Here is a 45101-nt window from a genome sequence, read left to right as displayed (position 1 = left end):
TGGCGGGCTACTTGTAAAAGTAGAACCACACTACACATCACAAGACTGTTCTTCTTGTGGTGAACGTGTAAAAAAATCACTTTCCATTCGTACACATATTTGCACAAAGTGCGGGGCGGTATTGGACAGGGATCATAATGCAAGTCTGAATATCCTCCAAAAAGGATTAGAGCAACTACTTGTGACCAACTAACAGAACTGATCAAACTGTAGGGCAGGGTTGTGTCCGAACAGTATAATCTACGCCTGTGGAGATTGTGTAAGACATAGTGGGAACCCCCACTTATGCAACGGTCTAAGAATCAGGAAGCCCCTTCTTCAATCAGACCGCAAGGTTGATAAGGAGGGGTCATTCACCTTACGATCTTATAGTACTCCCTTGCTGTAAGGGAATAGACAATCGCATAGAAGATAGCAAAGACTAGAATGGTTCCTCCGGTTGTGAGGGCAAACAATGTAACATTTGTAAGATTTAATAAAGCTAGTAGTTTGGTAATTACTGTAAACGCAAAAGCAATATGGATAACCGCTGTTACTAGTGGCAAGAAAAATACCATCAACACTTGACTGCGAATCGCTTTTTTTACTTCAGCTTTACTTAAACCGACCTTTTGCATAATTTCGAAACGATGTTTATCATCAAATCCCTCGGAAATCTGTTTGTAGTAAATAATTAGAACAGTGGCCATGATGAACAATGCGCCAAGGAATATACCAAGGAAGAAAAGGCCACCATACAAGGAATAAAAGGACTCTTTGGATTCTTCCGAACCTTCTACCATTCCATCGACGGAGAGTTTCTTCAGTTCACTTTGGATGACATTCGTCAGGGCGATTTCATCTTCTGCCTTTCCTTCCGCGTCAAAAGCATAATTGTAGGATAAATCTACCATGCTATTGGGGTTTTCGTTGATCGTACTATTAATCTTTTCGATTGTTTGCAGATCAGGTACAACAATGCAGTACGTATTTGCGAGCAAGGCAGAGGCTAATCCATCAATGGTTAGGTGGTCTAATCGATCCTTTACTTTGAATGCATTTCCAGAAATATCAATGGTGTTCTGATTGATTTCACCTCTATAGGTAAATAACAGTACTTCATTTTCTGCCAAATGGACGGATTCGTTTTCCAGCTTATTATATTCACTCAATGGCATAACATTGAGTATCGCTATTTTTTCAGATGATATGGAACCAAGGCGACCGCTTGAGAAAACATGACCGTCTTGAATAGTTGTATATGCTATGTAGCGGTACTGAACTGTATCTTTTACCTTAATATTATGATTCTCTGCTTCTTCTAAAACAATCGTATCGATTTTTTTCGATACTTCCTCTGAAACATTTTGTGCTGTTATAGAAATATCTTTTGGAAAGCGCGTCCGGAGTAGATCTTCCATTCCGATATACAATGCCACGGTTGTTGATAGCATGACAAGTACGGCTGTTGATAAAATACATATACTTGCTAAACCGGCTGCGTTTTGCTTCATGCGGTAGATCATACCCGATACACTGATAAAATGTTTGGTTTTATAATAGAAATTCTTGTTCTTTCGCAGCATTTTTAATAGTGCAACTGTTCCTGCAATAAACAACGCGTAAGTTCCAATCATGACAAGAACTACCGCCAGGAAAAATAAATTCACTGCATCCAATGGTGATTCGGTTGTCAGGGCAATATAGTAGCCTCCGGCAAGAGAGAGGGTCCCGACTACGCTTAAAATCCATTTTGTTTTCGGCTCTTTTTCACCGGTCTGACCACCCTTAATTAGTTCAATTGGTTTGGCCAGGTGAATTTGCCTCAGGTTGTTAAGAAGGGTCAGCATAAAAATAATCGCAAATAGGATCACGGTAGCTATCATAGAGTCTAGGGAAATAAAATAACCAAAGGGTATGTTAAATTGTAAAAGGTTAAGGAGCAATAAAAACATTAATTTGCTTGCTAGAATACCAGTAACCAATCCGCCAGCCAAACTGACGAAGGAGACAAAGAATGTTTCCCAGACCATCATATACGCTATATGCTTTTTCTCCATACCAAGGATATTGTATAAGCCGAACTCCTTTTTACGGCGTTTGATGAGAAAGCTGTTCGTATAAAATAGAAAGATGACGGAAAAGATGGCAATGACGTAAGTCCCTAAACTTAAAAGACTTTTCAGAGAGGTTCCACCGGACATTTGATCTAAACCTTCATTTACTGAAATAAAATGCAGGATATAGTACATGACACTTGTGCCGATGCAAGTCAACATATAGGGGAAATACGTTTTTCCATTCTTTTTGATATTGATTAGTGCGAGTTTGGCATAAAAAAATTTACGCATTTCTTGCACCACCCGTTGCCATAATGTTTAACGTGTCGGAAATCAATTGATACATTTCTTCATTCGACATTGAACCTTTATAAAGCTGATGGAAAACAGCACCGTCTTTAATAAAGAGGACACGACTAGCGTGACTGGCAGCCTTTGTACTGTGGGTAACCATTAAAAGCGTTTGACCACCCTGATTAATCGTAGTAAATAAACGAAGTAACTCTTCGGTTGAATGGGAATCCAAAGCACCCGTTGGTTCGTCGGCAAGAATTAACTGCGGATTTGTAATTAAAGCCCTTGCTACGGCTGCCCGTTGTTTCTGACCACCAGACACTTCATATGGGAATTTTGGCAAAATGTCGCTGATACCCAGTTTTTTTGCAATCGGCTGTAGATGGCTGTTCATTTCCTCGTAAGACTTCCCCGATAGTACTAGTGGCAAAAAGATGTTGTCCTGTAAAGAAAATGTATCGAGCAGATTAAAATCTTGAAACACAAAACCTAGATTTTCACGTCGGAACATCGAAATTTCCTTTTCCTTAATGGAAACAATATTTTGACCATTTAATAGAACCTCACCGCTTGTTGGTTTGTCGAGTGCAGCTAAAGTATTCAGCAAAGTCGTTTTTCCAGAACCAGACTCTCCCATAATCGCAACATACTCACCCTTTTCTACTGAAAAAGTGACATCTGATAATGCTTGAACTTGATTCCCTCCAAAGCGGGAAGTATATACCTTTTTTACATTTTTCACTTCTAATATGAACATCGTCATTACCTCCGTCAAATTTGCTATGCTCAGTATAGCAAAACGAGGAAACGGGCCAACATAGCTTTGGCTTACATTTCCTCGTCTAATCTAACAATTTTGTAAGATTCGGTAGAATGAAGGTTGCAAGTGGGAGAAAGTCATTCGACATGAAGATCATTTGTTGCTAAATCAATGAATATCTTGGTTCCTTTTCCTACCTCAGATTCCATCTCGATAGTGTGAGATAACTTTGTTAAAATCTGCTTGCAAAGGTATAAACCGATCCCTGTCGATTTTTTATCTGCACGGCCATTATAGCCTGTGTATCCTTTTTCACATACACGAGGCAAGTCTTCAGGTGCAATCCCTATGCCTGTATCTTCAATGACAAGCGTCTTTTCCTTAGTTGGATTCATATAAATCGAAATTTTACCTTTATTCGTGTATTTAATGGCGTTTGATAAGATCTGTTCGATGACAAAGACAAGCCATTTTTCATCTGTTAATACTTCACAGCTTAATTCTGTAAAAGAAAGCTTTATCTTTTTTCGAATAAACATTTTTGCATATTTCCGGACAGCTTGTTTGACAATATCATCTAAGCTGTACCTTTTTAGCACAAAATCAGAGGTCATATTGTCAAGACGAAGATATTGCAGCACCATTTCTACATATTGCTCAATCTTAAATAGCTCCATCGACAATTCAGCGTTTTGTTCGTTTTCTTCGGTCTGGAGTAGAAGGTGCATCGCTGCTATTGGTGTTTTAATTTGATGGGCCCATAGGGTGAAATAGTCGACCATATCTGTACGTGTAAGATCAGCTTTTGAAGCGGTTTGCACTTTCGCGTTATGAAGCAGGGTCATCAATGTTCTATAGTCTTTCTCAAACATATCCCTGGAAGGGGGAAGTTCATCTATACTCACAGTGATTCGCTTTTGTAAATCTACTAAAAATTTATGGCGCTTGTAATATTTTATAAAATCTATGATTCCAAAAATAAGACCTATATAGACACATAAGGTAAAAGCATAGACGACTGGTTCCAGTGGTAAATGATAGAGTGAAAAAGTAATAGAGAATATCCCCGCAAACAAACAGAAGAGAATATAGTTAGATTTGTGCGACTTAAAATAGGAAATGGTTAGTTTTAAAAATTCGTTCTTATTCATTTTCACTCTACCAAATATCCAATCCCTTTTTTCGTTTTAATAAAATCGTCAAGTTCAATATCGGCTAATTTTTTTCGTAAACGATTGATATTCACCGTCAGTGTATTATCATCAATAAAGTCATCAGTTTCCCAAAGTCTTGTCATCAAAGTGTCTCTGGACACTATTTTCCCTTTGTTTTCCAGGAGGATATGTAGGATTTTATAATCGTTTTTGGATAGCTCTATTTTCTCCCCATTAAACGTCAAGGTAGAATCGCTCGTATTGAGGATGGCTCCTTTATGTTCAAATAAATGGGTTTGCCCGGTAAAATCATAGGTGCGACGTAATAAAGCCTGTACTTTGGAAGTAAGGACATTGAGGTCAAATGGCTTGGCAACAAAATCATCTCCACCCATATTAATCGCCATGACAATGTTCATATTATCGGAGACAGAAGAGATAAAGATGATAGGAACTTTGGAAAGTTTTCGAATCTCCGTACACCAATGGTAGCCATTGAAGAATGGCAAGGATATATCTAAAAGTACCAGCTGCGGATCAAAGGAAACAAACTCGCCTAAAACATTTTTAAAATCCTCCGCACATTCCACATCATATCCCCATGATGTCAGGTGTTTCATCACGGTTTTTGCAATTACAAGGTCATCTTCAACGATTAGAATTTTATACATGTAGATATCCTTTCTTAATGAGTATTTAAAGGATGTTACCTATTAGTAAGCTATATTTTTGATAATATTATAGCACTAAATTATTGAAATTTTTCCAATTTTACGGTTGTGTAGTTGAGTTTTCAGTAATGTTCAAAGTATCTATAATACTTAAACTTATTTTGTTCTACGGATAAGAATTAACAATGCTAGTCCAACCTAGCTCACCTGCGCGACTAAAGCCATAAACAATTCCGACAAATGTAATCATGATAAAAATGACACTCGTATCATCAAATTTCACCTTTTCCACTGGTTTACCTTGTTCAATAGAAAAAGAACCAGCAATGAAGGAAATCATAAGAATGGGTAAGAGAAAAATAAAAATATAGCGCCAATTTAAAGTGGAAGCAATAATCTTTCCAAAGGTTGGTCCAAGTGCAGGTGTGATGACTGTTAAAGAAGTAGTAAGTTCCATTACCATTATTAAACCCCCAAAAACTAAAAGGTAGGTTATGAATGAAAATTACGGCGCTTTCCCGAAACAAGGAACAGCGCTTATTTCTATTTTAGGATAATGGGTGAAGATTAAGTATAGGGCATAGATCAACAAAAAGTTTCAAATAGTGGAACAAAAACCTTAATGATTGAATTAAATTTTGAATGTGGTTTAAGATGGTTTCAGAGCCGAGGTGAACTTTGTGAGTAAATATGAAGCTTCTACATTAAAAAAGGGACTCCAGATCTTAGAGTTATTGAAAAAAAATCGATCTTTAACGTTGAGAGAGATTTATGAGATGCTTGGGCTAACGAAGACGACGGCTTTTCGGTTAGTAAATACGTTGGAAGATATGGACTATATTAAGAAATGTGGTAAATACTTTGAATTGAACAGTGGGATGTTTCTTTCCACTAGTGAAGGAAAATCATCTATTGACTGGACTACCTTACAAAGTCCATATCGTTTGGGGGTGAGTGTGGGAGAAAACGTGTATATTGGGACACTAAATGGAATGGAATTGGTCATGCAGCAAATGATTAAACCTCCTTTCAAAGAACCTTTTCATCAAGAGATTGGTAATCGTTCTCCTGCTCATCAAAGCGCGATAGGAAAAGTGATATTGGCCCATTTAAATCCAAACGAGCAAAAAGATCTATTTTCTCATCTTTCTTTGACGCAAGCAACGGAGCATACATTTGTAGATCCAGAGCTTTTTTTCCATCATTTAAATGTCATCAAAAAACAAGGGTTTGCGATAGATGATGAAGAGAGATTTTTAGGAGTTCGTTGTATAGCAGCTCCTGTGTTTCGTGACAAGCAAATCATAGCGGCCGTTGCAATAGCTGGCCCAAGCGAAAGTATGAAAAGGAGTATTTTGCGGAGCTTAACGCGTAAGATGATTGATGGCAGTAAAGAAATAACAAATGAAATAAGCTAAGGCTCTGACTTACAAAGTCTGTAGAAATCCATTGTTTCACTTGTCTAAAATAAAAAGCATGAAAAGGGGAATGGAAAATGACTAAGCAAACACAATTAGGAAAAACAGGTATCTACGTCAATCCGATTGGACTTGGAACGAACGCTGTTGGAGGACATAATCTTTATCCAAATTTAGATGAAGAAGCAGGAAAAGAGTTGGTGCGAACAGCTATTCATCACGGTGTCAATTTTTTAGATACTGCATTCATTTACGGACCAGGGCGTTCTGAAGAATTAGTCGGAGAGGTCATTAAAGAAACAGGTAAGCGCAGTGACATTATTCTGGCAACAAAAGGTGCGCATAAATTTGTTGGACAAGATGTTGTATTGGACAATTCTCCGGAATTTTTAAAACAGGCGGTTGAGGAAAGCTTACAACGTCTTCAAACAGACTACATTGATTTATTCTATATTCATTTTCCAGATAATGATACACCGAAGTATGAAGCGGTTGGTGCTTTAAAGCAATTAAAAGATGAAGGGAAAATTCGATCGATCGGGGTATCTAATTTCTCGATTGAGCAGTTGAAGGAAGCGAATAAAGATGGTTACGTTGATGTGTATCAAGGTGAATACAACTTATTGCAGCGCTCTGCTGAAAAAGAATTATTCCCATATACAATAGAAAAGGGAATTTCGTTTATTCCTTACTTCCCGCTTGCAGCTGGTATATTAGCTGGTAAATACTATAAAGACACGGTATTCAATGACCTTCGTTCAAATATGCCGCATTTACAAGGAGAAGTATTTGCGAAAAACTTAGAAAAAGTAGAAAAAATTCGTGAGATTGCTCATGCAAAGCAAGTAGATGTAGCTCATGTTGTCTTAGCTTGGTATTTAACACGTGAGTCCATTGATAGTGTGATTCCAGGTGCAAAGAGGGCAGAACAAGTACTAGATAATTTAAAAACATTAGATGTTGTCTTAACAGCAGAAGAAATTCAAGAGATTGACCGAACATTTCGTTAATAAATAACATAGGAGAAAGGGAACAACAACAAACAATCCCTTCTTACTATACAGAATCCATCTCATTCAACTTAAAAAAGTTGAATGAGATGGAAAATTGTTATGCAAATCAATTAGCTGTTACATCAGGCTTTATGAATAATGTTAAATTTGTTAGAAAAGGACTTTCACTTAAAAAGAGAAGGTCCTTTTTTTCTGCTTTTGTTGATATTTTTCCAAATTTTAGATAAGGTTTTAGAAGGGGAGGAATTATTGACATGCAACAATACATAGGTTGTTTCGTAATTTTGGCGTTCATTATTATAATCGTGATTTTCAATAAATACTTCTTTTGGTGGGTCAAAAGTATAATTGTCGCTTATTATTTAGTAGTTTCATATTTTTTCATTACTGTTAAGAATAGAATTGATAAGGAATTTGAGGGTGTTCTCCCTGTTCCTGATGCATATTGGGATAAGAATTCAGGATGGGTTGACACAATAACTAATTATCTTTTCTTGCCCTTAATTGGTATCATCATTTTTATATACTTTAAATGGTTTACTAAGGCTCGAACCAAGATGTCTAAGATACTTATTTTATTGAGTTTCATTCCCTCAGCTACCCTCTTTATCTTTTTTAGCTTCTTATTTTCGTTTGGCTATGGATATAGGCCTTAAAATTTACTAAAATAAAGTTCTACCATAATTTTCTATTAAACTATTATCATTGATTGAAAGAAGTGAAGAGGGAAAAGAATAAGCCAAAGCTTTGGACAAAGGACTTCATCATTATTTCTTTAACGAATTTTTTTGTGCATGTTGTTTTTTATTTATTAATGGCCACAGTTGCGATTTATGTTATGTCGGAATATCAGGCGAGTTCGGGGATGGCTGGACTGACTGTTGGGGTTTATGTTATTTCCGCTTTAGTAGCACGTGTTTTTGCCGGTAAATATTTAGATCGAATTGGGAGGAAACGTGCTTTAATCGGATCATTTGTTATCTTTACGATCTCGATGCTTCTCCATTTTGGAGAAAATAGCTTAATCGTCCTTTTTATTATTCGTTTTATTCAAGGTGCAGCACATGGATTTCTTACAACCGCAGCAGGGGCAGTCGCAGCTGATATAATTCCTAACGAACGGCGCGGCGAGGGAACGGGTTATTATGCAACAAGTATGAATTTAGCGATGGCCATTGGTCCGTTTTTGGGAATCTATCTAAGTGGATATGCTGATTTTCAGATGATTATTCTTGTTGGAAGCATCATTGCGATCATTGGCTTTGTTTCATCCTTATTTTTACAAGTACCAAAAGTAGAGGATTCCGAAGAGCAAGTACATAAAATAAGCAGATTTAATGTGAGACATTACATCGAACTGAAAGCGGTTCCTATTTCGGTTTTGCTGTTTCTTGTTACATTTGCGTATTCAAGCCTTTTAGCATTTTTATCGTTATATGCAGAAGACATTCAATTAGTAGAGGTAGCGAGTTTCTTCTTTATCGTTTACGCTGCTTCATTGATTGTATCTCGTCCGATTACAGGAAAATGGTTTGATAAATACGGAGAAAATCGAGTGACCTATCCACTATTATTGTGTATGGCAATTGGATTGTTCTTATTAAGCCAAGCTCATAATGGCTTTCTCTTTCTTTTATCTGCCGTATTTATTGGGATCGGTTATGGTACTGTGCAATCAAATTTTCTAGCCATTGCCATCAAGCAATCACCGCCCAATCGCACAGCCTTAGCAACATCTACGTTTTTCATTTTTCTTGACCTTGGAAGTGGATTGGGACCGTATTTATTAGGAATTGTGGTTGGAATGATGGGCTTTCGACATTTATATTTCACAGCAGCTATCTGGATTCTTGCGTGTATTGGAATCTACTATTTCGTTCATGGAAAAAAAGCTGCCGCTGAGCGAAAAGACATGATTCGTCATTCAGCTTAAAATACGTATTTCCAATGATTAATAGACATGTGTTGGCTACTATTTTTCATTCGTTTAGCGTACTACACTAGCTTTGTATTAAATCAATATAATATTTTGGGTTAAATACCATTTTGAAGTTAGTTGACTAAGTTCGAGAATTTTTATCCCGCATTAACGGGCAGTAATACCCCCACCTCTAAGCTTGAGTGAATCACAAAGAGGCGAAGGTGGGGGATAACTGCCCGTAAAAGCCCGATAAGTCTCTCTAACCATCAGTGGGGGATAAGGAAAACCCCCACTGATGGAAGTCTCGCTTTATGTAAAGCTAGTGAATGAAACTGAAAGGGCAAAAGGTAAATATGAGTGAAGTAAAAGTAAAAACGACCTTGTTATTCTGTTTAGAATAACAAGGTCGTTTTTTTGTTTTTTCTTGAATACTTTGCGCCTAAATAAGTTCATTCCAGGTTATTTTCTGTCATCGAAAACTTTTTTGGGTAAATCAATACTTTCGTTCAATGTGGTTACATTTTTTATAACAATCCAAAATACATACGTTTGTATCAATCTTTTCCTTGAATGAAATATATTAAGTTCTAGTTAGAGGATATTCCGTTTAAATAGGGGATATAAACGGAAAACCTCCATTTTTTAGATGGGCAATTTTGGTGTAAACTCTTAAAAAAAGTATTTTTTTAACTTGACGGATTTTTCAGAAAAGTATATGATGTTTACAAATGTAACAACAAAGAACAAAAGTTAAGAGGAGGAACTAATATGTTAAGTACTTTGAATTTACCTTCCCATATAACGGAGAAGAAGCTTCCTGAGATTTATAAACAAATGTGGCTTATCCGATATTTTGATGAAAAAGTGGACCAATTTTTTGCGAAAGGAAAGATCCATGGAACGACTCACCTTTGTGTAGGGCAGGAGGCGTCTGCTGCAGGATCTATAGCTGTTCTTCAACCGAAAGATAAAATTATCAGTACTCATCGTGGTCATGGTCATTGTATTGCTAAAGAAGGTGATGTAAACAAAATGATGGCCGAACTGTTTGGGAAAGAAACAGGGTATTGTAAAGGTAAAGGTGGATCAATGCATATTGCAGATGTTGATAAAGGCAACCTTGGAGCTAATGGTATTGTAGGGGGCGGGATTCCTCTTGCAGTAGGTGCAGCGTTAACATCAAAAATGAAAGAACAGGGCTATGTCGTATTATGCTTCTTTGGAGATGGTGCTTCTAATGAAGGAAGTTTTCACGAGGCCTTAAATCTTGCAGCGATTTGGGATTTGCCGGTAGTGTTCATTTGCGAAAACAATCAATATGGAATGTCAGGTCCAGTAAAGGACATGACAAGAGTAGAAAATATTGCAGATCGTGCAATCGCTTACGGTATGCCAGGTGAGGTAATAGACGGAAATGACATGATTGAAATAATGAATACCGTAGATAAAGCAGTTGAAAATGCTCGTCAAGGAAATGGTCCAACATTAATTGAAATGAAGACATATCGTTGGAAAGGTCATTCCAAAAGTGATGCGAAGAAATATCGTACACGCGAAGAGGAAACGGAATGGAGAAAGAAAGACGGTATTAAGAGATTTAAAGAATTGTTAATCGAATCAAATGTGTTAACGGAAGAAGAAGCGAAGAGGCTGCAAGAAGAAGCAAAGCAAGAAATTGAGGATGCTGTAGAATTTGCTGAAAATAGCCCGGAACCATCAATTGATACACTTTTAGAAGATGTGTATGCCTAACTTAGGAGGAGGATTAAAATGACTGAGATGAAAACAAGAGAGATAACGTATTTAGAAGCAGTAAGAGAAGCTATGAGTCAAGAAATGCGCCAGAATGATGATGTATTCATTTTAGGAGAAGATATCGGGGTATATGGAGGCGCATTTGGGGTTACGCGTGGAATGATTGAAGAATTTGGTCCTGAGCGCATTCGTAATACACCTATTTCTGAAGCTGCAATTGCAGGGGGAGCAGTAGGGGCTGCTCTTACTGGTATGAGACCTATTTTAGAATTACAGTTTTCCGATTTTATTACAATTGCCATGGATCAAATAGTGAACCAGGCAGCTAAAACGCGATATATGTTTGGTGGAAAAGGAAAAGTCCCAATGGTTGTAAGAACACCAGCGGGCTCCGGTACTGGTGCAGCTGCACAGCACTCCCAAAGTTTGGAAGCATGGATGGCTCATATTCCAGGTCTAAAGGTAATCCAGCCATCTACAGCCTATGATGCAAAAGGGCTACTAAAGGCAGCTATGGATGATGACAATCCAGTCATTTTTTATGAACATAAACTGTTATATCGCACACAATGCGATGTACCAGAAGAGCAATACTCCATTCCATTAGGAAAAGCAGACGTAAAGCGTAAAGGAAAAGATGTAACGATTGTTGCTACTGCGATTATGGTACATAAAGCACTAGAAGCGGCAGTAGAGCTTGAAAAGGAGGGGATTGATGTAGAAATCGTAGACCCTCGTACCCTTGTACCATTAGATGAAGAAACAATTGTAGAATCTGTGAAAAAAACAGGTCGTCTTATTGTCGTTCACGAAGCTGTTAAACGCGGAGGCTTCGGTGGGGAAATTGCTAGTATGATTGCTGAGAGTGAAGCGTTTGATTATTTGGATGCGCCAATCAAAAGACTAGGCGGGTTAGCTGTTCCAGTTCCATATAATCCAACATTAGAGAAGGCTGTTATTCCTCAAGTGCCGGATATTATTGAAGCTGTTAAGGAAACTGTTCGTTTTAAATAAGGGAGGGAGAATTATGGCAAAAGAGATTTTTATGCCGAAACTAAGTAGTACAATGGAGACCGGTACCCTCCTTCAGTGGTTTAAGGAAGAAGGAGACACAGTTGAAATCGGAGAACCATTGCTCGAAATATTGACAGATAAAATTAACATTGAAGTTGAAGCGTATGAAGAAGGAGTTTTATTGAAGAGGTATTTTGATGTAGATGATCAGGTGCCTGTTAATCATGTTATTGGTTTTATTGGAGCGGAAGGTGAGACAGTACCTGCTGATCCGCCAGGTGAATCGGGAGAATCAAGTGATTCGGTTTCGGAAGAACAAGTGGTAGAAAATAATGAAGAAAGCCTTAATGTAGCGGTACAGGTGGAGTCTGGTGAAAAACCACGTGCCACACCTGCAGCAAGAAAATCAGCAAAAGTGCATCAAGTTGAATTAGCAGTTGTAGCAGGTAGTGGACCAAATGGAAGAGTCCATCTAAAGGATGTTACGGAACACGTAAGTACAGGACAAGTAAAATCAATGGTTACACCACTTGCGAGGAAAATTGCTGAACATGAAAAAGTTGATGTGTCTGCCCTTAATGGTAGCGGTCTAAACGGCAAAATTGTTAAACAAGATGTAACGGCAGCTATTCCTGAAAAAACGAAGAAACCATCGACTCCTCCTGAAAAACGGAGAAAAATTGCAGGTATGCGGAAAGTAATTTCTGATCGTATGTCTCAGAGTGCCTTTACAGCACCGCATGTCACGTTAACCAGTGAGATTGATATGACGAAAGTAAAAGAGTTGCGTGCACAACTCTTACCAATTGTTGAAAAACAAACCGGCTTCCGCTTATCTTATACAGAAGTCATTATTAAAGCAGTTGGAGCTGTATTGTCACGTTTTCCAGCTATCAATGCATCCTTGATAAATGATGAAATTATCTATAACGATGACGTTCATATCGGTTTAGCGGTTGCGGTACCGGATGGATTAATGGTACCGGTTATTAGAGAAGTGAACCAAAAAGGATTAGCAGATTTAACAATAGATGCTAAAGACATAAGTAAACGTGCAAGGGAGCAAAAATTATTGCCTGACCAATTAAAAGGCTCCACGTTTACAATCAGCAACCTTGGCATGTATGCAATTGATGGCTTTACTCCAATTATTAATCAGCCTGAAACGGCAATATTAGGTGTAGGTAGAATGCAAGATAAGCCTGTTGTGCTCAACGCTTCTATAGAGATCCGACCGATGATGACAGTTAGTTTGTCCTTTGATCACCGTGTCATTGACGGGGCGCCGGCAGCAGAATTTTTAACTGAATTGAAACGAGTTCTTGAAAATCCATTCGAATTGCTAGTATAAGAGGTGAGAGACATGACAAAATCATATGAAATCGTTGTAATAGGCGGAGGTCCCGGTGGGTATGTAGCAGCGCTCCATGCTGCAGAGCTTGGGAAAAAGGTAGCCGTAATTGAAGCAGATCTTTTAGGTGGTACTTGTTTAAATAGAGGTTGTATTCCTTCTAAAACTCTATTAAAACATGCGGAAGTAATTGAAGCCATCGAAGAAGCAAAAGGGTGGGGAATTGAGACAGGAGACATGTCCTTTTCCCTCGAGAAAATGAAAAAACGCAAAGATGATGTCATTCAACGTTTGCGTGGTGGGATTGCCTTTTTATTAAAACAAGGGAAAATTGATGTATATGAAGGTTTAGGTATGATTGAAGAAGGACAAATCATCAAAGTACTAACGAATGACAAAGAAGAACGAATTCAAGCAGAGCGCATCATCATAGCAACAGGTTCATCTCCTGTTGTGCCACCAATTAAAGGGTTAGATTCTGTAGACTTTGAAACAAGTGACACCATTTTTGACATTGCTGATATCCCTAAATCAGTGGTCATTATTGGGGGTGGCGTCATTGGGGTAGAATTTGCCTGCATCTTTGCTAGTTTAAAGTCAGAAGTAACTGTAATTGAAGCTGCAGACCGAATCGTTCCAAGTGAAGATGCCGATGCTTCAAAAGTGCTGACAAAGGTTTTAAAGAAAAAGGGAATTCGTTTTCATACAAGTACGAAAGTAACCGAAGTTCAGCGAAACGGAACGCAAAAAGCCGTGAAATGTGCAGATGGGAAAGGGAACGAACTTACAATTGAAGCAGATACGCTAATCGTAAGTGTAGGGCGAAAACCAAATCTTTCAGGTGTTCAACAGGTGGCCATTGAAAAAGAAGGACCATTTATCAAGGTGAACGATAAAATGGAAACCAATCTTCCTAATATTTATGCTGTAGGTGATGTAGTTGGCGGTTACCAACTAGCTCACGTTGCCAGTGCTGAGGGCATTGTAGCAGCAACTAATGCAGCTGGTTTAGAAGATAAAATGGAATATCACGTAGTGCCGCGCTGTATTTACACCTTACCTGAAATTGCCAGTGTAGGGATAACAGAAGAAGAGGCAAAAAAGAAGGGTCTATCTGTACGTACAGAACGGTTTGATCATACAGGAAACGGTAAAGCGCTTGCAGTAGGAGAGACAAGCGGATTTGTGAAAGTTGTGTATGAAGAAAAGTACGGAGAAATTATAGGGGTCACAATGGTTGGTCCACATGTAACGGAAATGATTTCTGAAGCTTCTGCTTTCATGTACTTAGAAGGAACTGTAGAAGAAGTATCAAAAATGATTCATCCTCATCCGACTGTTTCTGAATCGTTTTATGAGGCTGCTTTAAATATTGTCCATAAAATGAGAAAGCAAGAGTCTCTCGTATAGCTACGTTGTTTTCTAGCATTGAAAGCTCCCATTACTCAGCTTCTGCTTGGAGTGGGAGCTTTCTTGCTGATGTGAGATCAAAATAAATGCTTTTCGTTACAATATTACATTTAAGGAGAGAGGAGAAAAAGAAATGGTCCAAGAGCAACTTATAGTTCAAAATGAAACTGGAATTCATGCAAGACCTGCATCAGAATTTGTAAAAAAAGCAAATGAGTATGAATCTGAAATTATGGTGGTAAAGGGCGAAAAGAAAGCGAATGCGAAAAGTATTTTAGGTTTATTGGGACTGGCTGCAGCAAAAGGTGATGAACTTACAATCATTGCCGATGGCGAGGATGAACAAAGTGCCCTATCTGCTATCGCTGAATTGATTAACTCAAAATTCGGTGAACATTAAATCTTTAGAATCTATCTGACATAGAAGCTTGTAATCTATGTCAGATGGTTATGTATAAACGCGACGTTATGGGTTATTGTCAGTGATTTGTACGACGAACTTTGTGAATTTATTCAAGATGTAAGAACTGAACGGTGTAAACAGGATAAGAATTTAATGTCTATGCTAAAGAAGGAAAATTGCGGTGAGGGGGGTGGAATGATGTTAAAGTGGGAAGAAAGACGACAAGTGGTTAAGGTCGCCAATTTATATTATATTGACGGCTGGACGCAAGCGCAAATTTCAAAAAAAATCGGGGCGTCGAGGCCTATCATTTCAAAACTGTTAAACATGGCAAAAGAAACCGGCATTGTCGAAGTGTTCATTAAGGATGAAAGTGTCCATACAGTCGAATTGGAACAACAACTAGAGAAGAAATATGGCCTGGAGGACGTTGTAGTAGCTCCGACTATCGGGCTTTCACCGGAAATGGTTAAGCGGAAAATCGTACAGGCTGGGGCGCATTATATCTCTAAAAATTTAAAAAATGTCAACCACCTAGGTATTTCATGGGGAACGACAGTAGCTGAATTAGTGAAAGAGTATCAATTTGAACGAAGAAAAGACATAAAGATTATCCCCCTTGAAGGAGGAATGGGAAGGCGATTTGGAGAAGTCCATGCGAACCAAATAGCGTATGAATTGGCGAAAAAAATGAATAGTAGATGTTCTTATTTGTATGCTCCTGCAATTGTAGAGACGAAAGAATTAAAAGAACGTTTAATGGAGATGCAAGACATCAAAACTGTACTTGAAGAAGGAAAGAATGTAGATATGGCAGTCATAGGAATCGGAAATCCATTTAAAGAATCGACGCTGAAGGAAATCGGATACTTACAAGATCGGGACTTGGATGACCTTTGCACAATGGGAGCTGTAGGTGATATTGGTTTCCGCTTTTTTAATGAATCAGGAAAACCGATTAGGCATCCGCTAAACGATAAGGTTATTGGCTTATCATTAGATCAACTGAAACAAATCAAAAAAGTTATTGCTGTAGCAGATGGTACCCATAAGCTTAAGAGTATAATGGGTGCATTAAGGGGCAATTACGTAAATGTGTTAATAATAGATGAGCAAACTGCCTCTATGCTTTTAAATGAAGAGATAAAGGGTTGAATCAAGGATCACTTTACGTGTTCTTTGGATTCATCCCTTTTATATTAAGAGAAAATAATTTTTCGAAGTCATAAACTTTAGATCCTCACACCGGCTCTCCATCCTTTTTAGATTACTAGTCTCAACATATCCAAATTTGATAGGTTTCTTTACCAGAATCTATTTAGCAATTATTTATCAAAACTTTCAGGGTTAATTAACTGAAAATTATGAAAATATATTATTTTAACAAATGTAAATATATAGAACAAATATTAAAATATTAACTAATTATCAATCATTTGTTTAATAGAAAAGTAAAGCTTATTTCCATGAGAGGAGAAAATGCTATGAATAGTATAACTAAGAAAATTAATAAAGTTTTAGTTGCTAATCGTGGTGAAATCGCTATTCGCGTTTTCCGAGCGTGTGACGAATTAAACATTCGGACAGTAGCTATTTACTCAAAAGAGGATACTGGTTCATACCATCGCTATAAAGCAGATGAAGCTTACTTAGTTGGGGAAGGAAAAAAACCAATCGATGCCTATTTAGACATTGAAGGCATTATCGAAATTGCGAAGGCGCACAATGTGGATGCCATTCATCCGGGCTATGGGTTTTTGTCAGAAAATATCCATTTTGCAACACGTTGTGAAGAGGAAGGCATTATTTTTATTGGGCCTAAATCAGAACACCTCGACATGTTTGGGGACAAAGTAAAAGCACGCTACCAGGCTATTCAAGCCAATATCCCGGTTATTCCCGGAAGCGATGGACCGATCGAAAGTCTTGAGGAAGCTGAAGCCTTTGGAAAGGAGCATGGTTACCCGTTAATGATTAAAGCATCTCTTGGCGGGGGTGGTCGCGGGATGCGAATCGTACGCAGCGAGGCGAGCTTAAAAGAATCATACGAGCGTGCCAAATCCGAAGCGAAAGCAGCATTTGGCAACGATGAGGTATATGTAGAAAAGTTTGTGGAAAATCCAAAGCATATCGAGGTGCAAATCTTAGGTGATCAGGATGGAAATATCATTCACTTATATGAGCGTGATTGTTCTGTGCAACGTCGTCATCAAAAAGTGGTGGAGGTAGCTCCAAGCGTCTCTATCCCGGAAAGTTTACGTCAGGCTATTTGCGAAGCGGCTGTACACCTTATGAAAAATGTTTCCTACATAAATGCGGGAACGGTGGAGTTTTTAGTTACAAATGGTAAATTTTACTTTATTGAAGTTAACCCACGTGTACAAGTTGAACATACCATTACAGAAATGATCACTGGGGTGGATATTGTTCAATCACAAATTTTAATTGCAGATGGTTCTTCTCTGCATAGCTGTGAAGTGGGAATTCCAAAGCAGGAAGATATTATGGTACATGGTTTTGCGATTCAATCCCGTGTAACAGCGGAAGATCCGTTGAATAACTTTATGCCGGATACCGGGAAAATTATGGCCTACCGTTCGGGAGGAGGATTTGGTGTCCGTTTAGATGCAGGAAACAGCTTCCAAGGTGCTGTTATTACGCCATACTATGATTCACTTCTTGTAAAAGTAACCACATGGGCGTTAACGTTTGATCAAGCTGCGGCAAAGATGGTTCGAAACTTGAGAGAATTCCGTATTCGCGGGATTAAGACCAACATTCCGTTCCTTGAAAACGTGGTGAAGCATGAGAAATTCTCAAAAGGCGAATATGATACATCGTTTATCGATTCGTCACCGGAGCTGTTTGTGTTCCCGAAACGAAAAGACCGTGGGACAAAAATGCTGATGTATATTGGAAATGTCACGGTGAATGGTTTCCCGGGCGTTGCCAAAAAGAGAAAGCCAGTATTCGGAAAAACGAGATTGCCAAAGGTAAAGTATTCTGAGCCAATTCCAAATGGAACAAAACAGATTTTGGAAGAACGGGGTGCAGAAGGAGTCGTTAATTGGATTAAAGAGCAAAAGGAAGCACTGTTGACAGATACGACATTCCGGGATGCCCATCAATCCTTGCTGGCGACTCGCGTACGCACCAATGACCTGGTGCATATTGGAGAGCCGACTGCTCGATTATTGCCGAATTTATTTTCTGCCGAAATGTGGGGCGGGGCAACATTTGATGTATCGTACCGGTTCTTAAAAGAAGATCCATGGGATCGTTTATTGAAACTTCGTCAAGAAATGCCAAACGTTTTATTCCAAATGCTTCTTCGTGCATCCAATGCCGTTGGTTATAAAAATTATCCAGATAATGTCATCAAGGAATTTGTAGAAAAGTCTGCACAGGCAGGCATTGACGTATTCCGTATATTTGATAGCCTAAACTGGGTGAAGGGGATGACGTTGGCGATTGATTCTGTGCGCGAAAATGGAAAAATCGCGGAAGCAGCGATGTGCTATACAGGAGATATTTCCGATCTGACTAGAAGAAAATATGATTTAAATTATTATAAAGAGCTGGCAAAAGAGCTGGAAGCATCGGGTGCACATATTTTAGGAATTAAGGATATGGCGGGTTTGTTAAAACCGCAAGCTGCTTATGACTTGGTTTCTACTTTAAAGGAAACCGTCGATATTCCCATTCATTTGCACAGCCATGATACAAGCGGTAACGGTGTATTTATGTATGCCAAGGCCATTGAAGCAGGGGTTGATATTGTAGATGTAGCCGTAAGTTCAATGGCCGGGTTAACCTCACAGCCAAGCGCTAACTCTTTATACTATGCGTTAGAAGGCCATGACCGCCAACCGCAAATTGATATTCAAGGGTTAGAGCAGATTTCTCATTACTGGGAAGATATCCGCAAATATTCCGTGGATTTTGAAAGTGGGATGAATGCTCCTCACACGGAAGTATACGTCCACGAAATGCCGGGCGGTCAGTACAGTAATCTTCAGCAGCAAGCAAAAGCAGTAGGGTTGGGGGACCGTTGGGAAGAAGTGAAAAAGATGTATTCACGTGTGAATCATTTATTTGGCGATATTGTAAAAGTAACGCCCTCTTCAAAAGTAGTAGGAGATATGGCACTTTATATGGTTCAAAACAATTTAACGGAAGACGATATTTATGAGCGCGGTGAGACACTTGATTTCCCGGACTCGGTTGTGGAGTTGTTTGAAGGATATTTAGGGCAACCTCATGGAGGGTTCCCTAAAGAGCTTCAACGCATTATTTTAAAAGGAAAAGAGCCGATTACGGTTCGTCCTGGAGAATTATTGGAGCCTGCGGACTTCCAAGAAATCAAAGAAATGCTCTATCATTCACTGAATCGTCCTGTGACGAGCCATGAAGTCATTGCCTATGCGTTATATCCCAAAGTGTTTATGGACTATCAAAAAACAGTGGAACAATACGGAGATATCTCTGTACTTGACACTCCTACGTTCTTATATGGAATGCGTCTTGGAGAAGAGATCGAAGTAGAAATTGAAAAAGGAAAAACGCTGATCGTGAAACTTGTGTCCATTGGTGAGCCGCAAGCAGATGGAACACGCATCCTTTATTTCGAGTTAAACGGTCAATCTCGTGAAGTGATCATCAAAGATGAAAGTGCTAAAACGAACGTTCAGGCAAGAGCAAAAGCAGATGCAGGTAACCAGAGCCATATTGGAGCCTCTATGCCAGGAACGGTTCTGAAGCTTCTTGTTGAAAAAGGAGAAAAAGTTTCAAAAGGAGATCATCTCATGATCACAGAGGCCATGAAGATGGAAACAACGGTTCAAGCTCCATTTTCTGGTGTTGTAAAAGATATTTATGTGAAAAATGGCGGTGCGATTCAAACAGGTGATCTGCTTATTGAACTTGAAAAATAGCATAAAATTGTTAGGAACATAGCTTCTTTTATGTTACGTGATGTTAGACAGAAATCGAATTTAACACCGGAAAGATGGTTTGAACTAACAATGGTTGGTAATAAATGGAACGGTGAAATACTCAAATAAATCTCATAACTAGGTGATTACTAATACTCCCTCAGGCGTGTAAAGTGGGGGAATTGGGTGAAGACAATACCTGAGTATAGTTTATATACCTAGTAGTTTTGGAACGTCAGGAGTTCCTAACGGTTTAGTAATAACTTGGGGAATAGCAATTCGAAAGCTGTGAAAGAGTCATGAAGTGTAGTATTAATGAGACTCTGATAATAAGGAGTCAAGAGAAAGTTGTACGCACGGTGTGAGGGAAAGGATAGAGATGGATTTGAAGATTTACCAATAATCCCCTATATAATTACTTAACTAATTCCAAAAGAATATATAGTAGTTTAATAAAATGGGAGGCAGAGTTCACTGTTACCTTTGAATATAAGCATGGCTTCTGAGAAATATGAATTAGAATGTAGGGTAAATCAACTGAGAAAAGAATTGGTTCAGATTGCTGAAGTAACTGGTTTAAATAGCCATGAGACGATTTGTTACAGTCAGAAATTAGACCAACACATAACGAATTATCAAAAACTTTCTTATAAAAATAGAAAATGTTGTTGAATGACAATAAAGTTGTTTGATTAGTAACATTTTAAAAAACATCATTATTTTTGAAATATATCTTCCTGTTACGATCAAAATTTAGATCGGTCTTATGCAGATTTGATACTTGAAAATTAAATGACATTATTGTTACTGCACGGAGTGATTTTTCATAAATTAGATTGTGATGGTGGATATAAACTCAACTAAACGTCAGGAGAGAAAGTAGGGTGTTCTCATTTAACAGGATATCTTGATATAATAAGGGTGATAATCTAATCAAAGAGGCGATGGTATGTTAAGTTGGGAAGAAAGGCGTCTGTTGGTGAAAGTATCCAATTTGTATTATACAGACGGTTGGACACAAGAACAAATAGCGAAAAAGGTCGGCGTGTCTAGGCCTGTCATTTCAAAAATGTTACAAAAAGCAAAGGAATTTGGAATTGTAGAGGTATATATTAAAGATGAAAGTGCCCTTACGGTCGAATTAGAACAAAAACTTGAGCAAAAATACGGATTGATTGATGCCGTTGTGGTGCCAACTGTCGGCTTTACACCAGACATGGTTAAGCGCTCGGTTGGACAAGCAGGAGCTTATTATTTATCTAAAAATTTAAAGAGAGATGTTAAACGTCTCGGTATCTCATGGGGGTCTACGCTATCTGAAGTAGTAAAAGAGTACCCCTATGAACGAAGAGAAGGGATAAATATTGTTCCTCTTGTGGGAGGTATGGGAACGCAACATGTAGAAATACATGCTAATCAGCTGGCGTATGAATTAGCTAAAAAAATGAACGGTACATGTTCATATTTGTATGCACCAGCAATTGTAGAAACAGAGGAGTTAAAGGAACGCCTTGTGGCCATGCAGGATATTGCAGCTGTTCTTGAAGAAGGAAAAAATGTAGATGTAGCCCTTGTAGGTATTGGAAATCCATATAAGGGTTCCACGATGAAAGCGATTGGTTATTTGCAAGACGATGACCTCCAGCATCTCCGAAAGATGGGGGTTGTAGGTGACATTAGTTCTCGTTTCTTTGATGAATTAGGAATGCCTGTTAAACATTCATTAAATGATAAAGTCATTGGTTTGACATTGGAATGCTTGAAAGAAGTGAAGAAAGTCATTGGAGTGGTTGAAGGAACTCATAAAATTGAAAGTGTGGCAGCTGCTTTAAAAGGTGACTATTTAGATGTGCTGATAATAGATGAACAAACAGCTCTAGCGCTTTTGCAGGAATTGTAATAGTTATTCTTTTAAAGAATAGCTATTTTTTTTGTGGAAAAGAAAACCCTAGGATAGGCCTAGGGTTCCCAAAAGCTTTCAGCGTGATATTAAAAAACTCACCCGTGGTGCTAATGCTAAAATATTTTTGGTTCGTCAACCAAAATATCAGCATAGGGAGGAGTTTTTATGTCAAAAGACATTAATTTTAGCACATACGACTTGGAATTGTAAGTAATCACATCGTATTTGCCCCAAAGTACAGAAGACAAGTAATTTATGGGAAAATTAAAAAGGATATTGGAGAAATACTCCGCACCCTATTTTAAAGAAAAGGCGTGGAGATTATCGAAGCAATAGCGTGTAAAGATCACGTCGATATTTTAGTAAGCCTTCCACCTAAGTTAAGTGTATCTGCATTTGTAGGATATTTAAAAGGGAAAAGTAGTTTGATGATATTTGATCGTCACACAAATTTGAAATACAAATATTAGAACAGAAAATTTTGGTGTACGGGATATTATGTGGATAAAGTTGGAAAAAGCAAGAAGGTAATAGAAGAATATATAAGAAACTAGATTCAAGACGATATAGTAGCAGAACAATTAAGTATGATGGAATACCTTGATCCATTCACAGGTGAAGAGGTAAAGAAAAAGAAACGATTTGAGGTCTGGTCAGTAAAAAAGCTTTCGGTCGCAGAGAAAACCACTCAATCACGGGTGGTTTTTATTCTTTTTTCATTTTTAAATCAGCTCCATGTCGACTTAATTTATACAAATTACTATCGCTGTTTTCATAAGCTAAAATTAACATTATACAGAATGGTAGAGAAATAAAGTGGTAAACAGGATTATGAGAAAGTCGAGAGGATTAGCTGTCTATATATGAAACAAGAACGTCTTTTGAAAGGCGTTCTTGTTTTTATAATTTACTATATTAGTAACTGATAATCATTTTGAAGATCCCTCCGTACCCTTTAAAAAGAAAATTCAGATAATAAAAAATAAATTGACATTAAGCGCTTACAATGGTATTTTTGAACTGTAGAGAAAATGTTCATATGTAGAACTAATGTTAAGTAGGAATGTTTCTCAGGGATTATATTGTGGATTTATATGAAGTATAGAGCCTTAGATGGTAGTTTTTTTCGGAAAAAGGAGAAAATGTTCAAAAACTGAACATATGTAAGATAAACTATTTTGGAGGAGATATATTATGACTTTATATCGGAAATTGCTAGAAAGAGAAAAACAAGGAAATCCAATTCGTGTTGGTGTCATTGGTGCAGGACAAATGGGTTTTGGAATGGTCTCGCAAATTTCGCAAATTCCGGGTATGAATGTTGCTGGAATTAGTGATATAAATTTGGATGCAGCAAAGCGAGCAGCTGCTGCCTATAATTCTAATAAACAAGTAAAGGAAAACATCGTCGTTTCTTCAGATTTTAAAGAAATCATTCATTCTGATGCAGTAGAAGTAATCGTGGATGCAACAGGAGTTCCTGAAGTTGGTGCCAAAATATCATTAGAAACGTTAATAGCTAAAAAACATTTAGTGCTGCTAAATGTTGAAGTGGATATCACAGTTGGACCGTTAATGAAAAAATTATATGATTCAGCTGGCCTCGTTTATACAGGATCAGATGGGGATGAACCAGCAGCTACAGCAGAATTATATGAATTTGCCAAATCAATGGGTATGGAAGTATTAGTTGCAGGTAAGGGAAAGAATAATAAATTACGAGTTACAGCAAATCCTGATACAGCAAAAGAAGAAGCGGCACAGAAAAAAATGTCTGCGCACATGCTGGCTGCATTCCAAGACGGCACAAAAACAATGGCTGAAATGAACTTGTTGTCAAATGCAATTGGATTTATTCCGGATGTTGTGGGAATGCACGGAATCTCAGGCAATCTAGATTCAGTTGTGAAAGATTTAGACATAAAAGAAAATGGCGGAATATTAAATAACTATGGCGTTGTTGAATATGTGGATGGTCTTGCACCTGGAGTATTTGTCATTGTAAAGGGACAAAATGAAGGTGTAATACATGAGATGAATTATTTAATGAAAAAGGGCGACCAAGATCATCACATCCTATATCGACCATATCATTTAGCGAGTCTTGAAACACCGATTACTATTGCGAAAGCCGTTTTATTCCATGATCATGCTATTGCTCCATTAGGTGCTCCTATTTCCGAAACAGTAGCTGTCAGCAAAAAAGATATTAAAGAAGGTGAAAGATTAGACGGTATCGGTGGTTTTTGTGTAAGAGGAGTATTGGAAACTCATGTTGATATGAGCAAAGAAAATCATATTCCAATTGGATTAATTTCTGGAAATGTTGTGGCAAAACGTGATATTAAAGCGGGGACATTTTTATCAACTGATGATGTTGAACTTGATGAAAGTACAACCGTTTGGAAACTTCGTAAGTTGCAGGATGAAACTTTTGCTTCATCAACAAATAGGGAAAAAACACCATTATTGATTAATATTTAGATGAAGTTATGAATTAGATAGATAACGATCACGTCATTTTCTGTTCGGCCTAAATACTAAAGATAGTAAAATAGTTGTTTTTGTTACTAGGGCTGTTTAAAATACGAATGCTCCTTAAGATTATCTATCTTTAGTTTTTTTATAAGAAAAGAGATTCAAAATGTTTAAGAGAAATAATAGAAAATACTTAAAATAACATTCAAATGAAATGTAAACGCTTTAATAATAATGATACCTTGCTTATTAAATGGTTGATGATGATTGCTATATGTATAGAGTTTTTTTGAATGAAGGGAGAAACTTTCTATGTTAAAAACAAAAATTATCGAAATTGGTCCAGTTGTTCCAGAGTTTAAAGAAGAAAATTTATTAATCCTTTTCGGTTCGGCAGCTCCACCTGAATTAAAGGAAATTTCAGTTGTTCATGAAGTGAAACAACAACCGGAAAATGTGCTTGTTGAAGGTGGAACATTAGAAATTGGAAATAAAGTTTATGAGATTCAAAAAGTAGGGTCACTTGCTAATAAAAATTTTGAAGATTTAGGTCACCTTTCTATTTATTTTAAAGATGACACGTCAGAGGAACTTCTTCCAGGGGCCATTTTAGTAACTCCTGGGGAATATCCAGAACTTGAGATTAATGATTATATAGTGTTTAAATAATGATTTTGAAAAAGCTTAAATATTCGATAAGTTCTTTAATTTGGGGGGATAAATAATGGATCTTTTTGTTAAATTAGCAGAGGGATTTATGGAAATGATCAAAGCGGGTGCTGATGTATTTATGGGTTTTGTTACAGGGATTATTCCTCTTCTTATAGTTTTAATCACAATTGTAACTGCTTTTATTAAGCTGGTCGGCGAAGAGAGAATCTTTGGTTTCATGAAAAAGCTTTCGCGTTTTACCATATTTAGATATACACTCATACCGTTCTTTAGCCTTTTTTTCTTAACAAACCCTATGGCCTACACTTTTGGGAGATTTATTGATGAGAAGAAGAAACCTGCATTCTATGATGCCTCTGTGTCTTTTTGTCATCCAATTACTGGACTTTTCCCGCATGCGAATTCAGCGGAGCTGTTTATTTTTCTTGGAATTGCCCAAGGCTTTGCACAAGTTGGAAGCCAATCTAAATTGGCTCTAATGTACCTTTTAGTTGGCCTTGTCGTGAGTCTAATGCGAGGAGTTGTAACAGAGAGAATTACAGAATTCCTTATGAAACGCAATAATGTTACTAAACAAAATGCTGCATAATGTGAGGGGATAAATATGTCTGAATATATGACGGTAAAAATTACAAAAGGGAAAGGTGGATGGGGAGGACCATTCATTTTAACACCAAGTTCTCAACAAAAATATGTTATAAGCGTAACTGGCGGAGGAATTCACCCTGTTGCGCAAAAAATTGCAGATTTAACTGGAGCTATTGCCGTTGATTCATTTAAAAATCCAGTAGATAAAGAAGAAACATTATGTGCGGTCATTGATTGTGGGGGGACTGCTCGTTGCGGAACCTATCCAAGACTTAGAGTTCCGACGATTAATATTAAAGTGATGAGTCCATCAGGTCCTCTTGCCAAATTCATGACTGAAGATATATTCGTTTCAGGTGTATCAGTCGATGACATCGCATTGACTGGATTAGAATCTGAAACCTTTGTTGCAGCGGCTGTTGAAGAAACAGGCATACAAAGGAAGCCTGCGTTGGAATCGAAAATTAATGCGCTCCCTCAAGCTTCTGTTGAAATAAAGAAAATGAATCCTATTATGAAATTAATTGATGTGATTGGCCGCGGTGCAGGAAAATTTATGAATGTTATGTACCAATCAGGTAGAGAAACAATAGACACAGTTATTAAGAGTATTTTACCGTTTATGGCTTTTGTGGCTGCCTTAATTGGGATTATCAACTTTTCGGGAATTGGGGAAATTTTGGCACATGTACTAACTCCATTAGCTGGAAATGTAATGGGATTGGTGATATTGGCATTAATTGGAGGGATTCCTTTCCTATCTCCATTGCTTGCGCCTGGAGCAGTTATCGGAGCGGTTGTTGGTGTATTAATTGGTGGTGAAATTGCTAAAGGTACAATTCCACCAGCATATGCATTACCAGCACTGTTCGCCATTAATGCTCAAGTAGGATGTGACTTTGCACCAGTCGGTTTGACTTTGGGAGAAGCAAAAGCAGAAACGATTTCAGTCGGTGTTCCAGCCATCCTATTTTCAAGGATGATCACTGGACCGGCAGCTGTATTAATTGCCTATGGATTTTCGTTCTTTTTGTAATGGGCCAAAGACGGGTGGAATTAAAAAAATGGGGGTGAATATTCATGCTACCCAATAAAATGAAATTTGCGGTTTTAACAGAAAAAGGGCACGCTGAAGTAAGAGTAAAGGAATTACCCAAGTTAAGAGAGGACGAGCTATTGATCAAACAGGAAGCTTGTAATATTTGCACGACTGATTATCAACAATGGCTCGGTTTAAGAGAACATCAAGGCTACCCGATGGCTGGCGGGCATGAAGCATCAGGAATTGTCATTGCAAAAGGTGATAAAGTAGGAGATACCTATGAAGTAGGAGATCGTGTAAGTATCTTATATGACTATTGTGGCATATGTGATAACTGCAAAGCTGGTATGATCACAATCTGTCAAAATAAAAAACTATTTGGAAAAAATTATTCTGATGAGTATTATGGAATCTTTGGCTTTTCCGACTATTTTATTCGAAATGCAAAAAGCTTTGTGAAGATGAATCCGGATTTATCGCCATCTGAAGCAGGATTTGTAGAACCACTCGGATCTGTACTCCATGGTATGAGGAAAATTAGATTGCGAGGCGGATATGATACAGTTGTGGTTATCGGTGGGGGAACAATGGGTTTACTGAACGCAGCAGCTGCCAGGGCAATGGGTGTCAGAGTGATTGTTTCTGGAAGAGGAGAAAAGAAGCTGGAAACAGGAAGAAAAATGGGGTTTGAAATGATTGATGCCGGTAATACAGATCCTGTAGAAGAAGTGAAAAGGTTGACAAATGGCCGTGGAGCAGATTCAGTTATTGTATCAGCAGGAGCAACATCAGCTAATCAGCAAGCTTTAGAAATGGTGAAGGATCAGCATGGACGAATATTATTATATGCTGCTGGATATCCGGTGCCTGAATTAAATGTAGATTCAAATATAATTCATTATAAAAACTTAGAGTTAATAGGGACCTTTGGCTCTACTTTAGAGGATTTCGATAATGCAGGTAAAATGCTTAGTGAAAGACGAATTGATGTTTCGAATTTAATAGAAGAAAAAGTCCTTTTAACGAATATTCAGGAGGCATTTGAAAAGGCAAGTACAAAAGGTAATTTCAGGATATCGGTAATGTTGCAAGAATAACAAGTAATGATACGAATCATATGTGTTAATAGTGAAGGGAGAAATAAATAAATGAAATGTTTAGCTATTTCTGATTTATTTATTACGAAAGATATGATGGAAGATGGTTTAGTTGAATTACGTAATCAAGGTGTTGAAATTACCATTAAGGAATGGCTTCATGAAGACTTAGAAGCTTTACAGAGGGATAATATAAAGTTGGAGCAAGAAGGAAGTGAGGCCATTGCTTTACCTGCTGAGATTTTAGATGGTATTGAGGATTATGATATTATCATTACTCAATTTGCACCGATCGGGAAACAAGTGATTGATAAAAGTAATAACTTGAAAATATTAGGTGTACTTCGAGCTGGGATTGAAAATGTTAATTATCGTTATGCGGAAGAAAAAGGAACCAAAGTATTTAATACACCTGGAAGAAGTAATACAAGTGTATCTGAATTTACTGTAGGTTTAATCTTATCGGAAATTCGGAATATATCGCGAGGAAACTATTATTTAAAAAATGGTAAATGGGAAAAAAATTATCCAAATGGTATTTTATCCCCGGAATTGAAAGAATCAACCATTGGAATTATTGGGTACGGTGCGATAGGACAAAGAGTTGCTGATCTTCTTCGCCCGTTTGGAGGGAGAATTATCTTTTTTGATGATTACTTCAAGGGAGAAGCAGAAGATACCCAGGTTGATTTGGATACATTGGTCAGAGAAGCAGACATCATTTCGATGCATTATCGATTAACGGAACAAACAAAGCATATGCTCAATAAGGTCCATTTTGAAAAAATGAAAAAAACTGCAGTTGTGATCAATAGTGCTCGATCTGGGTTAATCAATGAGCGGGATCTAATTGAAGCTTTACAAGAAAAAGTAATTGCTGGTGCGGCGGTAGATGTGTACGATCAAGAACCATTACCACAAGACCATCCTTATTTACAGCTCGGCAATATAACGATAACACCACATATTGCGGGTTCGACGATTGGAAACTTTGCCAATTCACCTAAAATCCTGGCAAAAAGAATCATTCAGGAGATTTCCAACCTAGCGATTAAACGAGGAGAATAAAAGTGAAAGAATTATTGATCATTATTGTTTTTTTTATGGTTTTGCAATTCCTTACAGGGGTTCTGCACATTAAATATTATCAAAGCGTACTTAGAAAAATGAGTAAAAGATCAGTAGGCTATCTTGGTGTGGGAATGAATCAACAAAAATTTAAGTTAGGTCAGGTCTGCATTATGGTTACCGATGTTCATGGGGAAATTACAGAATGTCGAATTCTATCTGGGCTCACCGTTTTTTCAAGATTCCGTAAAGATCCTAGTTATGAAGGTAAAAATATCTTTCGCATGGATTGGAATGGAAAAGAAAAATACAAGGAAGTAACGGAAAATGCAATCCAAATGATTAAAAATGAAATGGAAAAGAGAAATACAAATGTATTAACAACCATAGATTTGTCAGCTAATTGAATATTATCTCTTATTCCTCATTACAAAGGTTTTGAAGTGTACCTTGCAGTGAAAGCACAACAAGCGTTGACGCAAGTGGGGATTGATGTATCTATTATTAGTATGCCTGCCTGGCATCGCTTTGAAGCTCAATCCACCGAATATAAAGAATTGGTATTGCCTAAAGTTGGGACAAAACGTCTTGCGAGTGAAATTGGTGCTTCTGCCCTTGGTAAAGAAATCATTTAGAAGTATGGCTTTATGGAAAGGGAAGGGCTTGTAAGATAAGGCTAACAAGGAAAATAGATTGACCTGAAATCTATTTTGGAAAAGCAGAAGATTGTAACCCAAAAGTAACTTTAAAAAAGTATAAAAGTGAGGGGTTAGTAAAATAATGTCTACAACAGTTAAAGGAATTGCGGCTTCCCCAGGGATTTCTATTGCCAAGGCCTTCCGCTTAGAGAATCCTGAGCTTACAGTTGAAAGGACATCAGTAACGGATACGGGTGCAGAAATATTGCGCTTTGAAAAGGCAGTTGCACAATCTGAATCAGAGCTGGAAGTCATCAAAGAGCATGCTCGTCAAGAATTGGGAGAAGATAAGGCAGAGATTTTCGCTGCGCACCTTCTTGTTCTGAGTGATCCAGAACTACTTAATCCTATTAAAGATAAAATTACAACCGAGCAAGTCAATGCTGAATATGCTTTAAACGAAGTGGCCGCGATGTTTGTGAACATGTTCGAGTCGATGGATAATGAATACATGAAAGAGCGTGCAGCAGATATTCGTGACGTAACGAAACGTGTGCTGGCTCATCTTTTAGGTGTGACCATTGCAAACCCAAGTATGATATCTGAAGAAGTCATCGTTATTGCAGTAGATTTAACTCCTTCAGATACAGCGCAATTAAATCGTCAATACGTAAAAGGCTTCACAACTGATATCGGCGGACGCACTTCACACTCGGCGATTATGGCCCGTTCGCTAGAAATTCCGGCGGTTGTCGGAACCCAAGCGGTTACGGCAAATATTGAAAACGGTGTGTTAGTTATTGTGGACGGTTTAGATGGAAAAGTTATTGTTAATCCGACAGAAGATGTTGTGAAACAATATGAAGATAAAGGTGTAGAATATGAAGCGCAAAAAGCGGAGTGGGCAAAGCTTGTTAATGAAAAAACTGTATCGGCTGATGGGTATTATGTGGAATTAGCCGCGAATATAGGGACTCCTGATGATGTAAAAGGTGTGATTGAAAATGGTGGTGAGGGTGTCGGGTTATACCGTACTGAATTTTTATATATGGGACGGGACGCACTGCCAACGGAAGAAGAACAATTCGATGCATATAAAACCGTATTGGAGCGTATGGAAGGCAAGCCAGTTGTTGTTCGTACATTGGACATTGGCGGTGACAAAGAACTTTCTTACTTAGATCTTCCGAAAGAAATGAATCCATTTTTAGGATTCCGTGCGATTCGTTTATGTCTGGAGATGCAAGATATGTTCCGTACCCAGCTTCGTGCGTTATTACGTGCAAGTGTACACGGTAATTTGAAAATTATGTTTCCGATGATTGCGACCCTAGATGAATTCCGTCAAGCAAAAGCAATTTTAGTAGAAGAAAAAGAAAAACTTCAAGCTGAAGATATTAAGGTGTTTGACAACATTGAAGTAGGGATGATGGTAGAGATCCCATCATCTGCGGTTATCGCTGACCTTTTTGCAAAAGAAGCGGACTTTTTTTCAATCGGAACAAATGATTTAATTCAGTACACATTAGCTGCTGATCGTATGAACGAGCGCGTTTCTTATCTTTACCAGCCATATAATCCAGCTATCCTTCGCTTAATAAAAAAGGTCATTGACGCGGCCCACAAAGAAGGCAAGTGGGTAGGTATGTGTGGAGAAATGGCAGGAGATGAAATTGCCATTCCAATTCTTCTTGCATTAGGATTAGACGAATTTTCAATGAGTGCGACATCTATTTTAAAAGCACGCTCTCAAATTTGCCATTTATCAAAAGCAGAGATGGAACAGCACGTAGAAGCGATTCTCTCCATGTCTACAACAGAAGAAGTTGTATCATTGGTGAAAAGTCATCTTTAAATGAAGTTTAATTTATATTGTTTGCTCCAGTCGGGCAGTTAAAAAGAGAGATTTTTAGTAGTAATTTGGAAGATTAATAGCTCGTTTTATGACTAAGTGGGACGTAACATGCTTATTTTGGACAGGTTATGTTCCAATCTTATATTAAGGAGAATTCATATATAAGTCCAACTTACACGTTGGATTTATCGTATTGGATATTATATTCCTTGGCAAATCAGTAATACAATCGATAGTTTGTTATCATTGATATCCCGATAAATCGGATTTAATAGACATATTGTGATAGATTTAATTAAATAACTATCTATAAAATTTTTATTGAAAATAGACTGAATATTCAATCTCATTAAATTTATATTATTGGATAAGCGAATGAAGGAGGAATTTTTAGGATGTTAGCATCAGTATCTGCCATAAAGGTAACAGATTATAAATTTTATGTGAATGGGCAATGGAAAGAAAGTCAGTCAGGACAGACGATTGACATCCGGTCGCCTTATCTCTACGAGGTGATGGGAAGAGTACAAGCAATCACGAAAGAAGAAGTGGATGAAGCTATTGGTTTTGCTCGTGGAGCACAAATCGAATGGGCAGAAACTTCGCTACAAGAACGCGCGAAATATTTATATAAATGGGCAGATGAATTAGTCAACATGCAAGATGAAATTGCCGAGATTATTATGACAGAAGTCGGCAAAGGTTTGAAAGATGCGAAAAACGAAGTGGTACGAACAGCTGATTTTATTCGTTACACAGTAGAAGAAGCTCTCCATATGCATGGTGAAAGTATGAAAGGGGACAGCTTTCCAGGCGGTTCTAAATCGAAAATTGCCATGATCGAACGTGTTCCGCTAGGTGTAGTGTTGGCGATTTCTCCATTTAATTATCCAGTAAATTTGTCTGCCGCAAAACTAGCACCAGCTCTCATTGCAGGAAATGCGGTCATCTTTAAGCCTGCTACGCAAGGAGCTATTAGCGGCATTAAGATGATTGAAGCTCTCCACAAAGCAGAATTTCCGAAAGGGCTTGTTAACCTAATAACAGGTCGTGGCTCTGTGATTGGTGATTACTTAGTAGAACATAAAGGGATCGATATGATTTCCTTTACAGGTGGCACAAATACAGGGGCGCACTTAGCAAAGAAAGCAGCCATGATTCCGCTTGTACTTGAACTTGGCGGGAAAGACCCTGGGATTGTACGTGAAGATGCTGATTTAGTCGAAGCAGCGAAACAGATTATCAGCGGCGCTTTTTCATATTCAGGTCAACGTTGCACGGCTATTAAGCGTGTATTAGTGCATGAAAGTATAGCGGATGAGCTTGTAGGGATTTTAAAAGGAGAAATTGAAAAATTAGCTGTAGGTTCTCCAGAAGAAGGCAACACTGTTGTTCCATTGATTGATGATCAATCAGCTGATTTTGTTCAAGGTTTAATTGACGATGCCATTGAAAGAGGAGCCACGGTTGTAATAGGAAACAAGCGTGAGCGTAATTTAATTTATCCGACTCTTCTAGATCATGTTACAGAAGATATGAGCGCAGCATGGGAAGAACCATTTGGACCTGTATTACCTGTTATTCGTGTATCTTCCGATGAAGAAGCTATTAACATTGCAAATAAGTCAGAATTTGGCTTACAAGCAAGTGTCTTTACAAAAGACATTAACAAAGCGTTTGCGATTGCAAATAAAATAGAAACAGGTTCTGTCCAAATTAACGGACGTACAGAACGTGGCCCAGATCATTTCCCATTTATCGGTGTGAAAGGATCAGGTATGGGAGCGCAGGGGATTCGTAGGAGCATCGAATCTATGACTCGTGAAAAAGTAACAGTTTTAAATCTTTCTTTATAAAAGAGTTCAAGAGATTAAAACTGACTAACCGTGGGGCAGAATAACAGTGTAATCAAATCTAATTAAATCTATATAAATATGCATATAAAACCCTCCTAATGTTGTGTAAATTGTTATAGGAGGGTTTGTATGTATGTATACGATTAAAGAATCTTCTATTTTCGAAATAACATGATGTTACAATAAGGGTTTTTTCGGGGATGTGTACTAAAAGTGGTAAATATCGGCATCTTCCTACTTGGAGTCAGAATCTAGTCAATTCTGTTACTCGATTGCAATTATGTTGACATATATAGACGAATGATTTACCATTATTCACAAATGTTCTTTCGGAGAACATTTGTGAAAATAGATAGTGTGTGGGGTTATTGCATTTTTTTGTTGGGCTATACAATTTATCGATATTTAACAAAAAATAAGAAAACAGTCAATGTAACGAATAATCCATATTCTGGTTATTTGGTGATAGGAATAGTTAATTATCAATTTACCATAAAATGCATAATAATTATTATTTTAAAGGGTGAACGTAGACTATGTGAATAGAGAGTATCCTTGGTCATTCAATCTAAATATGTTAATTGAAATGGTTAATGCATGAAGGACTTGAAGCAGAAAGTGATTGTTGACGACGTAGTGAAACACTGAGTGTAAGCGATTTCTATTAGAGGGTTAGTATGTTCGATTTTTGGGAATATAAGGTTGTAAGACATTAATAAATAATATTTACGAATAGAAAATATTGACGTATAATTTATATGTATATATAGAAAATTGCGATAATTAAAGTACCTAACAGTAATAATGTTGGATAGATCTCTTATAAATGGCCATTGTTAGCTATTACTTATAAAGGGAAAAGTAAGATTAATACTACTAAGAAGTGTGAATGAGTTAAATAAATTTAAAATCATAAATGATGATACAAATTTTATAACTCTCAAGAATAGAGAGTCTAAGGAGAGATGCGCTATGAAAATATCTGAAATGAAGGCCGATCTCTATTGTATAGAATGTAATGATGATACTTTACATAATATTGTATATCTAAACAGCGAAATAAAGTGTGTTGAATGCGAAGAGTGCAATCGAAAAGTAGAAGTTAAAGTTGATTTGAAGAAAGAGGTTTATAAGGAAATTTACAATCGTGTCACAACAAAGCCCTCTAGAATATCGCAAGAATACAAAAAGGATTTAAGCAAATTTTTAATAAAGCTTCCTAGACGTGTTGTAAGTAAACCGTATCGCGCTGTTCGTTACTTGAATAAGGCACGTAACCTGACTAAAAAGATGAAATTCAAGTAAATTTCTATAACTTGTTTTCATAATTATTGAAAGTATCACTAAAACTCTTTGTCAATCAAGGAGTTTTTTTATTTTATTATGATTTTGGGAGATAAGAATGTAAATTTGGCGCCAAGGGACTGTCCAGAAAATGGACGATTGATCTTTAAAATACAGATTATGAATCATCGAGAATGAACTACATGCAATGAAGCTACTCTTTGTTATAAAGTAAATTTGGCATAAAAAACTACACCTCCAATTGTTGGTTGTGTCTAACAATTGGGGTGCAGTTCATTCCTATTGATAGATAGACTTTTATGAAATCCCCTTTATATTTTTACTTTTGTATTAAACTAATTTCATTTGTAAGATCCTGACGCATCCTTCAGAGTATTAAAATAGGTAGATTGAGACTTTTCTTGTTCTTGAGGTAGCGTGATAAATTTTGTTAAAATTGCACTAAGTAAATATAGGCCTGAATAAATCCAGATAACACCGACTGTGCCTACACTACCTATAAAAATGCCTACAATTACAGGGCCAATAAATGTACTTAAACCAGCTCCTAGGTTAAGAACAGACATAGCAGCTCCTTTGTTGTCTGGAGCTAGTGATGTAATTAAAGCGGATAATGGAACATAAGCAGCTACACATGCACCAAAACAAATAGCTGCAAGAAGTGTTGCCATATAATTCGGTCCCATTACAGCTGGGACGTAATAAAGTGCTGCTGTAAAGATCGCACATCCTACACCACCAAACCACATGATAGTACTGCGCCAGCCCAATTTATCCCCGATAAATCCCCAAATTAGATTAAAAATAACATTACTTGACCAAAGCGCTCCATATATTTGTAGCCATTCCATTCTCGTAAAACCGATGTCCATCATATAAGCTGGTAGAAATACTACAAATCCATATGCACCAGCAGTATTAATTGTTCTTACAATTCCGCCTAGTCCTACTTTCGGTTTTTTAAATGCAATAGTGATACCTGTTGCCATATATTTAAATACGTCTGCTTTAGTTTTAAACTGTTTATTGTTAATAGAGTCATCTTTATTTAGCAAAATTGCAAATATAGCACCTAGAAAGACAAAGATTAATGCACTCCACAATGTTTTCATTTCACCTAATATTGGAAGTGCAAAACTAGAGTAATATGCTCCTAAAACGTTTAATCCACCAGCAAATGCAACCCAGAACCATCCTATAGCCGTTCCAAGTTTTTTACTTGGTGCATAGTAGGTAAGCCAAACTAAGAAAGAATAAGCAAATAATGGATACCCGAGACCTCGAAGAGAATAGGTTGGGATCATAATTGCAAGATTCATAGTTGGTATTCCTATTGTAAGGAAAACTAAAGTTCCTAATACGAACAAGCCCAATCCTAAAGTCATCGCTTTTCGAGGTCCTAAAATTTCAGCTAATACTCCTGAAAGCCAAGCTGCAATTGCAGCGGCTAAACCATAAACGCTAAATAACAAGGCTGACTGCTGGATAGTTAATCCATTATCAAGTAAATAAGATGACAACCAACCTTGCTCAAGACCATCTCCTATCATAAAAAGCAAAACTCCAAGGTACCCAAAAGCCATTTTTGAATCCATACCAAACCTACCTAGTACTCCTTGATTCATATTAATCCTCCTTTGATCAGTAACTTATTGAAAAACTTTATAGTATGTCTATGTAATCTCATGATGGCAATAGATATCTTTCCCTTTCCGAAGGAAAGCCCTTTCATTTATGAAGATAAATAAAGAGACGAGTTTTTTAATAGATTTACACCTATTAAAGTAGTTAATAATTTCACTTTGGACATCTGTTACATTTGTAACATTATTTCACATTTGTTAAAATTATAATTTCTTTCATGTCATTCGTCAAGTAATAAATTATTATGATTATTAATATGTTTTATTTTAAAACTTATTATAAATCCAGTTATTACTGGATTTTCATTTATTAATAAAATCCTAAAAATGGTGTTGCAATTTTCAGAAATTAACCTTATACTTTACAAAAGTAACAATAACGAACCTTTGTTAAGTGATGCGTGTTTTTGTGGATTTATCATTTATAGGTACGCAGTTTAGGAGTTGATGAATGGTTTAATAGTCTTAGAAAAAGAAAGATAAACAATTAAAAATTTGTTTTTAATAATTATCTAGGGAGGATTAGAATATGTTGGGATTGAACTATAAATTAAGAGAATTAGAAAAATCAGGAAGAGAGATACGGGTTGGTTTAATTGGGTGCGGTCAAATGGGAAGAGGGATGATTTCGCAAATTCAAAGTATGAAGGGTATGCGCGTTGTCGCAACCGCAGATCTTTATACAACATTTATCCAACAAGCATATCTTAAAGCAGGAGTCAAAGATCAATCAATCGTTTTAACAGATAGAATCGAAGAAGCCGAAAAAGCTATTGAGGAAGGAAAAGTTGTAGGTACTGTTGATAGTGATCTTGTTACTAGCTTACCTAGTGTCGATGTTATTGTTGATGCTACAGGTGTTCCAAATCTTGGAGCGGAAATTGCTTGGAAAGCAATTTTAAACAAGAAACATATTGTCATGCTTAATGTCGAAGCTGATGTAACGGTTGGTCCACTTTTAAAGCAAATGGCTGATGCAAGCGGTGTCATCTATACAGGATCAGCAGGTGACGAACCAGGGGCAGTTATGGAATTATATGACTTTGCAGATGCAATTGGCTTTGAGATAGTAGCTTTAGGAAAAGGGAAAAATAATCCCTTAAACTTTGAAGCCAATCCTTCTTCAGCAGAGGCAGAAGCCAAAACAAAAGGAGCAAGTCCCAAAATGTTAGCGTCATTCCAGGACGGGACAAAAACAATGGTAGAAATGAATGCCGTCGCTAATGCGACAGGATTCCTACCTGATGTTGCTGGTATGCATGGTCCCTCAGGTACAGTTCAAGAGCTTCCATCTTTGTTCCAACTTAAAGAGGAAGGTGGAATATTAAATAATAAAGGGATTGTAGACTATGTAAATGGAGTAGCTCCGGGAGTATTTGCAATTATAACTTCTGATAAGGCCGAAGTTAATCATGAAATGAACTATCTAAAAATGGGAGAGGGTCCAAACTATATCTTATATCGACCATACCATTTAACTAGTTTGGAAACGCCACTTTCTGTTGCACGTGCTTATTTCCATAAAGAAGCAACCATCGCTCCATGGAAAGGTCTTCAAGCAGAAACAGTAGCTGTGGCGAAAAAAGATTTAGAGCCTGGAGATCGACTGGACGGTATCGGCGGCTATACTGTATATGGTAAATTATATTCTTATAGTGAAGCGTCTAGTGCAAACGCATTACCTATCGGGTTAGTAGATCCAAATGTTGTTGTAACTCGTCCTGTGAAAAAGGGAGAAGTTATAACGTTCGATGATATTGAACAAGAAAAGGAATCCATGATTTGGAAATTGCGTTCATTGCAGATGCAAAGTACACATCGAAAGTCAGTAGCGGGTGTTCCTGTAAATTCAAATATTGTTTTAGTTTAATATAAAAAACGTAAGATATCTGGAAACTAGCTATATTTCTTTAGAGTTATATCCTCTTTCGATAAGAGAGATAAAAGACCAGATTAAAATCCTTTATATTTGATCTGGACTTGCTCTCTCTTATTCATAAATTTAACAAAACTAGAGGGATTAGTTTTTCAAGATGTTTTAGCATTATATTATCTTTCAGAGAATTGTTAGATGCGATAGCTCCTATAGTTAGTATTAAATAAAAAATATTAATAAACAATCCACTTCAAAAAACAACAATATATTTATTTGCATTTCATCGTGTATAATGGTTTGTAAAACGTTATATTGAGAACATTTAAACGGATAAAAAGGGGGAGCAGATCAATGACAAAAGAGCTAGTCATAGGTATTGATGCAGGGACGGAAAGTGTAAGAGTTGGCATTTATGATTTACAGGGAAAGCAAGTTGGTTTAGGGATTACCGGATATCAAACCTATCATCCTAGACCAGGTTGGGCTGAACAGGATCCTAATGAATGGTGGTCGGCTTTAGTTAATAGTGTCAAACAAGCAATGAATCAAGCTGGAGCTACTAAAGATCAAATTATTGGTCTAGGCTTGGATACGACGTGTGCGACCATAGTTTTATGCAAAAATGATGGAACACCTTTAAGACGTGCTCTTTTGTGGATGGACATTCGATCTCATCAGGAAGCTGACTTTATTTCCTCTACAGGAGAGGATGCTTTAAAGTATAACGGTTACGGAAAGGTTTCACCCGAATGGATGGTCTGTAAAGCTCTTTGGCTCAAAAGAAATGAAACGGAAACTTATGAAAACGCAGACAAAATAATGGATTTTTCTGATTGGTACACTTACAGGCTGACAGGTAGATGTACGGGAAGTGTTAGTACGACCACTTACAGATGGCACTACAATCCAGAAGAAGGAGGCCTGCCAAAAAGATTTTATGAGGCAATTGGATTGGGAGATATCTTCGAAAAACTTCCCACAGATATATGTAATCTAGGTGAACATATCGGTGGACTTACACGAGAAGTTGCAGAGGAATTAGGATTACGCGAAGGCACTCCCGTGGCCCAAGGAGGCGTTGATGCCCTGAATGGCATTATTGGTTTAGGTGTTACTAAACCTGGTAAATTGGCCTTAATTACGGGTTCTTCACACAATGTCTACGGACTAACTACCAAGTCTATTCATCGAAGAGAAATACTTGGTTCCTTCCCTAATGCTGTTATTCCCAATTTTAGGCTCGTTGAGGCGGGACAATCTTCTTCAGGTTCTACTATAAAGTGGTTTCGAACGAACTTTTGTAAAGATTTAGAACAGATAGCCAATCAGGGAAATGGAAACGTTTACGATATATTAAATGAAGAAGCATCACAAATTCCGCCAGGTTCGGAAGGGTTAATTGTGTTAGATTATTGGCAGGGGAATCGGTCTCCTCATGTCGACCCTAATGCTAGAGGTCTTATATCTGGATTGACATTAAAACATGGAAGAGCACACCTTTATCGGGCGATTATTGAAGGGATTGCTTACGGAACTGACTATAATATCCGAAACTTTAGAAAGAATGGAATTGCGACGAATGAGATATATGCAGCTGGAGGGGCTACAAACAGTAAACTATTTTTGCAGATCCATTCTGATGTCAGTAATACCGCCATCCATGTGCCGGAGGATAATCAAGTAGCTTGTCTAGGTTCAGCTATTTTGGCAAGTATTGCAGGAGCGGCTTATGAGAATATCGACGAAGCTGTGGCAAATATGGTGAGATTCAAACAAGAAATTATAGAGCCGAATCAAGAAAACCATGAAAGATATCAATTATATGCTGAACAATACCGAAAAGCCTATCCTAATTTTCATCAATGGATGTGGGACAATACAAAAATTGATCAGAATCAAGCAGTAAACTCCCAAAAAGAATTCGTAATTTAAAGGTAAGTGAAATTTAAGCATAGACTGTTTGCGATCAATATCTAAGATTTTGTCTATGGATGACCTATAACTTGTTTTTACAAAACTCTATTAAAATTAAACCGTACTTTACTATTACTCTTTATTGGTATAAGTAGTAGCTTAATACTAATCATTAAAGCGAGGGAACAAGATGTCACAGCAAATGATTTTTTTTGATATCGATGGAACTCTTCTTGATCATAATAAACAATTACCCAGCTCTACCAAGCAAGCTATTCGAGCGTTAAAAGAGGAAGGGCATGAGGTGGCTATTGCAACAGGACGTGCGCCATTTTTATTTAAAGAACTACGAGAAGAATTAGAAATCGATTCATTCGTTAGTTTTAATGGACAATATGTAGTGCTGAAAGGTGAAGTGATTTATAAAAACCCTTTAAAGAAACATGTACTGCAGTCTTTAACAGACTTTGCTGTTACAAATAATCATCCACTTGTCTATATGGATCATGAGAACATGAAAGCAAATATTAAGTATCATTCATATATTGATGAAAGCATAAGTACCCTTAGTGCTGTTCATCCAGAGTATAATCCGGATTACTTTATCGATAAAGAAATTTATCAAACTCTTCTATTTTGTAGTGAAACACAAGAGACTCCATATCAAAAGGGTTTTAAAGACTTGAACTTTATTCGCTGGCATGAGTACTCAATGGACGTTCTTCCTTTTGGAGGATCCAAAGCGAATGGAATTGAAAAATTAATTGATAAAATGGATTTCAAAAAAGAACAGATATATGCTTTCGGTGACGGTTTAAATGATATTGAAATGCTGCAATATGCTGGAAACAGTGTAGCAATGGGAAATGCCCACAATTTAGCAAAGAATGCAGCAAAGTATATTACAAAAGATGTTAGTGAAGATGGGATTTTATACGGACTAGAACTAGTCGGATTGTTGAGGTAAGCATAATCGGGGATTGATGTAGTATAAATAAAAAAGAGAGTTAGTGCTGTAAAAAAGTACCCTATAGAGTAGACACTTAAAAAAGGTCTACCTATAGGGTACTTTTTGCATTTTTGGAAAATTATTACAGAGAAAGAAATCGTACTACTTTTCAAAAAAATTATTATGTTAAATGAGTTTCCATTTCAGACCATTTCCCCTTTTCTTTGGAACTTTTCATAGAAAGATCCAAAATAGGAAAAACTGAATATGGTATAGGTAATAAAAAAATGAGGTGATTTGATGAATCCCTATGTAGAAGTAAGGAATGTCTCGAAGATTTTTGGTAAATCTCCTAAAGCTGCCATTGATTTATTAAAGCAGGGCAAGACAAAGAAGGAAATTTTGAAAGTAACAGGGCAAACGGTTGGGGTGAATAATGTTAATTTTAAAATTTACCCCGGTGAGATTTTTGTCATCATGGGTTTATCCGGAAGCGGTAAATCAACCTTAATCCGGATGTTTAACAGACTGATCGATCCTACAATCGGAGAGATTTTGATAAAAGATGAAGATATCGTCAAGATGAATTCTGCCCGACTGAGAGAAACCAGGCAAAAAAGAATCAGCATGGTCTTTCAAAATTTTGCACTATTTCCTCATAAAACGATAGTAGAAAATGCTGAGTTTGGTCTCGAAATTAAGAAAGTATCTCCGGATGAACGGCGAGAAAAAGCGATGAAGGCGCTAGAAGTCGTTGGATTAAAGGGCTATGAAAATCAGCTTCCATCACAGTTAAGCGGCGGAATGCAACAAAGGGTTGGTCTTGCGCGGGCTCTTGCAAGTGATACAGATATTATCTTGATGGATGAAGCCTTCAGTGCTCTTGATCCATTAATTCGTAAAGACATGCAAGATGAATTGATTGAAATTCAAGAACAATATAAAAAAACGATTATTTTTATTACCCATGATTTAGATGAGGCACTGCGTATTGGCGATCGAATTGCTTTGATGAAAGATGGCAGTATCATTCAGCTTGGAACGCCTGAACAAATTATGATAGAGCCAGCAAATGAATTTGTCGAGAAGTTTGTTGAAGATGTCGATTTGTCAAAAGTATTAACGGCATCACATGTGATGAAACGTGCTGAAAGAATAGGCGTAGATCGTGGTCCAAGGGTGGCACTAGAAATTATGCGAAAACAAGGATATTCGAGCATATTTGTCGTCGACCGTAAGCTAAAGTTATTGGGCGCGCTGACTGCTGAACAAGCACGGCAGGCAATTGATCAAAATCTATCCATTTCTGAAGTGATGACAACTGATATCCCACTTGTTTCAGAAGATACATTACTTGCAGACCTTATGGATGTGATGGCAACTTCTAGTTTACCGATATCAGTAATAGATGAAGCGAACAGAATAAAAGGAATCGTTATTCGCGGAGCCGTAATTGGTGCTTTAGCCGGAAATAAAGATTCTTTGAACGATTTGGAGAGTGATTGATTAAATGAATATGCCGAAAATCCCATTAGGAGAGTGGATCGACTCTCTCGTGCAATGGGTAACGATTACGTTCGCTGGATTCTTTTTATTTTTAACTAATTCTATAGAGGGTCTATTAGATATCCTAGTTGATGTTTTTAGTGTAGGCCCTCCTATCGTATTAATGATTGTTTTAGCTCTTTTAGTTACATATACTAGCAGATGGCCATTAGGAATTTTTACGTTAATTAGTTTACTCTTGATTGATAATCTTGGTTATTGGGAATCAAGTATTCAAACACTTGCGATTGTTTTATTATCAGGACTGATCACCATCATAATTGGGGTCCCAATTGGAATATGGTGTGCACAAAGAAAAACAGTGCAACACATTGTTACACCTATTTTAGATTTTATGCAGACCATGCCTGCCTTTGTCTATTTAATTCCATCGATTTTATTCTTTGGAATTGGAGTAGTACCAGGGATTATTGCTTCGTTTATTTTCGCGATCGCTCCGACCATTCGTATGACCAATCTAGGTATTCAAAAAGTTCCTAGAGATTTAATTGAAGCGGCGGATGCTTTCGGTTCAACTACCAGCCAAAAATTGTTCAAAGTCCAATTACCTTTGGCCACTCCAACGATTATGGCAGGGATTAACCAAAGTATCATGCTTGCCTTATCAATGGTTGTTACGGCTTCATTAGTTGGAGCGCCTGGACTTGGAGCAGATGTTTACCGAGCTGTCAGTCAAATTGACGTAGGACAAGGCTTTGAAGCTGGATTATCGATTGTCTTCATCGCTATCATTCTCGACCGTATCACGCAAAACTTACGTAAACCTGCTTATGAACACATCGTTAGGCGAAAAATCGTCTTTTCTATTTTAGCTTCGCTTGTAGTAGTTACTGCCCTCGTTTTAATGTTTACAAAAGAAGGTGCGATAAATGGGAATCCTGAAGGCATAGGTGCCAAGACGGATTATGAAATCATTGGGATTGAACCTGGAGCAGGAACGATGATGCTGGCTAATAATGCACTGAAAGATTACGGTTTGGAAGATTGGCATCTTGTTGAAGGCTCTGCGGCAGGAATGCTAGCTGAATTACAGAAAGCCTATAAGAATCAGGAACCAGTGATTATTACTGGTTGGTCACCGCATTGGATGTTCTCTTCTTTTGATTTGAAATATCTCGATGATCCCAAAGAATCCTTTGGTGGCGAAGAAGATATTCATACACTCGTAAGAAAAGGTTTAGAACAGGATGCACCTGGTGCTTATAAAATCCTCGATCAATTTACCTGGGAAACGGGTGATATGGAAAAAGTGATGGTTGATATGGCAGGTGGGATGGAGCCAGCAGAAGCTGCTGAAAAATGGGTTGATGCCAACCCTGACAAAGTAGCAAAATGGACGAACGGTGCTGAAGATGGCAAGGGTAAAACGGTCAAGCTTGTCTACGTTGCTTGGGAAACGGAAATAGCGAGTACGAATGTCATTGGAAAAGTTCTTGAGCAAAATGGCTATGATGTGACACTAACTCAAGTTGAAGTTGGCCCAATGTTTGCCGGTATTGCCAACGGAAGCTCCGATGCCATGGTTGCTGCATGGCTCCCAAGTACCCATGTCGAATTCTATAATACCTATAAGAATGATTTCACTGACCTAGGACCAAACCTTCAAGGAACAAAAATTGGACTAGTTGTGCCAAAGTATGTTGAGATTGATTCAATTGAAGACTTGAAATAACCAATAAGAGAGTGACTTAAAATGGATAGTTTTTGGCACTCTCTTATAAAAATGGCAAATAAATTTAATATGTTAAGGAAAATTCTTTACAGATTGTTAACCCGCTGGGAAAGAATCCATTTTGATAAATCCGTTTTTTAAAATGGATTTTTTTGTCTATGGAGGAAAAACAAAGTTCAATGGTTGATAACCTGCACTCAATGGAGGATAAATCCGCATTAACGGTGGAAATTCTGCGAATCGAAGAATCCCTTCATCAGATTCTCAGCAAATTTTAATCTTTCTCTTCCATTCCTCTAATCTTCACTGGTTATAGTAGGGATATAAGATCAATACGACTTAGGAGGAATGAAAAAATGAATAAGATCGGTATGATTACATTGGGAGCAGCAATAATTTTAGGTGGTTCAATTGGGTTTGGAGCAATCAATCATGGGTTCGCTCAAGAGAATCCTTCTAAAACAGTAGAAAGTAAGGCATCACATGAACTAATCGGAATTGAAAAGGCGAAAGCGGTAGCACTAGAACAAGTAGACGGAATTGTTGAAAGTATTGAGTTAGAAAAATATAACGGTCAAACGTATTATGAAGTGGACATTGATAAAGACAATAAGGATTTTGATATCGATGTAGATGCCTACACAGCAAAAATTATTAAGATTGACGAAAGTCGCGATGACGACGATTATGAAGTACATGCTTCAGCAGCAACAAAAGGATCATTGATTTCTGAAAAAGAAGCAATCGCAATTGCGAAAAAGAACATCACGGGTGAAGTTGTTGAAATCGAGTTAGACGAAGATGATGGTAGATATGAATATGAGATGGAGCTTAAGACTTCA

General features: G+C 37.4%; 35 protein-coding genes and 2 pseudogenes. 31 read left to right on the top strand and 6 right to left on the bottom strand.

Annotated elements, in window-relative coordinates:
* The coding region (locus K9V48_RS18125; protein WP_224140556.1) for a zinc ribbon domain-containing protein at window positions 1-193 on the top strand (193 nt) is incomplete at its 5' end.
* A gap of 160 nt (window positions 194-353) precedes the next feature.
* Here the strand turns inward: K9V48_RS18125 and K9V48_RS18120 are convergent.
* The 5 genes from K9V48_RS18120 to K9V48_RS18100 form a co-directional block, all read right to left on the bottom strand.
* Window positions 354-2330, bottom strand: a complete 1977-nt coding sequence (locus K9V48_RS18120) for an FtsX-like permease family protein (protein ID WP_224140554.1) — start codon at window positions 2328-2330, stop codon at window positions 354-356.
* The gene (locus tag K9V48_RS18115; protein ID WP_224140552.1) at window positions 2323-3090 is read right to left on the bottom strand and encodes an ABC transporter ATP-binding protein; all 768 of its coding nucleotides are present in this window, start codon (window positions 3088-3090) and stop codon (window positions 2323-2325) included. Before K9V48_RS18115 ends, K9V48_RS18120 begins: the two co-directional genes overlap by 8 nt.
* 140 nt (window positions 3091-3230) lie before the next feature.
* Window positions 3231-4244, bottom strand: a complete 1014-nt coding sequence (locus K9V48_RS18110) for a sensor histidine kinase (RefSeq protein WP_224140550.1) — start codon at window positions 4242-4244, stop codon at window positions 3231-3233.
* Between the two features lie 2 nt (window positions 4245-4246).
* A complete protein-coding gene (locus K9V48_RS18105) occupies window positions 4247-4918 on the bottom strand; it encodes a response regulator transcription factor (protein WP_224140548.1) in 672 nt (223 codons plus the stop codon).
* Window positions 4919-5084: 166 nt separating this feature from the next.
* Window positions 5085-5381, bottom strand: coding sequence for a hypothetical protein (locus K9V48_RS18100; RefSeq protein ID WP_224140546.1), 297 nt, complete (start codon window positions 5379-5381; stop codon window positions 5085-5087).
* 217 nt (window positions 5382-5598) lie between these two features.
* Between K9V48_RS18100 and K9V48_RS29455 the strand changes: the two genes are divergently transcribed.
* From K9V48_RS29455 to K9V48_RS17980, 24 genes and pseudogenes are all read left to right on the top strand, one after another.
* Entirely contained in the window at window positions 5599-6336 is a 738-nt protein-coding gene (locus K9V48_RS29455; RefSeq protein ID WP_224140544.1) for an IclR family transcriptional regulator, read from the top strand.
* A 77-nt stretch (window positions 6337-6413) separates the two neighbouring features.
* On the top strand, window positions 6414-7346 hold the full coding sequence (locus K9V48_RS18090; RefSeq protein ID WP_224140542.1) for an aldo/keto reductase: 933 nt from the start codon (window positions 6414-6416) through the stop codon (window positions 7344-7346).
* Between the two features lie 721 nt (window positions 7347-8067).
* A complete protein-coding gene (locus K9V48_RS18085) occupies window positions 8068-9282 on the top strand; it encodes an MFS transporter (RefSeq protein ID WP_224140540.1) in 1215 nt (404 codons plus the stop codon).
* Window positions 9283-10038: 756 nt separating this feature from the next.
* Complete coding sequence (pdhA, locus tag K9V48_RS18080; protein WP_224140538.1) at window positions 10039-11022, top strand: pyruvate dehydrogenase (acetyl-transferring) E1 component subunit alpha; 984 nt, start codon at window positions 10039-10041, stop codon at window positions 11020-11022.
* 18 nt (window positions 11023-11040) lie between these two features.
* A complete protein-coding gene (locus K9V48_RS18075) occupies window positions 11041-12039 on the top strand; it encodes an alpha-ketoacid dehydrogenase subunit beta (protein WP_224140536.1) in 999 nt (332 codons plus the stop codon).
* Between the two features lie 13 nt (window positions 12040-12052).
* Entirely contained in the window at window positions 12053-13390 is a 1338-nt protein-coding gene (locus K9V48_RS18070) for a dihydrolipoamide acetyltransferase family protein (RefSeq protein WP_224140534.1), read from the top strand.
* Between the two features lie 12 nt (window positions 13391-13402).
* On the top strand, window positions 13403-14800 hold the full coding sequence (lpdA, locus tag K9V48_RS18065) for a dihydrolipoyl dehydrogenase (protein WP_224140533.1): 1398 nt from the start codon (window positions 13403-13405) through the stop codon (window positions 14798-14800).
* A 133-nt stretch (window positions 14801-14933) separates the two neighbouring features.
* Window positions 14934-15200, top strand: coding sequence for an HPr family phosphocarrier protein (locus K9V48_RS18060; protein ID WP_224140532.1), 267 nt, complete (start codon window positions 14934-14936; stop codon window positions 15198-15200).
* Between the two features lie 201 nt (window positions 15201-15401).
* Window positions 15402-16358, top strand: a complete 957-nt coding sequence (locus K9V48_RS18055) for a sugar-binding transcriptional regulator (protein WP_224140530.1) — start codon at window positions 15402-15404, stop codon at window positions 16356-16358.
* Window positions 16359-16687: 329 nt separating this feature from the next.
* Window positions 16688-20137 (top strand): pyruvate carboxylase, encoded by a 3450-nt coding sequence (gene pyc / locus K9V48_RS18050; protein ID WP_224140529.1) that lies wholly within the window; start codon window positions 16688-16690, stop codon window positions 20135-20137.
* Between the two features lie 495 nt (window positions 20138-20632).
* Window positions 20633-20809 carry an aspartyl-phosphate phosphatase Spo0E family protein gene (locus K9V48_RS18045; protein WP_224140528.1) on the top strand — a complete coding sequence of 59 codons (177 nt, stop codon included), beginning with the start codon at window positions 20633-20635 and terminating at the stop codon, window positions 20807-20809.
* Between the two features lie 277 nt (window positions 20810-21086).
* The gene (locus K9V48_RS18040) at window positions 21087-22037 is read left to right on the top strand and encodes a sugar-binding transcriptional regulator (protein WP_224140527.1); all 951 of its coding nucleotides are present in this window, start codon (window positions 21087-21089) and stop codon (window positions 22035-22037) included.
* Between the two features lie 168 nt (window positions 22038-22205).
* Window positions 22206-22675 (top strand): annotated as a pseudogene (gene tnpA, locus K9V48_RS18035) (IS200/IS605 family transposase); the annotation flags it as partial.
* A gap of 559 nt (window positions 22676-23234) precedes the next feature.
* The gene (locus K9V48_RS18030) at window positions 23235-24524 is read left to right on the top strand and encodes an NAD(P)H-dependent oxidoreductase (protein ID WP_224140526.1); all 1290 of its coding nucleotides are present in this window, start codon (window positions 23235-23237) and stop codon (window positions 24522-24524) included.
* A 306-nt stretch (window positions 24525-24830) separates the two neighbouring features.
* Entirely contained in the window at window positions 24831-25187 is a 357-nt protein-coding gene (locus K9V48_RS18025) for a PTS glucitol/sorbitol transporter subunit IIA (RefSeq protein ID WP_224140524.1), read from the top strand.
* 55 nt (window positions 25188-25242) lie between these two features.
* Window positions 25243-25779, top strand: coding sequence for a PTS glucitol/sorbitol transporter subunit IIC (gene srlA, locus K9V48_RS18020; protein WP_224140522.1), 537 nt, complete (start codon window positions 25243-25245; stop codon window positions 25777-25779).
* Between the two features lie 15 nt (window positions 25780-25794).
* A complete protein-coding gene (gene srlE / locus K9V48_RS18015) occupies window positions 25795-26814 on the top strand; it encodes a PTS glucitol/sorbitol transporter subunit IIB (RefSeq protein ID WP_308012599.1) in 1020 nt (339 codons plus the stop codon).
* Between the two features lie 44 nt (window positions 26815-26858).
* Window positions 26859-27917 (top strand): zinc-dependent alcohol dehydrogenase, encoded by a 1059-nt coding sequence (locus K9V48_RS18010; protein WP_224140521.1) that lies wholly within the window; start codon window positions 26859-26861, stop codon window positions 27915-27917.
* Between the two features lie 51 nt (window positions 27918-27968).
* Window positions 27969-28985 carry an NAD(P)-dependent oxidoreductase gene (locus K9V48_RS18005; RefSeq protein WP_224140519.1) on the top strand — a complete coding sequence of 339 codons (1017 nt, stop codon included), beginning with the start codon at window positions 27969-27971 and terminating at the stop codon, window positions 28983-28985.
* Window positions 28986-28987: 2 nt separating this feature from the next.
* Window positions 28988-29392, top strand: a complete 405-nt coding sequence (locus tag K9V48_RS18000) for a transcriptional regulator GutM (protein ID WP_224140517.1) — start codon at window positions 28988-28990, stop codon at window positions 29390-29392.
* 27 nt (window positions 29393-29419) lie between these two features.
* Window positions 29420-29596 (top strand): annotated as a pseudogene (locus K9V48_RS17995) (transketolase-like TK C-terminal-containing protein); the annotation flags it as partial.
* 169 nt (window positions 29597-29765) lie between these two features.
* Entirely contained in the window at window positions 29766-31478 is a 1713-nt protein-coding gene (gene ptsP, locus K9V48_RS17990) for a phosphoenolpyruvate--protein phosphotransferase (protein ID WP_224140516.1), read from the top strand.
* 395 nt (window positions 31479-31873) lie between these two features.
* Window positions 31874-33334, top strand: a complete 1461-nt coding sequence (locus tag K9V48_RS17985) for an NADP-dependent glyceraldehyde-3-phosphate dehydrogenase (protein WP_224140515.1) — start codon at window positions 31874-31876, stop codon at window positions 33332-33334.
* A 972-nt stretch (window positions 33335-34306) separates the two neighbouring features.
* Entirely contained in the window at window positions 34307-34639 is a 333-nt protein-coding gene (locus K9V48_RS17980; RefSeq protein ID WP_224140514.1) for a bh protein, read from the top strand.
* A gap of 341 nt (window positions 34640-34980) precedes the next feature.
* On the opposite strand, the gene K9V48_RS17975 is transcribed toward K9V48_RS17980, so the two are convergent.
* Window positions 34981-36264 (bottom strand): MFS transporter, encoded by a 1284-nt coding sequence (locus K9V48_RS17975; protein ID WP_224140513.1) that lies wholly within the window; start codon window positions 36262-36264, stop codon window positions 34981-34983.
* A 547-nt stretch (window positions 36265-36811) separates the two neighbouring features.
* On the opposite strand from K9V48_RS17975, the gene K9V48_RS17970 reads away from it, so the two are divergent.
* From K9V48_RS17970 to K9V48_RS17940, 6 genes are all read left to right on the top strand, one after another.
* Entirely contained in the window at window positions 36812-38152 is a 1341-nt protein-coding gene (locus K9V48_RS17970) for an NAD(P)H-dependent oxidoreductase (protein ID WP_224140512.1), read from the top strand.
* A gap of 357 nt (window positions 38153-38509) precedes the next feature.
* A complete protein-coding gene (locus K9V48_RS17965) occupies window positions 38510-40090 on the top strand; it encodes an FGGY-family carbohydrate kinase (RefSeq protein ID WP_224140510.1) in 1581 nt (526 codons plus the stop codon).
* A gap of 172 nt (window positions 40091-40262) precedes the next feature.
* A complete protein-coding gene (locus tag K9V48_RS17960) occupies window positions 40263-41039 on the top strand; it encodes a Cof-type HAD-IIB family hydrolase (protein WP_224140509.1) in 777 nt (258 codons plus the stop codon).
* 282 nt (window positions 41040-41321) lie between these two features.
* Window positions 41322-42527 (top strand): quaternary amine ABC transporter ATP-binding protein, encoded by a 1206-nt coding sequence (locus tag K9V48_RS17955; RefSeq protein WP_224140508.1) that lies wholly within the window; start codon window positions 41322-41324, stop codon window positions 42525-42527.
* 4 nt (window positions 42528-42531) lie between these two features.
* Window positions 42532-44259 carry a glycine betaine ABC transporter substrate-binding protein gene (locus tag K9V48_RS29450; protein ID WP_308012598.1) on the top strand — a complete coding sequence of 576 codons (1728 nt, stop codon included), beginning with the start codon at window positions 42532-42534 and terminating at the stop codon, window positions 44257-44259.
* Between the two features lie 356 nt (window positions 44260-44615).
* Window positions 44616-45101 (top strand): PepSY domain-containing protein (locus tag K9V48_RS17940; protein WP_224140507.1); only part of this gene is annotated, 486 nt, incomplete at its 3' end.

It is taken from the genome of Metabacillus rhizolycopersici, from assembly GCF_020075705.1.
The sequence above is the reverse complement of the archived record's forward strand: the minus strand, read 5'-3'. Positions and strand labels throughout refer to the sequence as shown.

Bases quoted from the DNA above. Each gene is read 5' to 3' on its own strand.
- pyc (WP_224140529.1), top strand. From the start codon at position 16,688: ATGAATAGTATAACTAAGAAAATTAATAAAGTTTTAGTTGCTAATCGT.
- K9V48_RS18040 (WP_224140527.1), top strand. From the start codon at position 21,087: ATGTTAAGTTGGGAAGAAAGGCGTCTGTTGGTGAAAGTATCCAATTTG.
- K9V48_RS18055 (WP_224140530.1), top strand. From the start codon at position 15,402: ATGTTAAAGTGGGAAGAAAGACGACAAGTGGTTAAGGTCGCCAATTTA.
- K9V48_RS18025 (WP_224140524.1), top strand. From the start codon at position 24,831: ATGTTAAAAACAAAAATTATCGAAATTGGTCCAGTTGTTCCAGAGTTT.
- ptsP (WP_224140516.1), top strand. From the start codon at position 29,766: ATGTCTACAACAGTTAAAGGAATTGCGGCTTCCCCAGGGATTTCTATT.
- K9V48_RS18060 (WP_224140532.1), top strand. From the start codon at position 14,934: ATGGTCCAAGAGCAACTTATAGTTCAAAATGAAACTGGAATTCATGCA.
- K9V48_RS17985 (WP_224140515.1), top strand. From the start codon at position 31,874: ATGTTAGCATCAGTATCTGCCATAAAGGTAACAGATTATAAATTTTAT.
- K9V48_RS18120 (WP_224140554.1), bottom strand. From the start codon at position 2,330: ATGCGTAAATTTTTTTATGCCAAACTCGCACTAATCAATATCAAAAAG.
- K9V48_RS17980 (WP_224140514.1), top strand. From the start codon at position 34,307: ATGAAAATATCTGAAATGAAGGCCGATCTCTATTGTATAGAATGTAAT.
- K9V48_RS18075 (WP_224140536.1), top strand. From the start codon at position 11,041: ATGACTGAGATGAAAACAAGAGAGATAACGTATTTAGAAGCAGTAAGA.
- K9V48_RS17975 (WP_224140513.1), bottom strand. From the start codon at position 36,264: ATGAATCAAGGAGTACTAGGTAGGTTTGGTATGGATTCAAAAATGGCT.
- K9V48_RS18010 (WP_224140521.1), top strand. From the start codon at position 26,859: ATGCTACCCAATAAAATGAAATTTGCGGTTTTAACAGAAAAAGGGCAC.
- K9V48_RS18110 (WP_224140550.1), bottom strand. From the start codon at position 4,244: ATGAATAAGAACGAATTTTTAAAACTAACCATTTCCTATTTTAAGTCG.
- K9V48_RS17955 (WP_224140508.1), top strand. From the start codon at position 41,322: ATGAATCCCTATGTAGAAGTAAGGAATGTCTCGAAGATTTTTGGTAAA.
- pdhA (WP_224140538.1), top strand. From the start codon at position 10,039: ATGTTAAGTACTTTGAATTTACCTTCCCATATAACGGAGAAGAAGCTT.
- K9V48_RS18115 (WP_224140552.1), bottom strand. From the start codon at position 3,090: ATGTTCATATTAGAAGTGAAAAATGTAAAAAAGGTATATACTTCCCGC.
- srlE (WP_308012599.1), top strand. From the start codon at position 25,795: ATGTCTGAATATATGACGGTAAAAATTACAAAAGGGAAAGGTGGATGG.
- K9V48_RS18105 (WP_224140548.1), bottom strand. From the start codon at position 4,918: ATGTATAAAATTCTAATCGTTGAAGATGACCTTGTAATTGCAAAAACC.
- lpdA (WP_224140533.1), top strand. From the start codon at position 13,403: ATGACAAAATCATATGAAATCGTTGTAATAGGCGGAGGTCCCGGTGGG.
- K9V48_RS17960 (WP_224140509.1), top strand. From the start codon at position 40,263: ATGTCACAGCAAATGATTTTTTTTGATATCGATGGAACTCTTCTTGAT.
- K9V48_RS18045 (WP_224140528.1), top strand. From the start codon at position 20,633: ATGGCTTCTGAGAAATATGAATTAGAATGTAGGGTAAATCAACTGAGA.
- K9V48_RS18030 (WP_224140526.1), top strand. From the start codon at position 23,235: ATGACTTTATATCGGAAATTGCTAGAAAGAGAAAAACAAGGAAATCCA.
- K9V48_RS18005 (WP_224140519.1), top strand. From the start codon at position 27,969: ATGAAATGTTTAGCTATTTCTGATTTATTTATTACGAAAGATATGATG.
- K9V48_RS18070 (WP_224140534.1), top strand. From the start codon at position 12,053: ATGGCAAAAGAGATTTTTATGCCGAAACTAAGTAGTACAATGGAGACC.
- K9V48_RS29450 (WP_308012598.1), top strand. From the start codon at position 42,532: ATGAATATGCCGAAAATCCCATTAGGAGAGTGGATCGACTCTCTCGTG.
- K9V48_RS17965 (WP_224140510.1), top strand. From the start codon at position 38,510: ATGACAAAAGAGCTAGTCATAGGTATTGATGCAGGGACGGAAAGTGTA.
- K9V48_RS17970 (WP_224140512.1), top strand. From the start codon at position 36,812: ATGTTGGGATTGAACTATAAATTAAGAGAATTAGAAAAATCAGGAAGA.
- srlA (WP_224140522.1), top strand. From the start codon at position 25,243: ATGGATCTTTTTGTTAAATTAGCAGAGGGATTTATGGAAATGATCAAA.
- K9V48_RS18100 (WP_224140546.1), bottom strand. From the start codon at position 5,381: ATGGTAATGGAACTTACTACTTCTTTAACAGTCATCACACCTGCACTT.
- K9V48_RS18090 (WP_224140542.1), top strand. From the start codon at position 6,414: ATGACTAAGCAAACACAATTAGGAAAAACAGGTATCTACGTCAATCCG.